This window comes from Leptolyngbya sp. KIOST-1, from assembly GCF_000763385.1.
GTDB lineage: Bacteria > Cyanobacteriota > Cyanobacteriia > Phormidesmidales > Phormidesmidaceae > Nodosilinea.
This window is the reverse complement of the sequence record NZ_JQFA01000005.1, coordinates 170,807-226,963: the sequence shown is the minus strand read 5'-3', so window position 1 is coordinate 226,963 and position 56,157 is coordinate 170,807. Positions and strand designations below refer to the sequence as shown.

The 56,157-nt window shown below is 59.6% G+C and carries 55 protein-coding genes, 1 tRNA gene and 1 riboswitch (2 of these 57 only partly in view); of the genes, 27 read left to right on the top strand and 29 right to left on the bottom strand.

Annotated elements, in window-relative coordinates:
- A protein-coding gene (locus tag NF78_RS27230) for an iron uptake porin (protein ID WP_052051063.1) crosses the window boundary here: on the bottom strand, window positions 1-40 show its beginning. The gene continues 1,013 nt to the left of window position 1, outside the view; 40 of the gene's 1,053 nt are visible here — the first part of the coding sequence; its start codon is at window positions 38-40; its stop codon lies beyond the left edge, outside the window.
- Window positions 41-218: 178 nt separating this feature from the next.
- Between NF78_RS27230 and NF78_RS27225 the strand changes: the two genes are divergently transcribed.
- Both NF78_RS27225 and NF78_RS27220 read left to right on the top strand, forming a co-directional pair.
- The gene (locus tag NF78_RS27225) at window positions 219-458 is read left to right on the top strand and encodes a type II toxin-antitoxin system HicB family antitoxin (RefSeq protein ID WP_035994637.1); all 240 of its coding nucleotides are present in this window, start codon (window positions 219-221) and stop codon (window positions 456-458) included.
- Between the two features lie 82 nt (window positions 459-540).
- Window positions 541-786, top strand: a complete 246-nt coding sequence (locus NF78_RS27220; protein ID WP_035994885.1) for a hypothetical protein — start codon at window positions 541-543, stop codon at window positions 784-786.
- A gap of 353 nt (window positions 787-1,139) precedes the next feature.
- Here the strand turns inward: NF78_RS27220 and NF78_RS31650 are convergent, their stop codons facing one another.
- From NF78_RS31650 to NF78_RS27200, 4 genes are all read right to left on the bottom strand, one after another.
- Entirely contained in the window at window positions 1,140-2,411 is a 1,272-nt protein-coding gene (locus NF78_RS31650; RefSeq protein ID WP_072016293.1) for an ATP-binding protein, read from the bottom strand.
- A 122-nt stretch (window positions 2,412-2,533) separates the two neighbouring features.
- Window positions 2,534-2,878 (bottom strand): DUF5615 family PIN-like protein, encoded by a 345-nt coding sequence (locus NF78_RS27210; protein ID WP_263970719.1) that lies wholly within the window; start codon window positions 2,876-2,878, stop codon window positions 2,534-2,536.
- A gap of 12 nt (window positions 2,879-2,890) precedes the next feature.
- Entirely contained in the window at window positions 2,891-3,139 is a 249-nt protein-coding gene (locus NF78_RS27205; RefSeq protein WP_035994630.1) for a DUF433 domain-containing protein, read from the bottom strand.
- 89 nt (window positions 3,140-3,228) lie between these two features.
- Entirely contained in the window at window positions 3,229-3,900 is a 672-nt protein-coding gene (locus tag NF78_RS27200; RefSeq protein ID WP_035994628.1) for a hypothetical protein, read from the bottom strand.
- Window positions 3,901-4,394: 494 nt separating this feature from the next.
- Here NF78_RS27200 and NF78_RS27195 point away from each other — a divergent pair, with 494 nt between their 5' ends.
- The 3 genes from NF78_RS27195 (at window position 4,395) to NF78_RS31640 (ending at window position 8,944) form a co-directional block, all read left to right on the top strand.
- The gene (locus NF78_RS27195; protein WP_035994625.1) at window positions 4,395-8,396 is read left to right on the top strand and encodes a magnesium chelatase subunit H; all 4,002 of its coding nucleotides are present in this window, start codon (window positions 4,395-4,397) and stop codon (window positions 8,394-8,396) included.
- 176 nt (window positions 8,397-8,572) lie between these two features.
- Window positions 8,573-8,713: a hypothetical protein gene (locus NF78_RS31645; protein ID WP_156119998.1), complete on the top strand. Its 141-nt coding sequence runs from the start codon at window positions 8,573-8,575 to the stop codon at window positions 8,711-8,713.
- A 90-nt stretch (window positions 8,714-8,803) separates the two neighbouring features.
- The gene (locus tag NF78_RS31640; protein ID WP_156119997.1) at window positions 8,804-8,944 is read left to right on the top strand and encodes a hypothetical protein; all 141 of its coding nucleotides are present in this window, start codon (window positions 8,804-8,806) and stop codon (window positions 8,942-8,944) included.
- Window positions 8,945-9,117: 173 nt separating this feature from the next.
- Here the strand turns inward: NF78_RS31640 and NF78_RS27190 are convergent, their stop codons facing one another.
- Window positions 9,118-9,546, bottom strand: a complete 429-nt coding sequence (locus NF78_RS27190) for a universal stress protein (RefSeq protein ID WP_035994623.1) — start codon at window positions 9,544-9,546, stop codon at window positions 9,118-9,120.
- Window positions 9,547-10,151: 605 nt separating this feature from the next.
- On the opposite strand from NF78_RS27190, the gene NF78_RS27185 reads away from it, so the two are divergent.
- Together NF78_RS27185 and NF78_RS27180 are read left to right on the top strand one after the other, a co-directional pair.
- Window positions 10,152-13,208, top strand: coding sequence for an ATP-binding protein (locus NF78_RS27185; RefSeq protein ID WP_225885440.1), 3,057 nt, complete (start codon window positions 10,152-10,154; stop codon window positions 13,206-13,208).
- Window positions 13,195-15,411 carry an EAL domain-containing protein gene (locus NF78_RS27180; protein WP_035994621.1) on the top strand — a complete coding sequence of 739 codons (2,217 nt, stop codon included), beginning with the start codon at window positions 13,195-13,197 and terminating at the stop codon, window positions 15,409-15,411. Before NF78_RS27185 ends, NF78_RS27180 begins: the two co-directional genes overlap by 14 nt.
- A 35-nt stretch (window positions 15,412-15,446) precedes the next feature.
- On the opposite strand, the gene NF78_RS27175 is transcribed toward NF78_RS27180, so the two are convergent.
- On the bottom strand, window positions 15,447-16,040 hold the full coding sequence (locus NF78_RS27175) for a YdeI/OmpD-associated family protein (RefSeq protein ID WP_035994617.1): 594 nt from the start codon (window positions 16,038-16,040) through the stop codon (window positions 15,447-15,449).
- A gap of 117 nt (window positions 16,041-16,157) precedes the next feature.
- Window positions 16,158-17,573 (bottom strand): chromosomal replication initiator protein DnaA, encoded by a 1,416-nt coding sequence (dnaA, locus tag NF78_RS27170; RefSeq protein WP_035994615.1) that lies wholly within the window; start codon window positions 17,571-17,573, stop codon window positions 16,158-16,160.
- A 431-nt stretch (window positions 17,574-18,004) separates the two neighbouring features.
- Between dnaA and def the strand changes: the two genes are divergently transcribed.
- The 3 genes from def (at window position 18,005) to chlP (ending at window position 20,488) form a co-directional block, all read left to right on the top strand.
- Window positions 18,005-18,598: a peptide deformylase gene (gene def / locus NF78_RS27165; RefSeq protein ID WP_052051062.1), complete on the top strand. Its 594-nt coding sequence runs from the start codon at window positions 18,005-18,007 to the stop codon at window positions 18,596-18,598.
- A 133-nt stretch (window positions 18,599-18,731) separates the two neighbouring features.
- Window positions 18,732-19,094 carry a hypothetical protein gene (locus NF78_RS27160; protein WP_225885439.1) on the top strand — a complete coding sequence of 121 codons (363 nt, stop codon included), beginning with the start codon at window positions 18,732-18,734 and terminating at the stop codon, window positions 19,092-19,094.
- Between the two features lie 158 nt (window positions 19,095-19,252).
- Window positions 19,253-20,488: a geranylgeranyl reductase gene (chlP, locus tag NF78_RS27155; RefSeq protein WP_035994609.1), complete on the top strand. Its 1,236-nt coding sequence runs from the start codon at window positions 19,253-19,255 to the stop codon at window positions 20,486-20,488.
- A 203-nt stretch (window positions 20,489-20,691) separates the two neighbouring features.
- On the opposite strand, the gene NF78_RS27150 is transcribed toward chlP, so the two are convergent.
- The 4 genes from NF78_RS27150 to NF78_RS27140 form a co-directional block, all read right to left on the bottom strand.
- Window positions 20,692-21,075: a HEPN domain-containing protein gene (locus tag NF78_RS27150; RefSeq protein WP_035994606.1), complete on the bottom strand. Its 384-nt coding sequence runs from the start codon at window positions 21,073-21,075 to the stop codon at window positions 20,692-20,694.
- Entirely contained in the window at window positions 21,047-21,376 is a 330-nt protein-coding gene (locus tag NF78_RS27145) for a nucleotidyltransferase domain-containing protein (RefSeq protein WP_035994603.1), read from the bottom strand. Before NF78_RS27145 ends, NF78_RS27150 begins: the two co-directional genes overlap by 29 nt.
- Window positions 21,377-21,397: 21 nt before the next feature.
- Window positions 21,398-21,556, bottom strand: coding sequence for a hypothetical protein (locus tag NF78_RS31635; protein WP_156119996.1), 159 nt, complete (start codon window positions 21,554-21,556; stop codon window positions 21,398-21,400).
- Window positions 21,557-21,622: 66 nt separating this feature from the next.
- Window positions 21,623-22,786, bottom strand: a complete 1,164-nt coding sequence (locus tag NF78_RS27140) for a GuaB3 family IMP dehydrogenase-related protein (protein ID WP_035994601.1) — start codon at window positions 22,784-22,786, stop codon at window positions 21,623-21,625.
- 172 nt (window positions 22,787-22,958) lie between these two features.
- On the opposite strand from NF78_RS27140, the gene NF78_RS27135 reads away from it, so the two are divergent.
- From NF78_RS27135 to NF78_RS27120, 4 genes are all read left to right on the top strand, one after another.
- Window positions 22,959-23,663: a potassium channel family protein gene (locus NF78_RS27135; protein WP_035994598.1), complete on the top strand. Its 705-nt coding sequence runs from the start codon at window positions 22,959-22,961 to the stop codon at window positions 23,661-23,663.
- A 2-nt stretch (window positions 23,664-23,665) separates the two neighbouring features.
- On the top strand, window positions 23,666-24,838 hold the full coding sequence (locus NF78_RS27130) for an anhydro-N-acetylmuramic acid kinase (protein WP_035994596.1): 1,173 nt from the start codon (window positions 23,666-23,668) through the stop codon (window positions 24,836-24,838).
- Window positions 24,839-24,981: 143 nt separating this feature from the next.
- Window positions 24,982-25,431 carry a hypothetical protein gene (locus NF78_RS27125; protein WP_318655523.1) on the top strand — a complete coding sequence of 150 codons (450 nt, stop codon included), beginning with the start codon at window positions 24,982-24,984 and terminating at the stop codon, window positions 25,429-25,431.
- 425 nt (window positions 25,432-25,856) lie between these two features.
- Window positions 25,857-27,398 (top strand): serine/threonine protein kinase, encoded by a 1,542-nt coding sequence (locus NF78_RS27120; protein ID WP_035994591.1) that lies wholly within the window; start codon window positions 25,857-25,859, stop codon window positions 27,396-27,398.
- Between the two features lie 48 nt (window positions 27,399-27,446).
- Here the strand turns inward: NF78_RS27120 and NF78_RS27115 are convergent, their stop codons facing one another.
- Together NF78_RS27115 and NF78_RS32690 are read right to left on the bottom strand one after the other, a co-directional pair.
- Window positions 27,447-28,319, bottom strand: coding sequence for a universal stress protein (locus tag NF78_RS27115; protein WP_035994588.1), 873 nt, complete (start codon window positions 28,317-28,319; stop codon window positions 27,447-27,449).
- A gap of 560 nt (window positions 28,320-28,879) precedes the next feature.
- Complete coding sequence (locus NF78_RS32690; protein ID WP_263970628.1) at window positions 28,880-29,290, bottom strand: ISAs1 family transposase; 411 nt, start codon at window positions 29,288-29,290, stop codon at window positions 28,880-28,882.
- 17 nt (window positions 29,291-29,307) lie between these two features.
- On the opposite strand from NF78_RS32690, the gene NF78_RS27105 reads away from it, so the two are divergent.
- Window positions 29,308-29,649 (top strand): DMT family transporter, encoded by a 342-nt coding sequence (locus tag NF78_RS27105; RefSeq protein ID WP_052049740.1) that lies wholly within the window; start codon window positions 29,308-29,310, stop codon window positions 29,647-29,649.
- Here NF78_RS27105 and NF78_RS33185 read toward each other — a convergent pair.
- Complete coding sequence (locus tag NF78_RS33185) at window positions 29,646-29,780, bottom strand: hypothetical protein (RefSeq protein ID WP_263970540.1); 135 nt, start codon at window positions 29,778-29,780, stop codon at window positions 29,646-29,648. The two genes, NF78_RS27105 and NF78_RS33185, sit on opposite strands and share 4 nt — an antisense overlap.
- A gap of 120 nt (window positions 29,781-29,900) precedes the next feature.
- Here NF78_RS33185 and NF78_RS27100 point away from each other — a divergent pair, with 120 nt between their 5' ends.
- Window positions 29,901-30,275 carry an arsenic resistance protein gene (locus NF78_RS27100; protein ID WP_035994584.1) on the top strand — a complete coding sequence of 125 codons (375 nt, stop codon included), beginning with the start codon at window positions 29,901-29,903 and terminating at the stop codon, window positions 30,273-30,275.
- 272 nt (window positions 30,276-30,547) lie between these two features.
- Here NF78_RS27100 and NF78_RS27095 read toward each other — a convergent pair whose 3' ends face one another.
- From NF78_RS27095 to NF78_RS27070, 6 genes are all read right to left on the bottom strand, one after another.
- Window positions 30,548-30,742: an NblA/ycf18 family protein gene (locus NF78_RS27095; RefSeq protein WP_035994581.1), complete on the bottom strand. Its 195-nt coding sequence runs from the start codon at window positions 30,740-30,742 to the stop codon at window positions 30,548-30,550.
- A gap of 523 nt (window positions 30,743-31,265) precedes the next feature.
- Window positions 31,266-32,036 (bottom strand): PP2C family protein-serine/threonine phosphatase, encoded by a 771-nt coding sequence (locus tag NF78_RS27090; RefSeq protein WP_035994876.1) that lies wholly within the window; start codon window positions 32,034-32,036, stop codon window positions 31,266-31,268.
- A 20-nt stretch (window positions 32,037-32,056) separates the two neighbouring features.
- Window positions 32,057-34,003, bottom strand: a complete 1,947-nt coding sequence (locus NF78_RS27085; RefSeq protein WP_318655522.1) for an AarF/ABC1/UbiB kinase family protein — start codon at window positions 34,001-34,003, stop codon at window positions 32,057-32,059.
- Between the two features lie 120 nt (window positions 34,004-34,123).
- Window positions 34,124-34,447 (bottom strand): DUF6825 family protein, encoded by a 324-nt coding sequence (locus NF78_RS27080; RefSeq protein ID WP_035994579.1) that lies wholly within the window; start codon window positions 34,445-34,447, stop codon window positions 34,124-34,126.
- A gap of 148 nt (window positions 34,448-34,595) precedes the next feature.
- Window positions 34,596-36,188 carry a hypothetical protein gene (locus NF78_RS27075; RefSeq protein ID WP_035994576.1) on the bottom strand — a complete coding sequence of 531 codons (1,593 nt, stop codon included), beginning with the start codon at window positions 36,186-36,188 and terminating at the stop codon, window positions 34,596-34,598.
- Between the two features lie 110 nt (window positions 36,189-36,298).
- Window positions 36,299-39,121: a CBS domain-containing protein gene (locus NF78_RS27070; RefSeq protein ID WP_035994573.1), complete on the bottom strand. Its 2,823-nt coding sequence runs from the start codon at window positions 39,119-39,121 to the stop codon at window positions 36,299-36,301.
- A 160-nt stretch (window positions 39,122-39,281) separates the two neighbouring features.
- Here NF78_RS27070 and psbZ point away from each other — a divergent pair, with 160 nt between their 5' ends.
- The 3 genes from psbZ (at window position 39,282) to NF78_RS27055 (ending at window position 40,231) form a co-directional block, all read left to right on the top strand.
- The gene (gene psbZ / locus NF78_RS27065) at window positions 39,282-39,470 is read left to right on the top strand and encodes a photosystem II reaction center protein PsbZ (RefSeq protein ID WP_035994570.1); all 189 of its coding nucleotides are present in this window, start codon (window positions 39,282-39,284) and stop codon (window positions 39,468-39,470) included.
- A 13-nt stretch (window positions 39,471-39,483) separates the two neighbouring features.
- Window positions 39,484-40,059 (top strand): 6,7-dimethyl-8-ribityllumazine synthase, encoded by a 576-nt coding sequence (gene ribH / locus NF78_RS27060; protein WP_052051061.1) that lies wholly within the window; start codon window positions 39,484-39,486, stop codon window positions 40,057-40,059.
- Between the two features lie 100 nt (window positions 40,060-40,159).
- Window positions 40,160-40,231 (top strand) — tRNA-Gly (locus NF78_RS27055).
- Window positions 40,232-40,365: 134 nt separating this feature from the next.
- Here the strand turns inward: NF78_RS27055 and NF78_RS27050 are convergent.
- Window positions 40,366-42,159 carry an adenylate/guanylate cyclase domain-containing protein gene (locus tag NF78_RS27050; RefSeq protein ID WP_072016292.1) on the bottom strand — a complete coding sequence of 598 codons (1,794 nt, stop codon included), beginning with the start codon at window positions 42,157-42,159 and terminating at the stop codon, window positions 40,366-40,368.
- 326 nt (window positions 42,160-42,485) lie between these two features.
- On the opposite strand from NF78_RS27050, the gene NF78_RS27045 reads away from it, so the two are divergent.
- Window positions 42,486-43,157 carry a MarC family protein gene (locus NF78_RS27045; protein WP_035994568.1) on the top strand — a complete coding sequence of 224 codons (672 nt, stop codon included), beginning with the start codon at window positions 42,486-42,488 and terminating at the stop codon, window positions 43,155-43,157.
- A 66-nt stretch (window positions 43,158-43,223) separates the two neighbouring features.
- Here NF78_RS27045 and NF78_RS27040 read toward each other — a convergent pair whose 3' ends face one another.
- The gene (locus NF78_RS27040; RefSeq protein ID WP_035994565.1) at window positions 43,224-44,372 is read right to left on the bottom strand and encodes a pyridoxal-phosphate-dependent aminotransferase family protein; all 1,149 of its coding nucleotides are present in this window, start codon (window positions 44,370-44,372) and stop codon (window positions 43,224-43,226) included.
- 397 nt (window positions 44,373-44,769) lie between these two features.
- Between NF78_RS27040 and NF78_RS27035 the strand changes: the two genes are divergently transcribed.
- Complete coding sequence (locus NF78_RS27035; protein WP_035994563.1) at window positions 44,770-45,276, top strand: ureidoglycolate lyase; 507 nt, start codon at window positions 44,770-44,772, stop codon at window positions 45,274-45,276.
- A gap of 138 nt (window positions 45,277-45,414) precedes the next feature.
- On the opposite strand, the gene NF78_RS27030 is transcribed toward NF78_RS27035, so the two are convergent.
- From NF78_RS27030 to NF78_RS27020, 3 genes are all read right to left on the bottom strand, one after another.
- Window positions 45,415-45,798: a DUF1636 domain-containing protein gene (locus tag NF78_RS27030; RefSeq protein ID WP_035994561.1), complete on the bottom strand. Its 384-nt coding sequence runs from the start codon at window positions 45,796-45,798 to the stop codon at window positions 45,415-45,417.
- A 75-nt stretch (window positions 45,799-45,873) separates the two neighbouring features.
- Window positions 45,874-46,311, bottom strand: coding sequence for a hypothetical protein (locus NF78_RS27025; protein WP_035994559.1), 438 nt, complete (start codon window positions 46,309-46,311; stop codon window positions 45,874-45,876).
- A 108-nt stretch (window positions 46,312-46,419) separates the two neighbouring features.
- Window positions 46,420-46,624, bottom strand: a riboswitch (cobalamin riboswitch).
- A 62-nt stretch (window positions 46,625-46,686) separates the two neighbouring features.
- A complete protein-coding gene (locus tag NF78_RS27020) occupies window positions 46,687-46,995 on the bottom strand; it encodes a hypothetical protein (protein ID WP_156119995.1) in 309 nt (102 codons plus the stop codon).
- Window positions 46,996-47,290: 295 nt separating this feature from the next.
- On the opposite strand from NF78_RS27020, the gene NF78_RS27015 reads away from it, so the two are divergent.
- From NF78_RS27015 to NF78_RS27000, 4 genes are all read left to right on the top strand, one after another.
- The gene (locus NF78_RS27015) at window positions 47,291-48,634 is read left to right on the top strand and encodes an aminopeptidase P N-terminal domain-containing protein (protein ID WP_052051059.1); all 1,344 of its coding nucleotides are present in this window, start codon (window positions 47,291-47,293) and stop codon (window positions 48,632-48,634) included.
- Window positions 48,635-48,771: 137 nt separating this feature from the next.
- Entirely contained in the window at window positions 48,772-49,533 is a 762-nt protein-coding gene (locus NF78_RS27010) for a response regulator transcription factor (RefSeq protein WP_035994554.1), read from the top strand.
- A gap of 308 nt (window positions 49,534-49,841) precedes the next feature.
- Window positions 49,842-50,579 carry a response regulator transcription factor gene (locus NF78_RS27005; protein WP_035994552.1) on the top strand — a complete coding sequence of 246 codons (738 nt, stop codon included), beginning with the start codon at window positions 49,842-49,844 and terminating at the stop codon, window positions 50,577-50,579.
- A 201-nt stretch (window positions 50,580-50,780) separates the two neighbouring features.
- Window positions 50,781-51,455, top strand: a complete 675-nt coding sequence (locus NF78_RS27000) for a hypothetical protein (RefSeq protein WP_052051058.1) — start codon at window positions 50,781-50,783, stop codon at window positions 51,453-51,455.
- A 94-nt stretch (window positions 51,456-51,549) separates the two neighbouring features.
- On the opposite strand, the gene NF78_RS26995 is transcribed toward NF78_RS27000, so the two are convergent.
- Together NF78_RS26995 and NF78_RS26990 are read right to left on the bottom strand one after the other, a co-directional pair.
- The gene (locus NF78_RS26995) at window positions 51,550-52,362 is read right to left on the bottom strand and encodes a peptidoglycan recognition family protein (RefSeq protein ID WP_072016291.1); all 813 of its coding nucleotides are present in this window, start codon (window positions 52,360-52,362) and stop codon (window positions 51,550-51,552) included.
- 137 nt (window positions 52,363-52,499) lie between these two features.
- Window positions 52,500-52,955 carry a YbjN domain-containing protein gene (locus NF78_RS26990; protein ID WP_263970718.1) on the bottom strand — a complete coding sequence of 152 codons (456 nt, stop codon included), beginning with the start codon at window positions 52,953-52,955 and terminating at the stop codon, window positions 52,500-52,502.
- Window positions 52,956-53,211: 256 nt separating this feature from the next.
- Here NF78_RS26990 and NF78_RS26985 point away from each other — a divergent pair, with 256 nt between their 5' ends.
- Together NF78_RS26985 and NF78_RS26980 are read left to right on the top strand one after the other, a co-directional pair.
- Complete coding sequence (locus NF78_RS26985; protein WP_035994547.1) at window positions 53,212-54,033, top strand: HAD-IIB family hydrolase; 822 nt, start codon at window positions 53,212-53,214, stop codon at window positions 54,031-54,033.
- Between the two features lie 366 nt (window positions 54,034-54,399).
- Window positions 54,400-55,602, top strand: a complete 1,203-nt coding sequence (locus tag NF78_RS26980) for a glycosyltransferase family 2 protein (protein WP_052051057.1) — start codon at window positions 54,400-54,402, stop codon at window positions 55,600-55,602.
- Window positions 55,603-55,724: 122 nt separating this feature from the next.
- Here the strand turns inward: NF78_RS26980 and NF78_RS26975 are convergent, their stop codons facing one another.
- A protein-coding gene (locus NF78_RS26975) for a DEAD/DEAH box helicase (RefSeq protein WP_035994542.1) crosses the window boundary here: on the bottom strand, window positions 55,725-56,157 show its 3' portion. 1,139 nt of this gene lie beyond the right edge of the window; the window shows 433 of its 1,572 coding nt (coding positions 1,140-1,572); the start codon falls outside the window, past its right edge; it ends in the stop codon at window positions 55,725-55,727.

The window sequence follows — 56,157 nt, the reverse complement described above, 5'->3', positions numbered from 1 at the left end:
CGGCTTCCAGAGCATCGACACGACCGCGCAGGGTGGCCAATTCGCTCAGGGGCCCAGTGGAATGAGGACAATGTTCCCCAGGTGCTGGCCCATCGTTGTGCTTATCTCAATGGAGCCATTGGGTTACAAAGGTGACATGCTCCCAAGACAGTTTACGTTAAGCGAGTGATCGAATTAATCGAGCAAGAAGATAACTAAACTCAGAAGGAGGCCATGATATGGATCATCTAAATTATCCTATTGTTATCTATCCCTGCGATGAAGGTGGCTTTGTGGCGGAAGTTCCGGCATTGAAGGGATGCTTAGCTCAGGGCGAAACCCTGGCTGAGACTTTAGAAGAACTGGCGATCGTTAAACAGCTTTGGCTTGAAACTGCACAAAAAAATGGAAAGACATTGCCCAATGTCAACCATGCGATCGAGAAAGTTAAAACCCTAAGCCTCAGCGGTTCTGCCTAACAAATAATTTGTGCGATCTCTCACAGCTGAGAGAAGGCAGTCAAGAGATTCAACAATCGAAAACGCGACTAGGGAGGGAATGATGCAATTGAGAGAAAGGTCGCTTGCCATTCAAGATGAGACGCTAGGGGTGCTCATTCGAGAGTTGGGAGATGAATGCGGTCGTGTGCTGGAGTTGATTCATCAACTGCAATTGCCCGATTTGCAAGATGGACAGAAGGCTGAAATCTTGGCTGAACTGACAGCGGCTACGATCCACCTGCACACCCACTGCGACGATGAGCTGCAAGCTTCCCTAGCTGATGAGCTAGAACGACTGTCGGATTAATAGTTCAAGAGGCTTGCCAGCAAGTCAGCTGAACTCATCCCAAAAACTGGCTTCGTTAGGTTCTAAACTGGCCGCCCATCAAAACAATGGGAGGTTTTATGGACACGTTGAAAATTCTACAAGCATCTGATCAGGCCAACTGGGATTATGACGATGAAGCGGATGTCTTGTATCTGTCGGTTGGCGAACCACGCTATAGAATTGTGGCCAGCCCCCACTCTAGGTCACTAGAAATGACCGTTTTCTTAGACTGAGATGCTCTAGGAGCCTATTTTCAAAGTCCTAAGAACCCAATCTATGAATCAGCCTGCCAAAGGCTAGGTTGACTTTATAAATTGTCTCTAAGCATATATTTAGTACATTGGTGGTCGAGCCAAAACATAGGCATGAAAGAGAGAATCTTTAAATCTGTAATAACGTTCTCTAAGCTTCTCTAATTCTTCGCCATACTCTTTGGAGGCTAAATGTCCAACGTATTGACTTGCATTATCAACACCCATATCTGATGCGATTTTGTACGCTGTAGTTGTCCATATTTCCCCATGTTCATCTTTTACTTGAGCCATAGCCCTTAATACCGATTCACGCTGAGGAGAGGAAGCTACTGCTTTTCTATATTTACCTTCTAGCACTGGATCTGCTCTTCTCTGAGCAATATCCCTAAGAGTAATCTCAATATCATCGTATGATATTGATGTTTTCGAAGCCTGAAATGCTGTTCTCAACGAAAATTTTCCAATAAGATGCACCATATAAGGATGCCCTTGCGCCAAGGAGACAATTTTCTCAATTGCAGGCTCCTCAAAAACAATGTAATCATCAATATATCTTTCTGCATTGGAAATAATTTCTCTTAGCTCAGATGCATTCATTGGCTCCATGTTAATTATGCTTCCTGCAAATAACCGGTCGCTTGATTCATGTTCCTTCATTAACATCTGTATGTCCTTGGCAACACCGACGATGCAGAACTTTACTTTTGGACAGTTCGTTGCCAGTGACTTTATAAAAGAAGCGAACCCAGTTGGATCAGATATTTGATCAAATTCATCAATCACTATGAGAAGTCCATTTTTTGAAAGTTTTTCTTTGGAGATTGCCTCAACAATATTTGTAAACACCACATCTACACTATGATTGGATATAATCGGCGAAGCTGTAGTTTCAGTTTCCTTAGTTCCACCAAGCTCTACCCCGACCCCAAAAACATTGGCACTAAGTTTAGGTGAATAATTAATCATTATTTTCTTGGCATTTGGAATGTCATATATCCAATCTGCCAAACAACTTGATGAAGTCAGCAATCTCTCTAACAACTCATTAGTTGAGCTAATCTGCCTGCCACATGCCATATAAATAGATAAAAAGTCTAGCTTTTCATCGAAGACAATGCCTGTCTTTTCTAGTATTTCTGCTTTACCAGTGCCAATATTAATAACCTGTCTAGCAAGTGATGTTTTTCCGACTCCTCGATTACCTACGATTGCAATATTAGACCCCTCAGAAATTAAAGCATAATATGTATCTCTTATCGCATTCTCTCTTCCAGCAAAACGCTCGGATTCAGTGATCTCTCTAGATGGCAGAAATGCATTTTCAATTTTTATGATTGTGGGTCTAATCATATTTATCTTCTCTCTTTTTGGCTAGCTTTTGCAAGGCTTAAAGTTTGGACATTTCCTGCCACTCAAACAACGTTTTCACCCACCACGCCTCGCCTGCATCTTTTTCCTTGTCATTTGGAAATTCACAACAGCATCTTTGCAAAACGAACTTGTCTCTCAGTCACCACGACAAAATTGTCAGAAGCCCGATCAGAATAATTTTCTAGAAATCTTTGTAAGACCGCAACCTTATTTGCAGATCTTTCATTCTCAAGCCTTAGAAAAATAATTCCTCGGTGGGGGTACCGTTCCCGGTAGACTTTCTCACCAAAGTCTTTATCACTGGTGATCAAAATCCAGTTTTCATCAAAGGCTTTCTTTATAATCTTATCGTCGTCAATGCCGCGTGCTTCTTCGTATACCGAGAAAACTTCATGGCCCAAGCTTCTCAACCATCGGGATACAAAAACCCCTGTATTTTCGTCCACTAAAAACCGCAATTATGCAATCTCCTTTTGCAGGGGCATAAAACTTGCACTTTCTAAAGACCGTGAAGCAAATAGTAAGCAGGCTCGGATATCGTCTTCGACTAAACCTTCGTACTCTTCTAAAATCTCTGTCGTTGTTGCCCCGTGGGCCAAAAGATTCAGAATATATTCGACAGTAAGACGAGTCCCTTTAACCACGGGTTTGCCAACCATGACTTTGGGGTTGGTCGTGATTCGGTCTAAAAGCTCATTATCAGGCATCGTTTCTAGACCTGTGATGGGTCAGTGACTACTGTTTTCGTAAGCATAGCTCGTAAACCTTCATTGCAAACCTGCGGGTTATTCCCACCCTATCTTTCTTTACCAGACCCATGCCGAATCACCGAAACATAGACCACCGCAAGGGTTAGCCGCTGCCAGTTGGGTTGGTTCAGCGTGAACGCCAGCCCGCCCAACAACGCCACCCACCCCACCGGGCCAAGGGCCAGCGCGATCATCTGGCTCATGCCCATGTAAACCGCAAACGGCAGCGTCAGCCCCAGGGCACTGGTCAACCCGCCCAGCACCGTGCTGGCCATCAAATACACCCCAAACCCACTCGCCTTTGCCGCCGCGATCGCTCCCCCCGCCAGCAGCAGCCCCGCCAAGCTAGGATCATCACTGTGGCGCTGCATCTCCAAAATCACCTGCTCCCGCTGGTCCGGGGGCAGGCGGTCAAACATCTCCTGAAACACCTTGACCACCACAGCATTTTCAATCTCGCAGGTGTCGAGCTGCTGCCAGCGTCGCCCATCGAGAAGCGCCGTCCAGTCAATACCGACATGGTCTGCAACATCGGTGACCACCTGCTTCCACGGCTCATCCCAAAAGAGCTGTCCAAGGCTGCCCGCCCGCAGGTAGCGAATGTGGTTGCAGAGCGTGTCCGGGTCGCTGCCAAAGCCCGAACCGGTCAGTTCTCCCAGGTTGTGGCGCTGCTCGGCGATGGCCGCTTTGACAATTTTTCTGAATTCGTGCAGAGCCATGGCAGAACGGACTTGTCAAGATGACTCTGTTCTGGCATTGGCCGACTGCGATGGATCCCAATGCTCAGAAACTTACTCAAACTTTCACGGTTTAGACCTGCTTAGCCCGGGGCTGTGCCCCAGCCAGGGGGAAACGCCTCACTCCCAAGGAAATTTGGATCCAAAAGGAGAGATTTCCGCTGCCGGGTGATCATTAAGCTTTTGTTACAAAGCTGAGAGGAGCGATCGCGCTTTGCGATAAGTTTTGTAAGCAAACGCCACCGTTGTTTATTTCAAATTGTGTCGCCTAATCGCCCAGATCCTTATCTAACAAGGTTTTCTGGTACAAACATGAAAGGTATACTCGATTTTGCTTTCATTACGAAATATTTCTATAGCCTGCGCTGGATCCTCTCTATAGATCGCTCCGGGGGTCGCCCCGGTCGCTAGCTCTGCCCTCTGGGCCCCGTTCGTTCCATTGCCCCAGCTTTAGCCCGCGAAAGGAGTCTGATTGCATGTTCACCCACGTCAAGCCCACTGTGCGCCACATTGCCCCCGAGGACCTGAACGGGCGGCGGCTGGTCAAGGTGGTCTATGTGGTTCTGGAGCCTCAGTACCAGAGCGCTCTGTCCTCGGCCATCCGGTCGATCAACGCCAACAATTCCCAGGTGGCCTTTGAGGTTAACGGCTACCTGATCGAAGAACTGCGCGACGCCAACAACTACGCGGCGTTCAAGCAGGATGTGGCCGAGGCCAACGTATTCATCGCCTCGCTGATCTTCATCGAAGACCTGGCCGATAAGGTAGTCGAAGCCGTCGCCCCCGTGCGTGACCAGCTCGATGTGGCCGTGTGCTTCCCCTCCATGCCCCAGGTGATGCGCCTCAACAAAATGGGCAGCTTCTCCATGGCCCAACTCGGCCAGTCGAAGAGCATGATCGCCTCCTTCATGAAGAAGCGGAAGGAGAAGTCCGGGTCGGGCTTCCAGGACGCCATGCTGAAGCTGCTGCGCACCCTGCCCACGGTGCTGAAGTACCTGCCGGTGGAAAAGGCCCAGGATGCCCGCAACTTTATGCTCAGCTTCCAGTACTGGCTGGGCGGTTCCCCCGAGAACCTGGAGAACTTCTTCCTGATGCTGGCCGATCGCTACGTGATCACCGACAGCCAGATCGAAGGCGCACCCCAGGCCGAGGGCAGCCTGGAGTACGAAGAGCCCGTCACCTACCCCGATATGGGCATCTGGCACCCCATGGCCCCCCAGATGTTCGAGGACATCAAGGAATACCTCAACTGGCATAGCTCCCGCCGCGACATCTCCGAGGATCTCAAGGATCCCCTTGCCCCCACCATCGGCCTGGTGCTGCAACGCACCCACCTGGTCACCGGCGACGAGGCCCACTATGTGGCCATGGTGCAGGAGTTTGAGTACCTGGGTGCCAAGGTGATCCCCGTGTTTGCGGGCGGGCTGGACTTCTCCAAGCCCGTGGATGCCTACTTCTTCGACCCGGTGGATAAGGACCGGGCGATCGTCGATGCGGTGGTGTCGCTGACCGGCTTTGCCCTGGTGGGCGGCCCCGCCCGGCAGGATCACCCCAAGGCGATCGAGACCCTGAAACGGCTCAACCGGCCCTACATGGTGGCCCTGCCATTGGTGTTCCAGACCACCGAGGAGTGGGAGGGCAGCGACCTGGGCCTGCACCCAATCCAGGTGGCGCTACAGATGGCGATTCCTGAGCTGGATGGGGCCATTGAACCCATCGTGCTGTCGGGCCGCGACGGGCTGACGGGCCGCGCCATTTCCCTGCAAGACCGAATCGAGTCCATCACCCAGCGGGCGATGAAGTGGGCCAACCTGCGCCGCAAGCCCAAGCTCGACAAAAAGCTGGCGATCACCATCTTCAGCTTCCCGCCGGACAAGGGCAACGTCGGTACCGCCGCCTACCTGGATGTATTCGGCTCCATCTATAAGGTGCTGGAGGCGATGCAGCGCAACGGCTACGACGTGCAGGATCTGCCCGAGTCGCCCGAAGCCCTGCTTCAGGAGGTGATCCACGACGCCCAGGCCCAGTACAGCAGCCCCGAGCTGAATGTGGCCTACCGCATGCCCGTGCGCGAGTACCAGGCCCTCACCCCCTACGCCGAACGACTGGAGGAAAACTGGGGCCCGCCGCCGGGCAACCTCAACACCGACGGTGAGAACATGCTGGTCTACGGCAAGGCCTTTGGCAACGTGTTCATCGGCGTGCAGCCCACCTTCGGCTACGAGGGCGACCCGATGCGGCTGCTGTTCTCCCGCTCCGCCAGCCCCCACCACGGCTTCGCCGCCTACTACACCTTCCTGAACAAAATCTGGGGTGCGGATGCGGTGCTGCACTTTGGCACCCACGGCTCCCTGGAGTTTATGCCCGGTAAGCAGATGGGCATGTCGGGCACCTGCTACCCCGACAACCTGATCGGCAGCATCCCCAACCTCTACTACTACGCGGCAAATAATCCTTCGGAGGCGACGATCGCCAAGCGCCGGGGCTATGCCGAAACCATCAGCTACCTGACGCCCCCCGCTGAAAATGCGGGTCTGTACAAGGGGCTGAAGGAGCTGAGTGAGCTGATCGGTTCCTACCAGGGCAACAAGGAGAGCGGTCGGGCGGTGCAGATCGTCAACGCCATCATTGAGACGGCGCGGGTCTGCAACCTGGACAAAGACGTAGAACTGCCCGAGGGGGATTCCGGCGACCTGTCCGCCGAGGAGCGGGACGGCCTGGTGGGCAAGATCTACATCAAGCTGATGGAGATTGAATCGCGGCTGCTGCCCTGCGGTCTGCACGTGGTAGGCAAGCCCCCCAGCGCCGAAGAGGCGATCGCCACCCTGGTCAATATCGCTGGCCTCGATCGCGAAGAGGACGGCATCCAGAGCCTCCAGCGGATCATCGCTACCAGCCTGGGGCGCGATATTGAGGAAATCTACCGGAACAGCGATCGCGGCGTCCTGGCCGATGTCCAACTGCTCTACGACATCAACCAGGGGGTACGGGCCGCCGTGTCCGCCCTCGTCCACGAGCAGATCGACGCCGAAGGGCGCGTCAGCATGGTCTCCCGGCTCAACTTCTTGAACATTGGTCGCAAAGAGCCCTGGATCAAGGCCCTCCACGAGGCGGGCTACAGGAACGTGGACGCCGACGCCATCAAACCGCTGATGGAGTACCTGGAGTTTTGCCTGGAGCAGGTCTGCGCCGACAACGAACTGGGCGGCCTGCTGCAAGCCCTCGAAGGCGAGTACATCCTCCCCGGCCCCGGCGGCGACCCCATCCGCAACCCCGAGGTGCTGCCCACCGGCAAAAACATCCACGCCCTTGATCCCCAGTCCATCCCCACCACGGCGGCGGTCCAGTCCGCCAAAATCGTGGTCGATCGCCTGCTGGAGCGCCAGCGCCAGGAGAACGGCGGCAACTACCCCGAAACCATTGCCACCGTCCTCTGGGGCACCGACAACATCAAGACCTACGGCGAATCCCTGGCCCAGATGATGTGGTTCGTCGGAGTCAAGCCCCTGCCCGACTCCCTGGGCCGGGTCAACAAGCTGGAGCTGATCCCCCTGGAGGAGTTGGGTCGGCCCCGGGTGGATATCGTGGTCAACTGCTCCGGCGTCTTCCGGGACCTGTTCATCAACCAGATGGCCCTGCTGGACCGGGCCGTGAAAATGGCGGCTGAGGCCGACGAGCCCCTGGAGATGAACTTCGTGCGCAAGCACGCCCTGCAACAGGCCGAGGAGATGGGGATTGGGGTGCGCGAAGCCGCCACCCGCATCTTCTCCAACGCCTCGGGATCCTACTCCTCCAACATCAACCTGGCGGTGGAGAACAGCACCTGGGAAAACGAGGCCGAACTCCAGGAGATGTACCTGAAGCGCAAGTCCTTTGCCTTCAACTCCGACAACCCCGGCGTGATGGATAGCAACCGGGGCCTGTTTGAGTCGGCCCTCAAGACCGCCGAGGCCACCTTCCAAAACCTGGATTCCTCGGAGATCTCCCTCACCGACGTGTCCCACTACTTCGACTCCGACCCCACCAAGCTGGTCGCGTCTCTGCGCGAGGACGGCAAAGCCCCGGCGGCCTACATCGCCGACACCACCACCGCCAACGCCCAGGTGCGCACCCTGTCGGAAACGGTGCGCCTGGACGCCCGCACCAAAATGCTCAACCCCAAGTGGTATGAGGGCATGCTCTCCCACGGCTACGAGGGCGTGCGGGAACTCTCCAAGCGCCTGGTCAATACCATGGGCTGGTCAGCCACCGCTGGTGCGGTCGATAACTGGGTCTACGAAGACGTGAACACCACCTTCATCCAAGACCCGGAAATGTGCAAGCGGCTGATGGACCTCAACCCCAACTCCTTCCGCCGCATGGTCTCGACCCTGCTGGAGGTGAACGGGCGCGGCTACTGGGAAACCAGCGACGAAAACCTGGAGAAGCTGCAAGAGCTCTACCAGGAAGTCGAAGACCGGATCGAAGGGGTGGAATAGTCCCTGAGCGATAGCTGATTGAGAAGGGGTGGGCATAGGCCTGCCCCTTTTCGCTATAGTTGAGCAACGATCATGAAACCGCTGTTGTGGAGTGCTGACAAGAAGACGAGAACAGCATCTTTCTAAAAACCATTATTCCAAGCCGAAAAATGAAGAAAAAATATTTGGGAGGATAAATGGAAGACGTTAAGTTGACGCAAGAGGAACAGGAAATTCTAGCATCCGTAGAAAACGATGAGTGGCTTTCGGTTCCTGATCTTGAGCCAGAAATCAAGCGCTACCAGAGCTACGCTAAGGCTCATACCAATCCAATTTGAAGATGAGCGGAAAGTCAAAGGCTATAACCCTGTAACGGAAGGGTTTTCAGACGTTAGATTATGCTCGTCCTCATAAAGTATTGGTATCAGATGGAAGAACTTCAGGAAATCAAGGTGGAGATTTCTTCTCAGGATCTTCAGTTTCTACAGGCTCTGGCAAACCAATCCGAAACTCCTTTGCCAATCATGATTGCCAACGTGCTGCACCAGTTTGTTGTTCATAATTGTTAGGTCTTTCTCCGATGGCAGCAACGAATGATTTATCTTCTACTCAAAAAAAGGCGTTGCTGAACACAGGTATGAATCGAAAAATCAACACCTGTTGTAGGGGCAAACGGCCGTTTGCACCTACCCAAATTCATGCCTCAATTCAGCAACGCCAACAGGTTAATCAATCGGTGGCACTAGTGGCGCAATACTAAAACCGGGCAGCGGGCAAAGCGCACCACGCGCTCGGCTACAGAGCCCAGGAAAAATCTGGAAAGCCCGGTGCGTCCGTGGGAGGAAATGACAATCAGATCGATGCCGTTGGCTTCAGCGTAGTCAATGATTTCAGAGCTGGGATTGCCAACAGAGACTACAAACCTGACGTTTTGGTAAGCTGGCTCGGCGAATTTTTCATGGAAAAGCGCCTTGATGTGGTCAACGCGGGTTTGGTCGTCAACGGTTTGCCATACCATGCCGGGCTGGGTTGGTTCTAGGGCGGGCAGAACATGGACCACGTGAATATTTGTGGCGTCACCGAAAAAATTGAGGGTTTCAACTAGCGCCTGACTTGCCTCTTCAGAGAAATCAATAGGTACTAGAACGTTGCGGCTAGTAAATAGAGTCATTGGGTGATCCTCTTTGGGCTACATAAGCGAAACTGTTGGCCTCAGTCCCGGATTCAAACCTCCTTGAGCTGACTTTGGCAACAGTTTTTGGGCCATGGGCTAATCGAGCATTTGCACAGATGCCTCCAGTCTAGATCGATCTTAGCCCCTGACTTGTGTCAACGGTTTCGGTTTGGCGACAAACTTTCGCCGTTAGGGGCTTCAGCTCTCAAGGGTATGTCAAATTTAGCAAAGAACCTATTACCCCAGGGCGTGTTATCAATGCCAAAGGCTAATTGGTGACAGCCCTTAGCCGTTGCCACAACCAACCGAAAACCCAGAATAGAGGCCGGTTGCCGGACAGAAACTTAAAAGATAGTTGGGTGAAGCGCCGTGGAAACCGACGCGGGGCTAGTGTTATTGAGGGGCTGCGATCGCGCCAGCCAGCCCAAGGTTAATTTCCTTTACTAAAGTGGGTTTTGCCGTCCTGTGGGCACTTTAAGGTTAGGTGAACCTACCTTTAGCTTGCTTAAAAGCAGCGATCGACTCAGCCTAAGTTTTGGGCTGAGTTTTACAAACCAGTACAGACTCGTATAAGTCTGTAATCCTGCCGGTGAGGATAACGTATGCAGTCGTTAGAGGCGATGGGCAATGAGCTAAGCGGATTGGTGCTGCCGCAAAAAATCTTAAACCGTTGGCAGAGTGGATTGAGATTGGGCCTTCTGCTGGTTTTAGGCGTTTTAGGCAACTACTTTCGCTGGTCCATTTTCTTTCATATCGACTTTTTGTTCGGTACTATCGCGGTCTGGCTGGTGCTCAGCCTCTATGGGGCTGGTTGGGGAGCGATCGCCGCGCTGGTCTCCGCCAGTCTGACCTTTTTTCTGTGGCACCATCCCTATGCCGTAGTCATTTTTTCGGCAGAGTTTTTGGTGGTGGCCGCTCTGTCCCGAGGCCATCAGCGCAACCTGGTGCTGTTGAATGCCCTCTTCTGGGTGGTCTTGGGTATGCCTCTGGTGTGGCTGTTCTACCAGCAGGTGTTGGGCCTGGACCCCAACCAGGTCCACATTGTCATGCTCAAGCAGGCGGTCAACGGCATTTTTAATGCCCTGGTGGCCAGTCTGCTGCTGGCCTATACGCCCGTGCATCGCTGGCTGGGTCAACCCCAGGCCACCCGTGCTCTATCGCTCCAGCAGACCCTGTTCAACCTGCTGGTGGCCGCCGCCTTTTTCCCGACGCTGATGCTGCTGGCCCTCAACAGCCACCGGGTTGTAGCTGACATCACGGCTGCGGAGCAGGCTAACCTCAACCTGCTGGCCCAACCCCTGACGGCCTATATCAACAGCTGGTACGACCGCCGAATCAGGGCGACGAACACCCTGGCCGAAATTGCGGCCACTATAGCCACCTCAAACCCCACTCTTTTGCAGGTGAAGACCGAAACCATTCAGGCGCTGATCCCAGACTTTAACCATCTGGTAGTGACCAATGGTGACAACAACGTCGTGGCTCACGCGGTGGCCGCTAGCGACAGCCACACCATTCGGCTCCCCTTTGCCAGCCACACCTCCTTGCAACCTGTCCTGTCCTCCAAGAGCTTGGGCGTCGATGCCCGTCAGGAAGATACGGTTCTGCTGAGTCAGCCGATTCTCGTTCAGGGGCAGGTGGTGGGACGGGTTTGGGGAGAAATTGACCTGGCCTGGCTGCAGTCCCTGCTGGCGGCAATGGCCAGCGAGCTAGAGGTCCAGGTGCACATTGTCGATCAGCACCACAGGGTGCTGATCAGCACCGATCCGCGACGCCCCTGGGGCACGCTGTTCGACCTGCATCAAACCGGGGAGGTCACTAACCTGGACGAGCACACCTACCAGTGGTTGCCCACCCTGGGCAGCACTATCTACGCCCTGCGCTGGCGCAATTCCGTTTTTGTGCGGGAGTCGCCCCTGCCCAAACTTGCCAACTGGACGCTGGTTGTGGAATCGCCGCTCCAGCCTCATATGTTTGAAGTACAGCGAGAGCACACCAATAGCCTGCTAATTCTCATGGGGGTGACTGGGCTGGCGCTGGCGACGGCCACCTGGCTCAGCCGTCGGTTTGTCTCTCCGATGTTTGATTTGGCCCAGACCACCACGAACTTGCCCAGCCAGATCCAGGAGCGACAGGTGATTCGGTGGCCAAGTAGCCCGGTGCTGGAGCTGCGATCGCTGGTGCAAAACTTTCAGCAGATGGCCACCACCCTGAGTCAAAAATTTCAGGAATTACAGCAGGCCAAGCAGAAGGCGGAAGTGGCCAACCAGGCCAAAAGTGAGTTTTTGGCCAGCATGAGCCATGAGTTGCGCACCCCGCTCAACGCCATTCTGGGGTTTACCGACCTGCTGCGCCGACAGCCTACCCTAGTCGAGCACTATGGGGAGCTGGATTTAATCAAATCCAGCGGCGAGCACTTGCTGGAGCTGATCAATGACGTGCTCGACCTGGCCAAAATTGAGGCCGGGTGCATTACGATCAATCGCACTGTGTTCGACCTATACGACCTGTTGAGCAATCTGGAAACACTCTTTTCTCTGCGGGCGGAAGCCAAGGCGATTCGATTTACCGTAGAGCGCGGGGCGGATGTACCGCAAGTTGTTCAAACCGACGAACGCAAGCTGCGTCAGGTGTTGATCAACCTGCTCAACAACGCGATCAAATTCACTGCAAGGGGCCACGTCACCCTGCAGGTTATGGCGGCCCCAGGTGCTGCCCAGGACCTCTGGCTGCGGTTTGAAGTCGTTGACTCTGGCCCTGGCATTGCCCCTGAGGAGCTAGAGCTGCTGTTTCAGGCCTTTTCACAGACCCAAACCGGACGGGGCAGCCAGGAAGGCACAGGACTGGGACTGCGAATTAGCGATCAGTTTGTCCAGCTGATGGGTGGTCGCATTGAGGTGCAAAGCCACCTGAACCAGGGATCGCAGTTTACGGTGCTGGTGCCGGTACAGTTGGCCACGGCGGACCAGCTGTCTCCAGCTCCCTCCAACCATACCGTCACCGGACTGGCTCCCCAGCAGCCCACCTACCGATTGCTGGTAGTGGACGATCAGTTAAGCAATCGGCGACTGCTGAGCCAGTTCTTAACTGACCTGGGGTTTGAGGTGCGTGAAGCCTGCAACGGGCAGGAGGCGATCGCCCAGTGGCAGGCCTGGCAGCCCCACCTGATCTGGATGGACATGCGCATGCCCGTAATGGATGGCTACGAAGCCACCCGCCAGATCAAAGCGCAGCTCAAGGGTCAGGCCACTGCCATTGTGGCCCTGACCGCCAGTGTCTTTGACGAAGAAAAGTCGCTGGTGCTCTCGGCGGGCTGCGACGACTTTATTCGCAAGCCCTTTCGGCAGGGCGTCATCATCGAGAAGCTGAGGCAGCACCTGGGGGTGGAGTTTGTCTACGCTCAGCCCGACTCCGCCCCAGCGGTGGCAGTACCTGAGGTGGTTGACCTTGGGGCGGGTAGCCTAGACGGTATGCCCTCGGCCTGGCGCGATCGCGCTTACCAGTCGGCCACCCAGGCCGATCAGCAGACCCTCCTGCAGCTGTTCGAGGCGCTCCCCCCAGAACATGACAGCGTCCGTCGAACCCTTCACCACTGGACTCTCAATTTTCAGTTCGACAAAATTATCACCCTTACCCGCGGGGACAATGACCACCACTAGCCGCCCTCACTTTACTGTTCTAGTTGTTGACGATATTCCGGATAACCTGCACCTGCTGACGCGGGAGCTAACCGCTGAGGGCTACGAAACGCGGGGCGTGTTGACGGGCACTATGGCGCTGACCGTGGCCCGATCTACCCCCATCGACCTGATTTTGCTCGACATCATGCTGCCCGATATGGACGGCTACAGCGTCTGCCAGCAGCTGAAGGCCGACCCTGCCACCGCATCGATTCCGGTGATCTTTCTCAGCGCCCTGGACGAGGCGCTCGACAAGGCCAGAGCCTTCGCCGTGGGTGGGGTGGACTACATCACCAAACCCTTTAAGGCGGTCGAGCTGCTGGCCAGGGTAAACACCCACCTGAGCCTGCAAAAGGCCCAGAAGCAGCTGCAGCGGTTTAACCAGGAGCTAGAGTACCAGGTGCAGCAGCGCACCCGGGAGCTGGGGGCCGCCAACCGATCGCTGCAGGCAGAGATTCAGGTGCGGCGACAGGTGGAGCAGGAGCTGCGCAACAGTGAATTTCGCTATCGACTGATTGCCGACCATATGGGCGATCTGGTCTGTCTGCACGATGTCAACGGGCAGTTCCTCTACGTCAGTCCGTCGGCTCAAACCCTGCTGGGCTACGCGCCAGACGTGCTGCTGGGCAAGCAGATCGCTGACTTTTGCCACCCCGACGATGGGCCCCACGTGCAGCTCCAGTTTCAAACCCCGCATCAGTCCTACGAAGCCATCACCCTCTGCTACCGGTTTCGCTGCCAGTCGGGCCGCTACCTGTGGCTGGAAACCCTGGCCAAGCCCGTACTGGGTGAAGACGGGCAGGTGACGAACATTGTCACCAACTCAAGGGATGTCACGCGCCGCGTCAAAATTGAGAAGCAGCTGCGCTACGATTCGCTCCACGACGCGCTGACCCATCTGCCCAACCGCGATTGGCTGGCCAAGCGGCTAGAGCTAGAAATTCTGCAGTGCCAGCGCTACAGCCACAACTGCTTTGGCCTGCTGATGATCGATCTCGATCGCTTTAAGGCGGTCAACGACAGCCTGGGCCACCTGACCGGCGATAAACTGCTGGTTGCCGTGGCCAACCTGCTCAAGGGCTGCGTGCGCGATATCGATATGGTGGCGCGCTGGGGCGGCGATGAGTTTGTGATTTTTCTCGATCGCATTGCCGATCTCAAAGAGGCCATTCAGGTGGCTGAGCGGATCAAAACCGCCCTGGAAAGTCCGATTGAAGTGGATGGCAAGATCATCTTCACCTCGGCCAGTATCGGCATTTTGATCGGCAACAGCGGCTATACCACCAGCAACGACATTTTTCGCGATGTCGATATTGCCCTCTACCGAGCTAAGGCGTCGGGCCGCAACCGCTACGAGATTTTTGGGCTCGAAATGTACCAGGAGGCGATCGCGCTGCTCAACCTGGAAAACGATCTGCGCCAGGCGATTCAGCGCCAGGACTTCGTCACCTACTTTCAGCCCGTTATGGCCCTGCCCAGCCGAGCCCTGATCGGGTTCGAGGCCCTGGTGCGGTGGCAGCACTGGGAGCGGGGGCTGATTATGCCCAGTGAGTTCATCGACCTGGCCGAAGATACCGGCCTGATTAAAGCGATCGGGAGCCAGGTGCTGTACCAAGTGTGCGAGGCGATCCACCAGTGGGAAGCGGCCTATGCTCTAAACAATACCTTTCGGGTCAGCGTCAACGTGTCGGGACAGCAGTTCCGCGACACCACCTTCATCGCTACCCTCGACCAAATTTTAGCGGCCACCGGCGTGCGGGGCGATCGCCTCAAGCTGGAGATCACCGAGCGGGTGCTGCTGGAGCAGTCGGACAGCATTGCCAAAACCCTGGCCGCAATTACCGCCCGCGGCATGCAGCTCAGCATCGACGACTTTGGCACCGGCTACTCGTCGCTGCGCTACCTGAGCCAGTTTGCCGTCCAGACCCTCAAGATCGATCGCTCCTTCGTCAGCCAGATCCAGCCCCAGCGCCAGGGTATCGTGCAGGCCATTGTCGATCTGGCCCACAACCTGGAGATGGACTGCATCGCCGAAGGAGTCGAAACCGAAGCCCAACTCGACCAACTCCAGCAGATCGGCTGCGAAGCCGCCCAGGGCTACCTGTTCTCTCAGCCCCTCTCCCTGGATGCGGCCAGTACCCTACTCCAGCACTCGTCCCCCCGCTGGGTCGATCGAAATTGATCGGCCAATCCGGTCCTGCACGCCAGACAGCGGCCCTAGTTAGGCCGGGGCCAGCTATTGGCGCGAAGGTTCTGCGCCGCCAGTTCCACCGTTTCGGCAACGCGGCGATCGCGCGTCTCAGCCCGCTTGGCGCTGGCGATCCACTCCAAAATGCCCCGCTTGGCCGATCGCGGAAAGGCCTCAAAGTTAGTCTGGGCTGCGGCATTGGCCGCCAGCGCCGCCGCCAGATCCGGGGGCACCTCTAGCCGCTCGATCGCGTCGAGCTTTTCCCACGATCCGTCCTGCTTCGCCGCCTCAATTTTGGCCAGCCCGGAGGGCATCATCAGCCCCGCCGCCGTCATTGCCTCAACGCGTTTTTTGTTGAGTGCCGACCAGCCGGAACCCGACTGGCGCCGCGCCAGCCACAGCATGGTGCGTTCGTCGTCGAGCTGGTTGGGCTTGCTGTCAATCCAGCCAAAGCAAAGGGCTTCTTCGACCACGTCGCTATAGGAAACGTAGGGTCGACCCGGTAATTTCTTGTAGGTGATCAGCCAGATGCCCTCGGTGCGGGCATGGTTGGCCATCAACCAGTCGCGCCACTCGGCCCGACTCTCCACCTGGACGGAATTTTCTGGCGTTTGAGCAGTCATAGGCGATCCATAAGGTTTTGGGCCGTAAGCCTTGCCCAAAGTTTTATGCCAGAGAGGTGATGAAATCAGCTCTAGCCCACCCACCCACTCACCTAACCCACCCCCTCCAAGAAGCCTCTACCCCCCTCGCTCAGCCATGGTAATGCGATCGCCCAGTTGCCGAATCGTCTGGGCCAGATCCAGATCGCGCTTGAGCAGCTTCTCAATTTTGGTGTAGCTGTAGAGCACGGTGGTGTGATCCTTGCCGCCAAAGGCGTCGCCAATTTTGGGCAGGCTGAGGTCGGTGTGCCGCCGCATCAGGTACATGCCCACCTGGCGGGCCTGGCTGATCTCGCGCCGCCGCGACGAGCCCTTGAGGTCCTCTACCGACACGCCAAAGTGCTCGGCGACAGCGGCCACCACGGCTCCAGGGGAAGCCTCGATCTTGTCGGCGGGCGGGTTGAGCACCGTCATCAGGTGCTCGACGGTCATGGGCAGGCCCGAAATCGAGGTGTAGGCGATCGCGCGAATCAGCGCCCCCTCCAGCTCTCGAATGTTGGAGGTATAGCTGGCGGCAATGTACTCGATCGCCTCCCGGGGCAGCTGCACCTGCTCGTACTCGGCCTTCTTTTGCAGAATCGCCATCCGGGTCTCGTAGTCGGGGGGCTGGATGTCGGCGATCAGCCCCATGGAGAAGCGCGAGATCAGCCGGTCCTGGAGGCGCAGGATCTGGTTGGGGGGGCGATCGGAGGCCAGCACAATCTGCTTGCCCGCCTCGTGGAGCGTATTGAAGGTGTGGAAGAACTCCTCCTGGGTGTACTCCTTGCCCTCGATAAACTGAATGTCATCCACCAGCAGAATGTCCACATCCCGGTAGTGGGAGCGAAAGTGCTGCATGCTGTCGCGCCGGATGGCGGTGATCAGGTCATTGGTGAACTGCTCGGTGGACACGTAGGCCACCCGCGCCTGGGGGGCAATCTCCTGGCGGTAGTGACCGATGGACTGCATCAGGTGGGTTTTGCCCAGCCCCACCCCGCCGCAGAGAAACAGCGGGTTAAACTCGCGCCCCGGTGCCTCGGCCACCGCCAGGGCCGCCGCGTGGGCCATCCGGTTGTTGGCCCCCACCACAAAGCGCGAAAACACCGCCTTGGGGTTGAGGTCGTTGTAGGGGTCCTGGGCGGGGGCGGGCAACTCCGCCGGGGCCGGGCGGGGGGGCACCACGGGGCGGGAGGGCAGGGCAGGGGTCTGGGTGGGCCAGCTGACTTCGGCCATAGGCAGCAGCGCCGCCGCCGCCGTTTCCCCCTCGGGCACCACGGTAACCTGAAGCTCAATGGCTTTGCCCAAAATGTTGTTGACCACCTGGGTGATGGTGCCCGCGTAGTGCTTCTGCACCCAGTTGCGGGCAAAGGGATTGGGGGTGGAAATGACCAGGGCGCGATCGCTCAGGGTTTGGGCCTGGGCGGGCTTGATCCAGGTCTCAAAGGTGGGGCGGCTCAGCTCCACCTGAAGCTGATTCAGCACCTCTTCCCACAACCGATTCAGGGCCTGATCCACGACTTACCTCTTAAACTACCGCTGCCCAAGGGCAGACACATCGCATAAGTTGACAAACGGAGCCAGCCCAACTCTTGGGCTGACCCTAGGCCGCTAAAACTGAGCCGCCATCCCTGGCGTCATACCTGGGCTGTCCAGGCAGAGCAGCCCGGCTCCCAAACCTGACCCAGGGGCCTAGCTCCTAGACCTGGGGTCGGCCTGCTACAGCAGTATTTAGGGATCTTTAGGGTACTAGATATATGGTTAAAAATTGTCCCTGATTCTAGATATAGCGCTTTGACAAAAATCGGATCCCGTCGTGCTCCAATCAGGTGAGCCGCCAGAGGCTGCCTGCTGGTCTATTGAAGCACAGGTCTTCAGCTCCTGGGGCGCATGTATACAATGACTACAGTATTTGTCGTTTTTCGTGCCTCCACTGCGGGCCAACTGCTATGTCTAAATCCTATAAGCCAGGCCAGCCAAAGGTTCCAGACCCACCCCCCGACGTTCAGGTGCTGACCCTGGGGCATCCGGTGCTGCGCCAGGTAGCTCAGCCCCTAGAGTTGGGGACCGACGAGGCCCTAACCGACGAGACCCTGCAGAGGCTGGTCGATCGCCTGCTCCAGACCATGCAGGCCTCGAACGGCGTCGGCATCGCTGCCCCCCAACTCGGTCACTCCCTGCGCCTGCTGGTGGTGGCCTCGCGCCCCAATCTGCGCTATCCCCACGCACCGCAAATGGAGCCGGTCGTGATGCTCAATCCCCGTCTAATTGCCGCCAGCGACGAGCTGGAGCTGGGTTGGGAAGGCTGCCTCAGCGTGCCGGGGGTGCGCGGTCGGGTCCCTCGCCACCGCGTGGTTGAGGTGGAGTACTGCGATCGCTACGGCCAGTCCCAGCGCCGGGTGTGGGAGGGCTTTGTGGCCCGCATCTTTCAGCACGAGGCCGACCATCTGGAGGGCAAAGTATTTCTCGACCGGGTGCAGTCAGAATCCGATCTGCTCTGCGAGGGGGACTACCAGGCGATGGAAATAGCGAACCTGCCCTGAGACGGGCTGGGAGCGTTTCTAAAAACTATCCAACAGAACCAGGGGCGATCGCAGCCGGTCAATTACCCTGGTAGCTCTGACAGCCGTACCCTGTGCAGATGTTCTTGGTCGATCTACGACCATAGGAGGCAGCTTGAGTTCCTATTCCGAGCCCCGCATCGTTCCCCTCGACATGCTGGATACCGACTACGCCAAAATGGCGGCGGGCGAACCGATCCCCGACGACAAAAAGCAGCGACTCTCCCAGGACAGCTACGACTTTGGGCGCATGGGCAAGCACATTGCTCGCTACCGCTACGGCAACCTCGACCAGCAGGGCCAGGACGACATTCTCTGCACCCTGGGCACCACCGCCGGCCTGTTTACCCTGGCCGACACCGAAGCCATGAACGATCGCCTCCGTCAGACGGGCCGCTTCTACCTCACTCCCGGCGAACGCCAGCAGGTGATCAACTGGCTGGCCGACGAACTGGGGGTCGATCTGCAGGGTTCATAGAATTCTCTCTGCTCAGAAAATAGATCTTCACCCGGTTCCCGTGACTCAATGTAAACGAGTGTTTCAATCGAGTTACAACCCGTAGGAGTGGCCCAAAATGCCCAAAATCCCGTGATACGATTCATCCGTAGCTTTTCGCAATAGTGGAGTAGGCACCCTTGGTACTTCGGGTAGCAGTAGTAGGATCGGGTCCGGCAGGCTCCTCGGCAGCCGAGACATTAGTTAAAGCCGGTATTGAAACGTACCTCTTCGAGCGCAAGCTCGACAACGCCAAGCCCTGCGGCGGGGCTATTCCCCTGTGTATGGTCGACGAGTTTGACCTGCCTCCTGAAATCATCGATCGCCGCGTGCGCAAGATGAAGATGATCTCCCCCTCCAACGTCGAGGTCAACATCGGCAGCACCCTCAAGGACGACGAGTACATCGGCATGTGCCGCCGCGAGGTGCTGGACGGGTTCCTGCGCGATCGCGCCGCCCAGCACGGGGCCAAACTGATCAACGGCACCGTCCACACCCTGGAGCTGCCCGCCACGGAGAATGGGGCCTACACCCTGCACTACACCGAGCACCGTGAAGACGGGCTGGTGGGTGACAACAAGTCCCTCCAGGTCGATCTGGTAATCGGGGCCGACGGGGCCAACTCCCGCGTCGCCAAGGCGATCAAGGCCGGGGACTACAACTATGCGATCGCCTTCCAGGAGCGCATTCGCCTGCCCGAAGACAAGATGGCCTACTACGAAGACCTGGCCGAAATGTACGTGGGCAACGATGTCTCCCCCGACTTCTACGCCTGGGTATTCCCCAAGTACGACCATGTGGCCGTGGGCACCGGCACCATGCGGGTCAACCAGGCCAAGATTAAGAGCCTCCAGGCGGGCATCCGCGCCCGCGCCGCCAAACGCCTGGAAGGTGGTGAAATCATCAAAGTCGAAGCCCACCCCATCCCCGAGCATCCCCGTCCCCGCCGCGTTGTCGGTCGGGTCGCTCTGGTGGGCGATGCCGCTGGTACCGTCACCAAGTCTTCCGGCGAGGGCATCTACTTCGCCGCCAAGTCGGCCCGCATGTGCGCCGAAACCATTGTCGAGTTCTCCAACAGCGGTGCTCGCATTCCCACCGAAGCCGACCTCAAGGTCTACCTGAAGCGCTGGGACAAGCAGTACGGCATGACCTACAAGGTTCTGGATCTGCTGCAAACGGTGTTCTACCGCTCCGACGCCACCCGCGAGGCATTCGTCGAAATGTGCTCTGACATGGACGTGCAGAAGCTCACCTTCGACAGCTACCTCTACAAGACCGTGGTGCCCGCCAACCCCCTGGTGCAGATGAAAATCACCGCCAAAACCGTGGGCAGCCTGATTCGCGGCCACGCCCTGGCTCCGACCCGCAGCTGGTAGGGTGCGATCGTTCAGTTCCTTTCTAACCCCCTAAGATAACTGGCTTTGGCAAAAGGTTGTCAAAGCCAGTTTTGTCTTGGTGCCGCTTAGGTTCTCGGTGCCCTGACGTTTGAACGTTCAAACGTTGCTCAAGTGTCTAAATGTCTGATTTCTAAATGTTCGAACCCGATTGACTACGGCTATACTCCGGCGGTTTGGCTGCTCTAGGGTAGACCCAGGCTTTGCCGCACGGCCTGCCGCACCTCGGCACACAGTTCATACATCTCGATCGCAACGTCCTGATCAGCGACAAATCCTGGATACCGCACTTCAACAGCGAAGTCAGTCAGCAGAGCCAAAGCCGGGCGAAAGCGCTCCCACTCAGGCTCTACAGGATTAAGTAAAGTTAGCAGAGCAGTCAGGTCATGGATTTTAGGGAAGGGAATGTCAGCGGCTAGCAGTCTTGCCTTGAGATATTTTTCGACACACTGCTGAGTGTGAAAACAAACGGCATCGTAATTTGGCAACTGCCGAACCTGCAATTCTCGGCCAGCTGTGCCAAAATCTGCCTCTGCTTTATCAATCCACTCCTGTAGAGTCGCTGTCATACAGCACTTTGCCGTTATTAACGATATCTTCTAAAAAAAAGTCCCGCATGGTCAAACGCTGAGTCAAGTATTCAGGAGTTCGCACCAATAAATCAAGGGCAAACCCCGGTCTAACCTGACAACGGATCTCTGCTGCTTTGCGAGCCGGATAACCCTCGAAGGGTAAAACCACCAGCAGATCGACATCGGAGTCGGCGGTGGGTTCGCCGTAGGCGTAGGAGCCAAACAGAATAATGCGATCGGGGTTAAACTGTTCGGCAATTTGCCGACTCAGCGCTTCAATCTGCTGCATGTCAACCATGATTTGACTCCAGCGGTTTGCCTAATTCTGCCACATTGCCCCAGGCCCAGGATGCTTGCGATCGCGCTTCCTCCCCAGGGCATTCCGCTCCAAAGCAATGCCAAACTGAGGAAACTGAAACGGCGACAGTTTGGCGGGCCGGTCGTTCTGCCAGGGAGGCGAACTGGAAGCTGCAGCCAAGGCGCTCGGTTTCCGTAGGGAGACCGAGCGCCTTGGCCCCAGCAAACCCGCCCTGGTGGGGCCTGTCTACTTGCCCATACCCAGCTGCTGGGCCTTCTGGTACACCTTGCCCTCGGTCAGCAGCGAGGGGGCGATCACCACCTCCACCTGCTGCATTTCCTTTAGGTCCTTAGCGCCCAGGGTGCCCATGCTGGTTTGCAGCGCCCCTAAAAAGTTGTGGGTGCCGTCGTCCAGGCCGGCGGGGCCGCGCAGAATTTGCTCCAGGCTGCCCGTGGTGCCCACCTTAATGCGGGTGCCCCGGGGCAGCACCGGGCTGGGAGTCGCCATCCCCCAGTGGAAGCCCCGACCCGGCGCTTCGGCGGCGCGGGCAAAAGGCGAGCCAATCATCACCCCATCGGCCCCGCAGGCGATGCACTTGCAGATGTCGCCCCCCGTGACCAGGCCGCCATCGGCCACAATCGCCACGTAGCGGCCGGTTTCGGCGAAGAAGTCGTCGCGGGCGGCGGCACAGTCGGCCACCGCCGTTGCCTGGGGAATGCCAATGCCCAGCACCCCGCGCGAGGTGCAGGCCGCCCCGGGACCAATGCCCACCATGACGGCGGCGGCTCCGGCCTTCATCAGGTTGAGGGCAACCTCGTAGGTGACGCAGTTGCCCAGAATCACCGGCATGGGCATCTTGGCGCAGAAGGCGGACAGATCGAGCGGGCTGATCTCGGCGGGGGACAGGTGGGCCGTCGACACCACGGTGGCCTGCACAAAGACCAGGTCGGCCCCCGCCTCGGCCACGGTTTTGCCGAAGCGAGCGGCCCCCGCCGGGGTCAGGCTCACCGCGGCCACTCCGCCACCCGATTTGATAGCCTGAATTCGTTTAGTGATCAGCTCTGGCTTGACGGGCTCGGCGTAGAGGGTTTGCATAAGCCCGACAAACTCGTCTTTGCCCACCGAGGCAATCTGATCGAGAATGGGTTCGGGGTCGTCGTAGCGAGTCTGGATGCCCTCCAGGTTCAGCACCCCCAGAGCCCCCAGCTCCGACAGCCGAATCGCCATCCCGACATCGACCACTCCGTCCATAGCGCTGGCGATAATCGGAATCTCGCGCTCAACCCCGCCAATGTGCCACCGGGTATCGGCCAGGCTTGGGTCTAGGGTTCTTGGCCCCGGTACCAGGGCAATCTCATCAATGCCGTATGCTCTGCGAACGACTTTGCCGCGACCAAGTTGTATATTCACGTCCTTACCTTTACCCTCTGGACCAAAACCATTAGGCTAGCCTAGCAAAAAAGAATTCTCGGCGTATAGCCGTTGTCCGAAACCTTCGGGCCAGTGTCGATAGCAATATCGGGTGATAATATTGGGCAGACCTGAGCCAGGACTGCGTAATTTTTGAGGGAAACAAAGGGTTGTGAACCTGTCATCGCTGACATTTTTGCGCAAGATGCGATCGCCCAATCGCCAGTTTGCCGTCATTGGGCTGGGGCGCTTCGGTCGGGCGGTGTGCGGCACCCTCAATAACCTGGGCTATGAGGTGCTGGCCGCCGATACCGACGAGCGTCGGGTCAGTCAGGCTCTCACCGACCAGATTGCCGCCCACGCCCTCCAGCTCGACACCACCCAGCCCTCGGCCCTGCGCGAGGCGGGCATCACCGACTTCGACACGGTAATTGTGGCGATCGGCAACTACGTCGAGGAGAGCATCATTACCACCCTCAACCTCAAAGAGGCCGGGGTGAAAAACGTGGTGGCCAAGGCCTCGTCAGAGATCCACGGCAAGCTGCTCGATCGCGTGGGGGCCGACCACGTGGTGTTTCCTGAGCACGAGATGGGCTGTGAACTGGCGCGATCGCTCACCTCCCCCGGCATTCTCGATCGCTTTGAGATCGACCCCAACCACTGCATCGCCGAAATCATCGTGCCCAAGGCCTTTGACCAGATGACCATCGTTGACCTTGACCTGCGCAACCGCTACGAACTCACCCTGCTGGCTATCAGCCAGGACAACGATCCCGACCAGTTTGAGATCAACCCCAGCCCTGTCACCCGGCTGAAGGCGGGCGGCCTGATGGTCGTGATCGGCAGCAACAAAGGCCTGGAGCGTCTACCGGTATAGCCATGCGCGTGATTGGTTTGATTAGCGGCACCTCCGTAGACGGCATCGATGCCGCCCTGGTGGACGTGGGCGGGCAGGGCTACGAGCTCAGCCTCTCCCTGCTGGACGGACTGACCTGGCCCTACCCCACCGAGCTTCAGCAGCAAATTTTAGCCCTCTGCGCCGGGGAAGCGGTGGATTTGGAGACCCTGGCCCGGCTAGACGATGCCGTGGCCCACACCTTTGTCGATGCGGCCCAGGCGCTCATGGCCCAGGCCGGCCCCGCTGAGCTGGTGGCCTCCCACGGGCAAACGGTCTTTCACCGTCCGGTGGGGCGTCCGGCCCTGAGCCACCAGGGGCCAGTACAGCTGGGCTATACCCTGCAACTGGGGCGCGGTGCCGTGCTGGCCCAGCGGTTGGGCCTGCCTGTGGTCAGCGACTTTCGCCAGGCCGACATTGAAGCGGGAGGGGAGGGTGCCCCCCTGGCTCCGGTGTTAGATCTCTGTCTGCTCAGCCACCCCACCGAGCACCGCTGCGTCCAAAATCTGGGCGGCATTGGCAATGTCGCCTACCTGCCTCCCTGGCACCGCCGGGGCAGTCCGCCCAAGGTGCTGGGGTGGGACACCGGACCGGCCAACTCCTTGATCGATATCGCCATCTATACCCTCTCCGAGGGCAGCCTCACCTACGACGAGGACGGCGCTTGGGCCGCCCAGGGTACCCCCTGTCTGGCGCTTGTCAACGATTGGCTTGAGCACCCCTACTTTGTGCAGCCACCGCCAAAATCCACCGGGCGCGAGCTGTTTGGCTGGGAGTTTTTCCAGCGGTGCCATCAGGAGGCGCAGCGGCAGGGCCTGAGTGTCGTGGATATCCTCGCCACGCTGACGGAGTTCACCGCTGCTTCGGTGGCCCGCGAATACCGCACTTTCTTGCCCACCCTGCCCGATCGCGTACTGGTCAGCGGCGGCGGTAGCCACAACCCGGTGCTGATGGCGCGCCTCCAGGCTCACCTGCCCGATCTTCCGGTACAGCCCACCGATGCGGTGGGGCTCTCGGCCAGCTACAAGGAGGCGATCGCTTTTGCCGTGCTGGGCTACTGGCAGCGCCAGGGATTTGCGGGCAACTTGCCCGCCGTCACCGGAGCCAGCGGCCCCGTGGTGCTCGGGCGCCTCAGTCCTCCTGCCGGAACGCTTTAGTCCAGGGAGTGGCCTGTCGGCCATAGCTCAGTCTGAGCAATAGGACGTATGCTTGAGAAGCATAGATACCTAGATAGTGATGGGGGCCAGACTGAACTAACGCAGGATGACGGGGATGTTGATGGCTGGGGGAGCAGGGTGTGGTGCATAGCTTTTTAATTGAGCCTGGCCGCTGGACGTTGCAGGGGAGCTGGATGGAGCGCGATCGCCTGCCCACCCCGGTCAAAGGCAAAATTTTAATCGCCTGGAGCCGCGACGATTGGTTCACCATGGTAATGAAGCTGGCCATGCCCGACGCCCAGCCGGGGGAAATGGCGCTTCAGTATCGCGGTCGGTTGACCAGCGGCGACTGCCAGTACACCTTTGTGCTGCAGCACAGCCTGCTGGGGCGGGTGGAGGGGGAGGGCTGGGTGGCCCCCGACTCGATCATTCAGCGCTACTGGGCCCTGGGCGATCGCCAGCGCCGCACCGGATTTGAAACCCTCTACCGCCTCGACCAGGACCGTTACCATCTCTCCAGCGGAATTATGACCGGCCACTACCTGACCAGCGCCATGGAGGCAACGCTGCACCTCCAGAGCCTCCCGCCCTAGGCCCTCAGCCTGGCGGCGGCATCCCAAGCCCCAGGCGGGAATGTACTAGAGTAAAAACAATGTCTCTGAGCTGTAGTTGGGCATATTAGGGATAAGGTCCGGGCCCTAAAGCCTGGGGCCTATGGAGCAGGGGCATTGGGCTAACCTGATTCTGAGCCGATGGCTGGGTGCATGATCGAGAGTCTCATCAGGTGACAGTGCGTTAAGTTGGCTCCAGAAGCGAGCCAGCCAGGGATTGCCCCTGTCCTACGGCTGCCGGGGCCTGAGGTGCTTGGCGGGCTGACGGTGATGGGTTTGCCCCTGGGGTAGACCCCTACCCTTTTGGCCTGGGGCCGATTGACTTAGCCGCCGCCCTGGTTTTTCCCTGTTGCTGACAGTACTGTTCCTTGTACCGCCCGCCCCCACGTTTGGCTACTTCTGTATCTATGGCTGACTCCAATCTGGGCTGTAAATTGGCCAATCGCTACGAACTCCTCGAACCCATTGGCCAGGGGTCCATGGGGCGTGTGTACATGGCGGAGGATTTACTGCTGGGCAGCGTCAAGGTAGCGATCAAGCTGCTGTCCCAGACCCTGCCCGGCGAAAAAATGCGCGATCGCTTTATGCAGGAGGCCATGACCTGCGCCCAGCTCGGCCAGAAGAGCATCCATGTGGTGCGCGTCACCGACTACGGCGTCAGCGACGAAGGGGTGCCTTTCTATGTTATGGAGTACCTCCAGGGGCAAAGCCTGAGCCACCTGATCAACCTCCAGCCCCTGCCCGTGCCTCGATTTTTGGGTCTGATCCGCCAAATTTGCCTGGGGCTCCAGTCCGCCCACGATGGCATCATTCTCAAAACCCAGCCCGATCCGGTGCCCATTATCCACCGCGATATCAAGCCCAGCAACATCATGATCGTGCAGGACCCCACCCTGGGGGAGCTGGCTAAGATCTTAGACTTTGGCATCGCCAAACTGGTCCAGATCGACAGCGACCAGACCAACTGCTTCATGGGTACCCTGGCCTACGCCTCTCCCGAACAGATGGAAGGCCGCGAGCTCGACAGCCGCTCCGATATCTACAGCCTCGGGGTGATGATGTTTCAGATGCTGACCGGCCATCTACCCCTGCGGGCCAGCAGCCACACCTTTGGGGGGTGGTACAAGGTACACCAGACCCAGGCCCCCAAGCGCATGGGTGAGGTTGCCAGCAATATCAAGGTCCCCAAGCTGCTCGAAGATCTGGTCATGAGCTGTATGGCCAAGCCCGCCGAGGACCGCCCCCAGAGCACCCACGAAATTTTACAAATCCTGGAGCCGCTGCAGTCCCGTTACGTCAACGGATTTCGGATTAGCCAGCGGATTGGCACCACCCTCAATCGAGTACCCGTCACCCGCCAGCCAGCTCCCAACGAAACCCTGCAAGAAGACCAGGTGTGCAAGCTGACGGTGTGGCCTGCCACCAAGCCTGTGGCGGAAATCGTCTTTCCCCACCCATTGCCGACCAGCCAGGGGGCCTTGGCCACCCTCTGGGCGATGATGCCCGATGCCGAAATCCACCGACGCCTGGTTAGCACCCGCTACAACACCTTTATCTGCACCATGGCCCCCCACCCGATGCTGCTGTGGCTGACGGTGCTCTACAGCAGCGCCCACGGAGCCCGCTGGCTGCCCTGCTACCTCGATCTCAAAACGGCCCTGGGCCAGGATATGGCCGGCCTGCTGGGCAACAATGGCACCTACAAGCTCCTGCTGTTCTCCCTCGAAAATCCGCGCCGCTGCGCCCACGTGCTCAGCTGTAGCGTGTCGGAGCCCCAGCGCAGCCTCCTGCAGGAGTGGGTGCTGACGGCCCGCAGTCGCCCCTCTACCGGGGCGATCGCCACCAGTCGCGATCTGCTGCGCAACGAACTCCAAACTAAACTCAAGGCCAAGGTCTTACAAAAGCTGGAGTCGATCTATGTCGATACGGGATCAAGTCTGTCCGACTGACCATCCTGTGCCCTGTTCCGGATTTTCATCTCCTGGGGCGCAAACGCGCTAGCTGGGGAAAAAGAGCACCGGATGCCAGCTGCGCCGCAGAATTTCGTGGGTGAGGCTGGGGGCAGACCACTTAAAAATACCTTCGGCCCCACCAGAGCAGGCGGCGATCGCACCAATGTCGTGGATCTCAGCCGTTTTCATAATTTCTTCCAGGGGGTTACCTTCTACAACCGTTGTGTTCACCACCAAATTTAGGGCGGCCAGCTCAGACTGAAGTTGGTCCAGCTCCTGCTGGGCCTGCTGCACAGGATGGTCACCCAGCAGTTCCCGGCGGACGTGGTCGTCAATCACCCACAGCAGCCGCACCCGCTCCAGCACTGAGTTGGGATTGTTTTTGACCTGTTGGCGAATATTTTGAACGATTTTTTTGCCGCCCTGGGTGCCGTCGTAGGGCACCAGCAGGTAGCGAAATAGGTGGGCGCAGCGCAGCTCCAGCTCAGCGGTCGTGTAGGTTGACATCAGCTGGGGCCGCAAAATAATCAGCGGCACGCCGGTTTTTTCGGCCAGGGCCGCCGTGGTGCTGCCAAACAGCTTTTCTTCCAGCAAAGTGCGGGTAGGCGAACCCAAAAAAATCACGTCCACCTGGTGCTGCTTGGCCAGCCGCAGAATATTGTCGCTGGTGCGCCCCCACTGGACTTCAATAGTGACTTCAACGGTGTCGGGTGCCTCTCGCAGCAGTTCCTGAAGCCGCTGTCGCGCAGGTTCTAAGCGTTCTGGACTGGCCCGGGGAATCTCTGGTCCACTCTCGACGGGCATGCTGTGAAAAAATACCAGCGACTTGAATCCTCCAGCGGCTAAGCTGGGGACAAACTGAGCCAGGCGGTAGATGCCATCGGTAAAGTCGGTACAGATAAGTGCGCGCTGAAACATAGTTCCCCCGTTCAGGTGCAACAAATTGGGCCAGGGTCTAAGGGGCAAGGACCGCTGCTGGAAGGTCATCACCTCGCTTACCGAGCCAGCCTGGCCCCTGGGCGGTGCTTTCCCAGCTGTGCGCCAGCGCTGGGGAAAAACCCCTCCCCTAACAACCATAGCGTTTGCGCGGACAGTTGCAACCCTGCTTGGGCTGACCTGGTTTATTCAAGGGTGAGTCAGAATGAATTAGAGATCCCCAGCACCAGAAGCTGGCTTTTAGATCGGCAAAGGTGGCAGGGAAAAATTGTGTAGCGTATCCATCCCGGCTGTTCCCATTGCCAGGAGCGAGTGGGGGGGACACGGCCCATCGGCCTAAAATATCTCTATTTCAACGGGCTCTAGGCTCTAGCCGTACTGCAAAGGAGAGCTGTCTCTGCTGTGGTGGCTGTACACGTAGCGTAACTCAGGGCCACAGCGGTTGAGGGGAAAAACTAACGGTGTTTTGGTAAGACAGGCAGCAGGTTGTTGGCTCTGTAGCCTGCAAATTAGTCTGCAAATTGGGTAGGGCAAACGCATACTCAGGAGGAGAGTAGCCGAATTAGGTAGTCATTATCCCATCCTGCTTGCAAGCGTTTAGCCTTGATACCCCCTTTGGCAAAAGCGTCCTGACGCAGCAGATTGAGGGCGATGTGACGGACGACGGCCAGATTAGCGGGGGCGTGGTCTTTACGAATTCGAGAGGCATCTTCGTGGAAGGCGACATCGAGCACCCAGTGGAGCTGGTTTTCAATACCCCAGTGGCTGCGCACCCCTTGGGCAAAGCGTTGGACATCGCCGTCAAAACTAACGAGATAGTAGCGCTGCTCAATGGTCGGGGGTTGACCGAGGATACGGCGTTCAGCCTCCACGAGGCCAACGCGTTTTAAGCCAACCCAGCGCTCAGCGTTGATGAGGTGCTCGACCCCATCGAGCAACCAGTGGCGGCGGATGAAAGCGGTATGGGGCAGTGGCGATCGCCTTTTACCAGGACCTGTTTGCCTTCCTCTGCCTGCTGCTGGTCACCCCCCTGGCCAGCCTGGCCCTGACACCCCAGGACCTGGGCCTGCTGCTGGTGCTGGGGGTGCTGTGTACCGCCGTCGCCCACACATTATTTATTGAGAGTTTGGCGGTGCTGCGAGCCCAGACCGCTAGCGTGATCAGCGGCCTGGAGCCGGTCTACGGCATTGCCCTGGCGGCCCTGCTGCTGGGGGAAGTGCCCGTCCCCCGCACCCTGGTCGGCGGCGCGATTATTTTGGGCACCACCCTCTGGGCCAGCCTGCCCGACAAGAGCCTGGAGGCCCCGCCCTAGGTCTGGGCCGCAAAGTCGTGGATAAAGGTCCGCTGGGCGACTACGCCAAGGGCCCCGGCGTGGACGCTCTGCACCGTGGCGATCGCCGCCTCAGCGCTGTAGCCCAGCCGCACCAGACAGGCCGCCACCACCGTCCCCGTACAGTCGACTGACTTCTGCTGCAGAGTAATAACCGTTAGGACAGGATACTGCTCAATATATCAATTTTTATTGATGTATACTGGCCCTAGAATCATTAGCTTCAAACCTCTATGTCCACCAGACAGCCTGCCGCTGCCCCAGTCGCCGGGGGACAGCTCAACATTTTCGAGCGCTACCTCACCCTGTGGGTGCTGCTGTGCATTGCGGCTGGCATTGCCCTGGGGCGGCTGCTGCCCGGGGTGGCGATCGCCCTGGATGCCATGAGCATCTACCAGGTGTCGGTACCGATCGCCATCTGTCTCTTTTTCATGATGTACCCGATCATGGTGAAGATCGACTTTGCCCAGGCCAAGCGGGCGGCCCAAACCCCCCGGCCCGTGCTACTCACCCTGGCGGTGAACTGGCTGATCAAACCCTTCACTATGGTGCTGTTTGCCCATGAAAATGCTCGATTAACGGCGATAGGGGCTGGGCAGAACACATAACTCACTTCCTAGAAATGAGTCTTAATATTCTCATCTCGAGTATGCGTTTGCCCTAGCAAATTGGGCCTGGTGCTTGACCTACGGAGAGGGTTAATTTGGCATTCTAGCTGCGCTGAGCATGCGGCTGCGCCTGGATCGAACATTTAGCATCGAACATTTTGGATCGAACATTTAGCATTGAAGCTGACGCCCCGACATCCCCGGCCTGGTTCAACGTAACCGTGCAAGAGAGGGAGGTCGCCGTCTTCATGCTGTAAGACGTTGCTCAAGGGTTAGAACTGAGGATTCGGCCCAATCCCCCATTCGTGCTTGAGAAAGTGCTTGTACATGGTTTCACGCATCATCATCTGCTCGTACAGCTTGACCAGAAACTGTTGAGCTTGCTCGCGGCTCATTTTGTCGACTTGAGTCTCAAATGACCGCAGACTGAACTGCTGCTCAAGCGAGAGTTGCATCGGTTCGTTCATGGATTTACTCCTGAGAGAGAGAACAACACCCCAGCGGACATGGATCACCCAGGCCTGAATTGCCTGGGGTCGTTGACCCGAACATTCAGCGAGTCCTCCAATCCGGAAAACTGACTGAGCGCAGCGGGTCTCTGTTCTGGAGTGGGTTTAACCACAAGGCCAACGGCAGTCAATGCGCGATGGTTTACAAATTATAACAACCATTTGACAAAGATCCAGTTGTTGGCGTTATGAGCGAATATAACAAGTCATCCCCGAACCGTCATCTGCCGGTCGAGAATTTACAATTTTTATCAATGTTTGCTAAGCAAAAATGCTCAGGGCAAACTTCTTAATCTATTCTTCCTTTAGGTAGGCATGGCTCCCAAGCTGGAGGCCAAAACGCCACAACTTCGTAGGCCCAGGTTTTCCATCGGCAGTCCGTTGTCAGTGACGGAGCAATTTTTGCCGCCGCGCCATGACCCGGCAGGTAGATTTACCCATCGCCAAAGACTAATCGCTGGAGGGAGCCGTTAAAGTCCCCTTAACTGACGTCAGCATCCAAATCGGAGCCAGTTAGGGGTGAAGTAATGTTTACCACCACGACGGTGATGTTGTCGCGGCCGCCACGTTGCTTGGCCGAGTTGACCAGGGCGGTTGCCGCCGCCTCACAGGCGCGGATGGATTTCAAGTGGGAGGCAATCAGGTGATCCGAGAGTTCTTCCGTGAGCCCATCGCTACACAGCAGCAGGCGATCGCCGTTTTGGACCTCCATGGGCTGAATGCCAATTTCGCTGAGGTCATCGCGGCCCAGGCACTGGGACAGCACGTGCCGCCAGGGGTGGCTGCGGGACTGAACCGGAGATACCTCACCGGCGCGAATCGCTTTGGCAATCCAGGTGTGGTCCTCGGTCAGCTGTTCCAGATGGTGACCCCGCAGGCGGTAAAGCCGCGAATCGCCCACGTGGGCACACCAGGGCTGGGGGTCGCTGTCCCGAAAGGTGACCATGACCACGGTGGTGCCCATATCGCCCCGTTCTGGATGACGGCGCTGATCGTCAAGAATGGCGTTGTTGGCCTGCTTTAGGGCCTGTTCCAGCAGCTGTGCCGTGGCGGTTTCGAGGTGCCAGTGCTGGTCGAGAAACGCTTTGATGGTAGCTGTCGCCAGCCGACTGGCCTCCTGTCCGCCCGCGTGGCCCCCCATGCCATCGGCGACGATGAAGAACCGCCCCTTGGGGTCAATGTAGTAATCGTCCTGGTTGCTAGTGCGCAGCAGCCCGGGGTCGGAGAGTCCTGAGAAAATGCAGTCTACCATGACAACCTTGGACCAAACCATTAGGGCAGGCGATCGGCCCGGTTGACTTTGAGCATCGATCGCAAAAATGCAATCCCGCTGCCCACCGCCAGTACCCCCGGCACCACGGCCAACCAGACAAACTCCGACAGCAGTAGTCCGGTGGCTGAGAGGGTAAATGCACCTAGCAGAATGGCGTAGTTGTTGGCCATGGTGACGCCGCTGATCCGCCGCAGGGCGCGATCGGTTTCGATCGATCGCACCCGGACCCGAATGTCGCCCCGCTCTAGTTTGTCGAGGGTATCTTCTATGCGCCGGGGTAAGCCCAGGGCGGAGGTGCTAACCTGGGCCGCCTGGCGGCTGAGTTCACCCAGCAGACTGTTAGCGCCATCGGTCGAATTACCATTAGACATAAGCTGTGCAGCAAACGGCTTGGCCGCTTCCATAAAGTTGAACTCCGGGTCAAGACCTTTCCCTACCCCCTCCAGGGTAGAAAAAGCCCGCATGACAAAGGTAAAGGTGGCGGGAAAGCGAAAGGGCTGGTCGTAGGCGACGGCATAGAGGTCATCGCTGATGGCGTTAATGGACTGCTCCTCAAAGGGCTTGTCCATGAAGTTATCCAAAATATACTGGATGGAGCGCCGAACTGGGCTCATATCCTCAATTTCGGCCAGCGCGCCCAGTTCTAGCAGCGAGTTCATCACCCGTTCGGCGTCGCGCTGAGCGATACCCATAAAGGTGTTCATCAACCGCTGCCGGGTCAGGGGTTGCACCTGGCCCATCATGCCAAAGTCATAAAAAATCAGCGATCCGTCCAGGCTGACCGCAATGTTGCCGGGGTGGGGGTCGGCGTGGAAAAAGCCGTTGTTGAGCAGCTGATGCAGGTAGGCTTGGGCGCCCAAACGGGCCAGGCGGCTGCGATCGAGCCCGGCGGCCTCCAGGGCGTCGTAGTGGCTGATCTTGATGCCGGGCATGTACTCCAGGGTGACAACCCGTGACGATGTCAGCCGCCAAAATACCCGGGGCACGTGGACCCAGTCTTCGCCGCGAAAGTTGCGGCGGAAGGTGTCAGCATTGCGGCCCTCGTTGAGATAGTCAATTTCTTCCCACAGAATGCGGCAGCATTCGGCGTAGATGCCAATCCAGTCGCGCCCCTTGCCCCAGCTGGGGTGGTTCTGGAAGTAGTGGGCAATGCCTTTAAGAATGGAGAGGTCGATGGTGAAGAGCGATCGCAGCCCCGGCCGCTGTACCTTGACCACCACCTCGTCGCCGCTGTGAAGCTGAGCACGGTGAACCTGGCCCAGACTGGCGGCTGCCAGCGGAATCGGATCAAAGGTGCGGTATAGGGTGTGGATGGGTTTGCCCAGGTCGGCCTCAATGATGTCGCGGGCCTGCTCATAGCTAAAGGCGGGCACCCGGTCCTGGAGCTTGGAGAGTTCTTCGACAAACTCGATGGGAAAAATGTCGGCCCTGGTCGAAAACAGCTGACCGACCTTAATGAACGTCGGCCCCAGATCGAGCAGCGTTTCGCGAATCCAGGCGGCCAGTTTGCGCCTGCGGGCCGCCTGGACCTCGGGGGTGATGGTGCCACCGTAACTCCAGGCTTTGCCGTAGAGCCAGCGAGCCCACAGCAGCTGGAGCACAAAGCTCCAAATATCGACAAAGCGCCGCTGACGAGAGTAGCGACCCTGGTTCCAGCGGTAGGCCTCCTGGCGGAAGGGCAATGCCTTCTCCTGCCCGTTGCCCCCAGGGGGCTCAGAACCGGGGGGGGCGATCAGGGGACGATGGGATGGGGCAGAGTGCTCGGGTAGGGTGCGATCGGGCAGAGCATTCTCGGGTAGGGCACCCTCGGGCCCCACGGCCTTCGACGACACCGGGGATACCGCAGCATCCAGAACACCGCCGTCGGAGGCATAGCTCCCGTGCCCCTCCCCACCCAGGGGAGGAGGAAGTTTGGACGATGCGGAAGAATCTGAAACAGCAGACACTCAGGCTCCTAGGAAAGGAAAACAGGGCGACAGCAGCGGCTATCTGAAAGTGAATCAGCCCAGGACGGTCGCAGGACGGTCGATTGGAGGCGGGGAACCCCCACCGAGCCGAGGAGGCGTCTAGATCTGGGAGGTAGTTCGGTACTGTTGCAGAGCAACCCGCACCTGGGCAATCTCGGCCCGTAAGGTGTCGATGGTGGCCTGGAGATCGGTCACGGTACCGGCGTTAGAGGCCGCAGCGGTGTAAGAGACCCCTGCTTCGGCCTCGGCCTGCTGAGCCCGCACCATTACCTCTTCGGTGAACTGGCGCAGGTTTTCCCGCTGTTCGGCGTCAAACTTGCCCACCAGGCTGAGGCCATCGGTCAGCAGACGCTCGGCGCGCTCGTTGACTGCATCGGCCAGGGCGCGGCCTACGTAAAACGCGTGCAGCACAGGGCTACTCATGGCAAACCTCAGGAAAACGGATTGTGTAACAGAAATTCGCTTAACTGTAGAGAATTATAACGTTCTTATTCATCTAACACGGGGGAGAGATCGAGGTAAATGCCGGTTTGTTGGCTTCTGGGTGAGCCAGATCCTCTGGCGGGCGGGGCTAGCTAGAGGTCGGGGCCGGGGCGGGGGGCCGGGGGGGATTGATCAGCGGGGGGGGCGCTGCTCCTTCGGGGGCGCTCAGGGAAGGCGCTTCCAGGGGCGCTGGAGGCGTCAGCGGTTCTGGGGCCGGGGCCGGGGCCGGAGCCACCGGGGGCGGCGAGGCCGGACTGTCCGCTGGTGTTGGCTCAGCCCCAGGCTGAGTCGAGGGCTCGGCGGGAGGGTTCCAGGATTCCTCTGGCGGGGCCGTGGGGGCCGGGGTTGGCACCGGGCGAGATACGGCCGGTGGGGGGGCGGCGGGCTCCTGCTCGGGGATAAAGACGGGTTCCACCGCTGAGCCTGGGGGAGGGGTATCGCTGTAGGCCGGGCGATCGCGTAGGGCGGGCGCATCGTTCCAGGGCCGCCAGAGGTCGTTGCCATTCCAGTCGGGCAGGGGAGGAAACGACTGATTGGGATTGAGCCGTTCTGAGGTGGTGGAGCCAGTGGGCTGCAGGCGGGCGTAGAGGCCGAACCCCAGGCCGCTGGCCGTGGCCGCAATGCCGGTCAGCACCAGGGCCAGGCCCAAACCCGATCGCCGCCGCGGACCCGCCCCGGCGGCGGTGGGGCGATCGCGGTCTTCGCTTGGGGGCTCTACTGGACTGGTCGAGGGGCGATGGTCTGTCGGATGACCCACCACAGCTACGGTGGTCGGCACCCCCCGTTCCGGCAGCATTGCCTCCGCTGGCTCAGGGGGCAGTTGGGCGGCGGTGGGCAGCAGGGCCACCCAATCCGCCAGCGAAACAGGCGGAGCGCCTGGGGGCGGACTGCCCGCCTCCAGGGCCTGATCCATACTGTGGGGGAGGGCGGGGTGACAGCGGCGCAGGTCCACCGCCAGGGGGGCTTTGGTGGCCTCGGCCCGCTGCCCCGTCAGCAGAAAGTACAGCAGGTGAGTAAGACTCCGCACCAGGGCGGTCTCTGCCGGGTCGATGGGGCGCTCGGCAGCGGTTTCTGGAGCGGTCTCTGGGGCGCTCTCTGGAGCGGTCTCTGGGGCGCTCTCTGAAGCAGCCGCTGCAGGGATTTCTGGAGCGGTTTCTGGAGCAGCGACCTCAGAGTAGCCTGGGCCGGCTGGCACCAGATCAAAGCCTGTAAAGATAACGGTTTTCGCCTCCGGCTGATACCAGACCTGGTCGGGACAAATTCGTAGCCCCGTCCACCCCAGGGGCCGCAGGCTCTCGATCGCCTTTACTAGCTGACGCAGCACCGCCAGGGCAACCTGAGGGGTGAGGGGGTAATGGTCTGCAACCAGGCGATCGAGGGTTGTTCCGGCGGGGTTGGCCAGGGTTTGGTAGCAGACGCCATCCTCTTCAAAGCCGCCCAGGCACTGGGGTAGGGCTCCGTGGTTCAACCCATTGACCCGATCGAGGTACCGATAAAACGCCTCGCGCTCCAGGGCGTCGGGCAGGTTCTCTGGGCTGCGGCTGCCCAGCACCCGCAGCCGAATCCACTGCCCTCTCGACACATCCATTGCCAGGTACACGGGGCCAATGGTGTCGTCCGCTACCCAGGCGTCGATCACGTAGGTACCATTCTTGAGGGCGGTGCCCACGGCTAGGGTCATAACATCTCGAAGCGGTCCAGTTCTTTGCCACTTTAACCCGTTCTCAACCGGTTCAGGGCTCAGTGTGCCACTATCTTGCCCCCTGCCGCCTATCGCCTGCCGGGAACCGTTTACCCCCGGGGATAGTGCAGGGCCAGAAAGGCTTCGGCCTCGGTTACCGTGGCAATGTCACCGTTGAGCTGGGCGGCAAACAGGGCCTCTAGCATGGGCCGAAACTCCGGCCCTGGCCGGTAACCCAGGGCTTTGAGGCGGTTGCCGTCGACTAAGGCCGGGGCGACAGACCACTGCCTCAGGTGCCGCCAGATCGCCGGACCCAGGCGGCGGGGATGGCGGGCGCTGGCCAGCAGCAGGGTGGCGGTATCGGCCTGATCGAACGCGGCATAGAGCTGGCTGGGGGTAGGGTTGGTGGCCACCAGGGCCTGCCAGCGGTGTTCTCGCTCGTCGAGGTGGGCAAGGCGCTCCAGGCTGCGATCGCTCAAATGCAGATCGGCGGCCAGGGGCGATCGCGCCTCGGCGGGCACCGCCGCCAGCAGTCCCTCCAGCCGCAGCAGCCAGGGAGGGCCGACCTCGGCCCAGTCGAACTGCTCCAGCCAGCGGCTGAGGCGGCGCAGCTGCTGCCACAGGACTGAGGTCATGGCCAGATCGTCGTGCAGGCAGCGCAGGGCCTGGAGCTGGTCGAGCAGGGTCAGGGCCGCCTGCCAGTAGGGGGCTTCGAGGATGTACTTCAGCTCGTTTTTTAGCCGCGCCTGGAGGGCGGGGGCGCGCCTGACCTGGCGCTGCATTTGGGTGTAGGCTCCGCTGGCCAGGGCGTGGTGAATGTAGCCCTCGGTCTGGGGGTCAAGGCTGAACCCCAGGCGCACCGCAAACCGAACGGCGCGGTAGATCCGGGTGGGGTCCTCAATAAAGCTGTTGGCGTGCAGAACCCGAATCACGCCCTGCTGCAGGTCCACCAGGCCGCCAAAGTAGTCGAGCAGTTGCCCCGACCCAGGCTGGGTCAGCCGCAGCGCCAGGGCGTTGATCGTGAAGTCGCGGCGGTACAGGTCCTGCTGAATGGAGCTGGCCTCCACCTCGGGGTTGGCCGCCGGGTAGGGGTAAAACTCGGTGCGGGCCGTGGCAATGTCGATCATCAGCCCGGCCAGGCTGTGGTCCAGATCTTTGCGCCACACCAGCGACGCCGTCTGAAACCGCCCGTGCACCTGCACATCGACCTCGGGGAAGTGCTGCTCGATCGCGGCGGCCAGCTCCACACCAGCGCCTGCCTGAACCGGGTTAAGGCCGCCGTCGACCACCAGATCGAGATCGGGCAGGACGGTTGCGGTGCGATCGCTACAGATCAGCAAATCGCGCACCGCACCGCCCACCAGGTAGAGGTGCCAGCCCCGCTCCTGGGCGGCGGCGGCAATCTGCCGCAGAACCTGGTGCAGCGCAGGGGACAGACTGGTCTCCAAAATATGCTGCAGGGTGGCCGCCGTGGGGCGGGTCGGCAGCGCCTGGGCAGTGGCAAACGCCGACTCCTGGTGCAGGTGGCGCAGCAGATCGGTGCGGGTGACAATGCCGACCAGTGCCCCCTGGCGCAGCACCGGCAGCCGACCGACGTCGTAGGTCACCATCAGGTGCTCGATCTCGTTGAGGGGAGTGTCAGGGGCGATGGTCTTCAGGTTGGTGGCCATGTAGCCCTTCACCGGGGCGTGGCTAAAGCCGTGGTGGAGGGCCAGGTCCAGATCGCGGCGGGAGATTACCCCCACCAGGCGATCGCCTTCGTCCACCACCGACAGCCCGGAATGGCCGTAGCGCAACAGAATGCGCTGGGCCTCGCGAATGGTCGTGTCGGGACGAATGGTCCGTACCGGCGACGACATCAGGTCGCGGGCGGTGGGTTGGGGGGGGAGCTGCGATCGCGCCCGCTCCAGCAAGCGCTGCATCACGGCCTCCGGCTCAGCCGTAGTCAGCGACGCCGAAGCCGCCGTGGGATGGCCGCCGCCGCCCAACGGGGTCAGCAGCGCCCCCCAGTCCAGGCGATCGCCCAGGCCACTCCCGGAGCGAGCAATCAGGGTCAGCTTTTGAGGGACGGGTTCTGCAAAGGCGCGATCGCCTGGCGCGCCTTCCCCCTGGTCCGCCGCCGCCAGTTTGGTGCTAGAAGTCGCGCTCGAATAGTAGGCCCCAAACAGCAGGGCGTCGGCTTCGGCCAGCGACATCAGCCGCTCGGCCAAACCCGAGAGCCCTGGCAGGTAGCGATCGACTGGGATCAGCACCCAGGCCAGGCGCTGGCCCTCCACTGTCTCCACCTGAAGCGCTGCCAGCACCGCAGTCAGCAGATCCTGCAGGGTCGGGCTCAGCCCCGGCTCCACAAAATCGGCCATCACCGCCAGGCTGGCCCCGTGACCCATCAGCCAGGCCAGCGCGGCGGCATCGCGGGCGGTGGCGGTCTCATACAGCAGCGAACCCGTATCCACATGAATGCCCAGGGCCATCACCGTCGCCTCGGCCACAGTGGGCTCAATGCCCCGCTGCTGTAGCGCTTCTACCACCAGCGTCGTTGCGGCCCCTACCGCCTCAATCGTTTTTTCCTCAGCTTGCACCAGGGCCGCTGTGCCATCAGGCTCCTTGTTAGCGGGATCCTCGGCGGTGGGATGGTGGTCGTATACGGTGATGGGTACCTGATTTTTGACGGCCTGGGCAATCCAGCCTGCCGCCGGGCCAAACCGCTCCGGCTGCTGGGCATCGACCAGGGTCAGGTGGTGAATGTGGCTGGGGTCTACGGCCCGCCGCTCAATCAGCGGGTACTCGTCGCGGTGGAGGGCCAAAAACCGCTGCACCGTGGGGTGACTGCCCCCGGTTAACACGATTCGCCGTCCCGGCTGCAGGCGGGCCAGCCCCACGGCGGCCCCCAGGGTGTCAAAGTCGGCGGTGGTGTGGCAGAGCACTAGGTCCATAGGTTGGGGTCGTATCTTTTGAAACCGTACTTTTCCCAGGGGCCTCTTTCTGATAGCGTACTGGTTAGGGTAGTGTGGCTGCTAACCTGGTTCTGGGCTATTTGCCGGGTTGCTTACCGCCGTCTCCGCTGCTGTGTTTGAGAGAGCTAAAGATAAACCAATGGTAATTCTGTTTCAACTCGCGCTGTTTGCCCTGGTGCTGATGTCATTTGTGCTGGTGGTGTATGTGCCGGTGGCCTACGCCTCTCCCCAGGACTGGGACCAGTCCAAGAAACTGATCCTGTTTGGCTCCATTATCTGGGGTGTGCTGGTGGTTGTCGTCGGCGGCCTCAACTACTTTGTGGTGTAGATACTAATTTTTTATGGCGGTATTTGAAGGCACGTTAGTTTCCACAGGGTCTCCCCGGTTTGCCATTGTGCTGGGCCGATTCAACGATTTAGTCACAGGCAAACTGCTGGAGGGCTGTCAGGACTGCCTCAAGCGCCACGGCATCGACGTTAGCCCCGAGGGTACTCAGGTGGACTACGCCTGGGTACCGGGCAGTTTTGAGATTCCGCTGGTAGCTCGCCAACTGGCGCTCAGCGGGCGCTACAACGCCATTATCTGCCTGGGGGCCGTCATTCGCGGCTCTACTCCCCACTTTGACTATGTGGCGGCAGAGGTGGCCAAGGGCGTCGCCGCCGCTGGATTTCAAACCGGGGTACCGATCATCTTTGGGGTACTCACCACCGACACCCTGCAGCAGGCCCTGGAGCGGGCGGGCATCAAGGCTAACCACGGCTGGGACTACGCCATGAGCGCCCTGGAAATGGCCAGCCTGATGGGGCAGATTCACTCGGTGATGGGCAGCGGTGCCGCCAATGGTGCGGCTCGCCTGGGGCCTGGGGTGGCGGTAACGGCACAGCCGGTGATTGGCCCAGAATCGGGCTCGGCCTAGACTCAAAAAAATCCAAAAGGATGTTGACATAGTCACCGTTTTTTGAGATTCTAGGTAAAGTCAAAACCAGCGAACGAACACCTCCGACTCTGGTTTTTATGCGGGTATAGCTCAGTGGTAGAGCGTCACCTTGCCAAGGTGAATGTCGCGCGTTCGAATCGCGTTACCCGCTTATTAAAGCTTAGTGCCATCATTTTTTAGATTCGGCTCAACGCTATCTTATCTTCCTGATACAGCCGGGACGGTTATTCCTGTAGGGGACGGCGTTAATTCAAACTCAGGCTAACCCAGGCTGAAGGGGCTAGCCTAAGTGACCGTGGGCAGTTCGGTGCTGCCAGAAGCAGCGTTTACGGTCTTTAGCGGGCAAAACAGGGAGTCGGGACGGTGTCCGCGCAGCCAGTAGGTTTCCATCTCGCCCCGGCCCTTGACGGCAATACAGCCGCGTTTTTCGAGCCGATAGTTGTCCTTGAGTCTTTCGTAGGTGGCGGCGGTCACCTGAATCTGGCCCGGCTCGCTCGACGACTCCATGCGGCTGGCCACGTTGACGGCATCGCCCCAGAGGTCGTAGATAAACTTTTTGGTGCCAATCACCCCGGCGACCACCACCCCGGTGTTGATGCCAATACGAATTTCGATTGGCTCTCCCGATTCCGCCTTAAATGAGGCCGTCACCTGCTGCATGGCCAGGGCCATTTCAGCGATCGCCTCGGCATGGTCGTCCTTGGGCGTGGGCAGTCCAGCGGCCACCATATAGGCATCGCCGATGGTCTTGATTTTCTCTAGCCCCAGCTGCTCGGCCAGGCTGTCGAAGGCGGAGAAAATTTGGTTGAGCAGGTCGACCAGCCGAATGGGGGACATCCGGTTGGAGAGGCTGGTAAAGCCGACGATATCGGCAAAGAGAATGGTCACCTCGTCGAAGTGCTGCGGAATAGAGGCCTTGGTTTGCATGAGTTCCCCCGCGATCGGCGCGGGCAGAATGTTCAGCAGCAGCTGCTCGGCCTTTTGCTGTTCGGCGGTCAGTTTTTCACGGCTGATCTGCAGCTCCCCCAGCATGTCGTTGATCTGGTTACCCAGGTGGCTCAGCTCGTCGGTGCCCGGCACCGTCACCCGCTGGCTGAGGTCGTTGGAGCGACCAATCTGCTGGACCTGCTGGCTCAGCCCCAGCAGCCGTCGCAAAATAACGCGATCGAGCAGCAGCAGCATTCCGCCCGTAAACACCAGGCACGACCCCAGCAGTGACCAGCCCAGGTAGTGGCGGCTAACCTGCCCCTGGTAGTAGATCTCGCGGGGCAGTCGGACCTCCAGCAGGGCCTGGGGCTGGCCGTAGAGGTCGGGCCACAGCATGTAGCCAGCCAGGGTATCGGCGGATTGGGGTTGCACCAGGGTCGGGGCCGGGTCGGGCGCTTTCTCCAGGCTGGCGAGAATGGACTGAAGCCTGTCTGGCAGTTCGTTGGCGGCGATCGCAGATTCAGGCAGTGGGTGTAGATGTAAATTAAGGCGGGTGCGCAGAGCCAGGGATTCAACCACCGCCGGGCTCACGTAACGGCCCATCAGCAGGGCACCGCGGGCGGGCCCGGTGGCATCGCTGCGCAAAATCGGCTCCACGACCACCAGCATCAGCCGACCGTCGATAACGATTAGCCCCTCGTGGTGGGCGGCCAGGTGCTCAAACTGCACTAGCGGGCTGCCGGGGGTCAGCTGCGGCGGTAGATCGGGCGGCAGCGGCGAAAAAGCTCTGCTCTCGAAGTCATAGCTGGTGCCGTAGACAATCTCCCCCGTCGGGTCTACAAAGGCGACCAGATTGAGCTGCAAACTCTCGAAGGCGTATTTGCTGAGGTTGGACTCCACATAGTCAGGGTCACCGCTTCGAATGAAGGAGTAGGTATCATTCCAGGCAGCCCAGTCCTCCGTGAGACTCTGGAGTTGAGCCAGATCGCCCGCCATCACCTGGTTGACCCGCTGCAAGTTGCGCTCGGCGTCCTGCCGTTCGAGGCGGCCATAGCTGCGCTGCAAGATCATCGAAAAACTGCCAAACAAAATGGCCATCAGCCCCAGCAGGGGGAGGGTCGTCAGGAGCAGAGTTTTGTGACGCAGATTCATAGAGGGGGCGGGGGGTGGCACCCCTCAAAATTACCTGTATGTTGCCCAGCGTAGACCAGCGGGGCGACGTCCCTTACCAAGGCTTTCAAATTAATCGGTGTTGTTGGCTGTATTTGTAAGGCTGGCTGAGCTGTAGCGTTACCAAACTTAATTTCAAGCCAACGGAGCTGAGTTGGGCTGGGCAAACACCGTCAGGCCTCTGGCTTAGCTTCGCCGCTGCCCCTGCGCCAACCTCCTGCCTTGCATTGGGGTGACGCGATTCCAATTTGATTTGATGACCCATTCCAAAACGACGTTAAATTTTAGGAAATCTCCCAGTCGACCCCATGCCCTTCGTTTTGCCGCTGTTTGCCAAAGCCTTTTTTACGCTATTCGTGGTGATCGACCCGGTGGGGCTGACGCCCTTGTACCTGGCTCTGGTGAGCGATCGCACCGCAGCCGAGCAAACCCAGATCGCCACCCGAGCCGTGGTGGTGTCGGCCATCATTCTGCTGGGCTTTGGGCTCACGGGGGCCTACCTGCTGCACAACCTGGGCATTAGCCTGCAGGCCTTTCAAATAGCGGCAGGGTTTTTGCTGTTTAAAATTGCCCTCGACATGATCTTTGTGCACCAGGAGCGCGAAACCGAGGCCGAGGCCCAGGAGGCCGAGGTGCGGCAGGACGTGAGCGTCTTTCCCCTGGCGATTCCGCTGATTGCCGGGCCGGGCAGCCTGGCCAGTATTCTGGTGCTGTCGCGGGAGTCCACCAACTACTACCTGGGCCTCAGCGTGGTGCTGGCGGCAGCGGGGGTGGTCATTTTGTTGTGCTATGTCTTTTTGCTGCTGTCCCAGCCCCTGGGCAAGCTGCTGGGCCAGATTGGCATCAATGTGGTGACCCGGGTGCTGGGGGTGCTGCTGGCGGCGCTGGCGGTACAGTACATGCTCGATGGGTTGCTTAGCGTGCTGCAGTTGCCGCCCGCCCAGGCCTTTGGCCTCGACACCGAGTTGCCGAAATTGTAAAAGACAAGACCTCGGAGTTTTAGTCAAAACTCCGAGGTCTACACCGGCTTCTCAGCCAAGGGGGCTCTAGGCCAGCAGCACCTGCCCAGCGGCGTTGACCCCAGCGCCGGGGGTGAACTGGTCGTAGCCCAGGTGGGTGAGGGCAGCTTCCAGGCCGGCCACTGCGGTCAGAATGTCGCGATCGCACACAAAGCCCAGGTGCCCAATTCGAAAGATTTTGCCCTTGAGGTGGTCCTGGCCCCCGGCCAGGGCAATGTCAAACTGCTTTTTCATAATCGAGCGAATCTGCTCCGCTTCTACCCCCTGGGGCATGACAGCGGTGATCGCCGGGCTGGCACAGTCGTCGGCCCCAAACAGCGGCAGATTGAGGGCAGCCATGGCGGCGCGGGTGGCCCGCTTCTGGCGATCGTGACGGGCAAAGATAGCTTCCAGCCCCTCCTTCTGCATCATCTGTAGCGCTGCCTGGAGGGCAAAGAACAGGTTCACCGGCGGCGTGAAGGGCGTCGTGTTTTTGGCGGCCCCTTTGCTGTAGGGCTTCAGGTCCAGGTAAAACTTGGGCAGGGTCGCAGTTTCGTAGGCCTCCCACGCCTTGGCACTGACGCTGACAAAGGCCAGACCGGGCGGAATCATGTAGCCCTTCTGCGATCCGGAAGCGACCACGTCCAGCCCCCACGCATCTACCGGGACGGAGCAGGCCCCCAGACTGGTCACCGCATCGACCATGATCAGCGCACCGTGGGCTTTGACGTGGCGGTTGATGGTTTCCAGGTCGTTTAGCACCCCGGTGGAGGTTTCGCTGTGGGTGATGATCACCGCTTTGATGGCCTTGGCGGTGTCGGCCTCCAGCGCCGCTTTAAAGTCCTCCGGGTTCAGCGGCTTGCCCCACTCCGCGACGATCTCCTGGGTATCGAGGCCGTAGGCGCGGGCCACCTGGCCCCAGCGTTCGCCAAACTTACCGTTGTTGCCCACCAGCACTTTGTCGCCGGGGCTGAGAAAGTTGATGATGCCGGCTTCCATAGCCCCGGTGCCGCTGGCGGCCAGCACCAGCACATCGTTCTGGGTTTGGTGCAGCCACTTGAGGTTTTCGGTCACTTCGGCCATCAGGGCGCTAAACTCGCCGCTGCGGTGGCCCATGGGGTGCTTGGCCATGGCCATCAGCACCTGCTCGGGGACAGGGGTCGGCCCCGGAATCATCAGCATCAACTTGTTATCCATGGCTGCTACTACCCAACTCTGCGATCGAAGGAACAAACCTTCAGCTTATCAAGAAGGGTAAAGCCTGGGGCATTTCTTTGGCGTGTCGTAAGAACTGCCTATTGATGTAGCTCCTATTAGTTATCGTTTCATCGGTTATGCAGCGTTTTAACTTGCCAAAACCAACGGTCTATCACGGTTAATGCACTGCTGGTTAACTCGCTATATTGCTGCATAAGAGCGGCATGCTCTTGCGATCGCAGCCCTGTCTGCATCGCCATTAACCCCCCGCCGTTTGCCAGGAAAGCAGTGGGCTGATTCGCAAGGGGCGAAGATCGGGACGGCAAGCGGTTGGTTAGACTAGCAGGCAAGACAGGAGCCGGTTAGAGAAAGTAGGTTTGTTACACATCAACTGACAATGTCTCTCCCCCTTACGCTTCAACACCTGACGGTGCAGCCCATTACGCCAGAGGGCTTTGCCCCCTTTGGCCAGGTGATTTTCCCCAGCGCCGACGGTGCCCCTTTCGGCCCTGCCGACGCCCAACTCCAGCTCGATCGCGGCGTTCCCCGCTTTTACCTGATGATCCTGGAGGGCAGGGGCACCCGATTTCGCACCATTACCCGCCACCAGCGCTGCACCCAGTGCCTGGGGGCGCTGGAGGGCAGAGACTGGCTGATGGCGGTAGCCCCACCGGGAGCAGCGCAGCACCCCAATCCCCAGGACATTCGCGCTTTTCACATTCCCGGTCACTGCTTTATCAAGCTGGAGGTGGGCACCTGGCACGCGGGGCCATACTTTCGCCACCCCGCCGTCAGCTTCTACAACCTGGAGCTGAGCGATACGAACATCACGGATCACGATACGTGCAACCTGGGGCAGGTGTTTGGGCTGGAGTTTGAGATTGGTGGGCGGGTAAGTGAGTAGGTGGGTAGGCGGGGGGATGGGTAGATGAGTGGGTGGGCGGGTAGGTCAGCCTTTCCTACACATCTACACATCTACACATCTACACATCTACACATCTACACATCTACACATCCACTCACCCACTCACCCACTCACCCACTACCGCGCGATCGCTGCCTCCATCGCCAGGGGTGGCAGCACGTAGGCGGTGGCCTGCTTGATCGCAGGCGATCGCAGCCCGTAGGGCACCTTGCCTGTATCGGCCTGGGCGTACTGGTGGCAAAACTCGGCCAGGTCAGGGGCAGCCTGGCGGGGGGACAGGTCATTGAAGATAAACGTGAGCTTGCCGGGGGCGCTCAGGGCGGCATTGCAGGCGCGATCGCAGGCGGCCATGCAGCGCACAGGCTGCAGGTTGACTGTGCCGTCCTCCAGCTGAGGGGCTAGCTGGTCGATCAGGTGCTGGCCGCCGGTGGTGTTTTCAGCGCCAGCTTCGGCGGCGGGAAATTTACACAGGGCACAGACAAACAGAGTGGGTTGGGTCATAGTTGACAGGTTATGAAGAGAGAGACCATTGGGCAGCGCCAGCCATCGCGGTGGCGCGGGAGAGATAGGGACTGGTTAAGGCATTGGCACCGGGCTAAACTCGGCGGCGCGATGATTCAGCTGGTGAAAGCACTCCGGTGGGGGCACCGCCCACCCCTGCAAGCAGGTGATGTAGGGGGGCGAGTCGGCCAGCAGCAGCAACAGGGCGTCCTGAGCCGGGTCGTAGGTGACCAGGGCCTGGTCCAGTGGCTGTCGCTGATCGGGGTCTAGGCCCAACTCGCCCCAGCAGCGCTCTAGATGCGTCTCGCTGACAAAGCGAAGCGTATGGGATACGGCTACCCGTTCCCAGTCCACCGCTGCGGTAGCCTCTGCCACCTCGCACACCACCAGCCCCCGGCCCTGGGTCAAAAACCCCTGCCAGGCCGCGTGGCCAATGGCCAACCAGTACTCGCGAATAAACAGCGGCTGCCAGTCTCCCCAGCAGCCCTGCCACACACTTTTATGATTTCCCATGGCCTAACCTCTGAGCGGCTGGGCTGGGGAGATCGTCAACGGAAGCCCTGGACGCCAGTGCGCCAGGACAACTAAAACGCTATAGGCAGTCATCTGTACCTCGCAGATGGGAAAGGAACATCCATCGGCGGGCATTCTGACTTGCTCAACTTTGGACTTGCGATTTTAGACGCTGGCGTCACGTTCTACCAGAATCTAAAATTTGAGGCCTAAAATCAGCTCACAGCTGCGGGACAGTGGCAGATTCTCACTGCGCTTTCCCCGTTTCCTTCAGCGGCTGTTCCCCGCTGAAACCGACAGACCTGCATCCTAACACCTCAAGGTCAGGGCGATGGGCCGCTGGCGGAGATTCTTGACCTGGGACCGATCGCGGGGCTAGGGCGCCTGGCGGCGACGATAGGCCGCCATATAAACCACGTTGTCGCCAGCGCGGTGGTCACCGTGGGAGGCCACCAGCCCAGCGGCCTTGACCCGCTTGGCCAGGCCCACGGGCAGGGTAGACCCAGGCTCGGGGGGCACCCAGAGCTGTTTGAAGCTGACAATCAGCTCAGCGTCTGGGGCCCAGTCCTGCTGGCGCACCCAACAGCGATCGCGATCGCACCGGACAACTACAAAATCTGGCACGTGGTCATCCTGTCCCTTGAGACGAACCCGTGACCCTGGCCGAATTGTTAAGGAAGCCATAGCGCTGCACCTGAAATAGGCTAGCCGTTATAGACCTAACAATAGTTCATTTGAACTGATTTTTGAACAGGGTTTATAGAGAAGGTTAATTATGAATTCATTCTAAAAGATCTCGGGGAGGTTTGGGGTTAACGGGTAGTGCTCAGGGGTTAACGCTAGATTTAGGCAAGTCGCCGTCCCTACCCTCCAGCCGTGGTGCTCTGGCACCAGATTGCCCCACCCCAGATGGCTCCACTTCAGGCTGCCAGCCAGAAGCCATGGCAGACTAAAAAGATGTTGTTGGCTCCAGGTGTCTATGTCTGCACAGACTGCTCCACTACAGGCTACCCCACCGCTGGCCAGAGTGCTCCAGCGCCGCCGCGATCGCCTGGCCGAGCTACATCCAGGACCGGTGCTGCTGTGGTCGGGGCAGGCCGTAGCGCGCAACTTCCCCGCCAATGTCTACCCCTTTCGGGCCAGCAGTCACTTCCTCTACTTTGCCGGTCTGCCCCTGGCCAATGCGGCTATCCACCTGGAAGCGGGCCGACTGACTCTGTTTATGGATGACACGTCCCCCGAGGCGGCCCTGTGGCACGGGCCAACCCCCAGCCGGGACACCATTGCCGCCGAAATTGGGGCGGCGGCGGCATACCCCTACGACCAGGTGGACCGCTTCCGGGCAGAGGTGGCCCTGCTGCCCGCCCAGGCCAGCGCTGAGCCAGACCGCAGCCGGGCCCTGGTGGATGCCCTGGTGGCCCTGCGTCTGCACCACGACGATGGGGCGCTGGCCGAAATAAAACGCGCCGCCGCCGTGTCGGTAGCGGCCCACCGGGCGGGAATGGCCGCCACCCCCAGGGCCACTACCGGGGCCGAGGTGCGGGCCGCCATGGAGCAGGTAATAGTGGCCCGAGGCATGGCCTGCGCCTACAACAGCATTGTCACCGTCCACGGCGAAGTGCTGCACAACGAGCAGTACCACCATGCCCTGGCCGCCGGAGAGCTGCTGCTGGCCGACGTGGGGGCTGAAGCAGCCAGCGGCTGGGCCTCAGATATTACCCGCACCTGGCCGGTTTCAGGAAAATTTACCGCCCCCCAGCGGGATATTTACGACGTGGTGCTGGCCGCCCACGACGCCTGTATTGCGGCGGCCCGGCCCGGCGTCGAGTACCGCGACCTGCACCTGCTGGCCTGCCGCACCCTGGCCGCCGGGCTGGTGGATCTGGGCCTGCTGTGGGGCGACCCCGACAACCTGGTGGAGCAGGATGTCCACGCGCTGTTCTTTCCCCACGGGGTGGGGCACCTGCTGGGGCTCGACGTCCACGACATGGAAGACCTGGGCGACGCGGCGGGGTACGCCGCCGGGCGGGTCCGCAGCGATCGCTTTGGGCTTAAGTTTCTGCGCCTCGATCGCCCCCTGGCCGCCAATATGGTAGTCACTATAGAGCCTGGGTTTTACCAGGTCCCCGGCATTCTAGAGCCGGCCCGGCGATCGCAGCAGTACCGCGATACGGTGAATTGGCAACGGCTGGAGGCGTTTCAGGGGGTGCGCGGCATTCGCATCGAAGACGATGTGCAGATTACCCCGACCGGCTGCACGGTCCTGACCGAGGCCCTGCCTACCCAGGCCAGCGCGATCGAAGCCCTGGTTGGCCCGGCTTAGCCGACCAGGTGGTACAGCGCTGGGTTGCGGTTTTGGCATAGGTATTGTGCTGGTTTTATAAAGTCTTAGCCTTCCTGGGGCTGTCCCATCCCTCCGGTGGCTGATATGATCGCAGTGAGCCGTTTTTAACCATTCCCATGGATTCTGTAGATCTTTTGGCCCAGACCCAGCCCAGCCTGCGGGTGGGATTAGGGCGGGTGCTGGTTGTCGAAGATGAAGAGCTGATTCGAGAAACGGTGGCCCTGGGGCTGGCCGAGGAAGGGTTTGACATTTTGCTCGCCGAGGATGGTTTGACTGCCCTCGACATGCTGGGCGGCACCTCAGTTTCCAGCCGCACCAATCGTCCCGAGATTAACCTGGTGGTGCTTGACCTGATGTTGCCCGGCATGAATGGCTTGGACCTGTGCCGCCTGCTGCGTCACCAGGGTATTGACGTTCCCATTCTGGTGCTCAGCGCCAAAGGTACCGAAACAGACCGGGTGGTAGGCTTAGAGATTGGGGCCGATGATTACTTGACCAAGCCGTTTGGCATGCGCGAACTGGTGGCCCGCTGTCGGGCACTGCTGCGACGGCAGCGGGGTAAGGCTACCGTCGAACCGGACAACGTGCTCAGGTTTGAAGACATTACGCTGCACCCTCAGGAGTGTCGGGTTTTTCTCCACGGCGAAGAAATTAACCTCTCCCCCAAAGAATTTCGGATTCTAGAGCTGTTTATGAGCCAGCCGCGGCGAGTTTGGTCTCGCGATCAGATCATCGATCAGGTCTGGGGCCACGACTTCATGGGCGACAACAAAACTGTGGATGTGCATATCCGCTGGATCCGCGAAAAGCTAGAGGCTGACCCCAGCCATCCCCAATACCTCAAAACGGTGCGCGGCTTTGGCTATCGTCTGGGCTAGCGTCGTTGGGTAGAGATGTCGCGAGCATTTTTTCAGAATTGCAGGTCTCAGGGCAAGGTATTGGGTCCTGGAAATGCTTGCTTTGACTGGGGTACAGGGGAATTGATCGAGGGAGTAGACGCTTTATTAAGCAAGGCGGAGTGTTTACTCCGGGACGGTTTAACTTCGGCAACAAATAAACCTGTGGCTGAATTTCTCGTTTAGGCTATGTAAGCAGGGGTGCATAACCGAGCTGCGTGCCAGGGTCGAGGTCGTGGCCTGTGGTCGCTAAGGTTTACCTGCGGTTGCTTTAGACCTGGTATAACGTCATGCCGCTCACCGTTTTAATTGCGGAAGACGACGAGGGTACTCGCCTTTCGCTGTGTGACTATCTGGAACTTGAGGGTTACTCCGTGCTGATGGCCAGCCATGGAGAAATGGCTCTGCAGCAAGTGTTTAGCCATCAACCCCAGCTAATCATTACCGACATTGGTATGCCTGGGCTGGATGGCTATGCGCTGGTGCAAAAGGTGCGTCAGTTCCCAGCCTTTCGGCTGCTGCCGGTGATCTTTCTAACCGCTCACAACCAAACAAAAGACCGCATTAAGGGCTATCAGCTGGGCTGTGATCTCTACTTGCCCAAACCCTTTGAGCTTCAGGAAGTGGGTGCCATTGTGCGTAACTTGCTGGAGCGATCGCAGCTGATTCAGTCGGCGTGGATTCAGCAGGTGGCCCTGAGCACAGCCCAGCAACGCGCTATGCAGACCACCGATATGGTTGCCGAGGTACTTTCCCCAGGGGCTTCAGCCACGGCTATCGGGGCAGATTCAGAGGCGGCCGCGCCCTGGGGCGGTCCCTCCGCGGACCTGGCGGCAGATTTTACCGCGCGGGAACAGGACGTGCTGGCGTTACTTTCCGATGGGCTGTCCAATGCTCAAATCGGCGATCGCCTGTTTTTGAGCCCCAGAACCGTTGAAAAGTACGTCAGCAGCTTACTGCGCAAAACCGACACCAGCAACCGCTCAGAGCTGCTGCGGTTTGCCATCAGCCATCACCTGGTGCCCTAGAGCTGTCCTCAATTAGCCTCTGATACCCGAGAGTCAGGGGCTACAGCCCTAACCTGATTTTGTTGGGCGTAGCGCCGCTGATGGATAGCTATGGCCAGAACGGTTAGGGCGTTTCATATCCTCCTGAAGCGGTGGTGATAGGTCACTGCGCTAGGTCAGGTCTGGCCAGTCATTCTTAACAAAAATCCTCAAGAATTTACCGTGGTCCGCTTAAACCGAGTTCTGCTGCTGTTGCTGCTGCCGCTGGCCAGCTGCCACTGGTTTGTAGTTTCCGAATCGCTCCCCCCTGAGCCCTCGCCCCCTGAGCAGAGCGCTCCTGTCCCGCCCCATGTGGATACCCTGGTGATTCCGGGGCAGCGGGTTGGGCCTGTGGTGGCTACCACCAGTCGAGCTGAGCTGGCGGAGATCTATGGGGAAGCCGCCCTGGCAGACGGCTCGATTGCCATGGGAGAGGGCACGACAGAGGCCGGAACGGTCGTCACCCCTGGCCCTGACCAGCAGTTTTCGGTGATCTGGCAGGATGCCAGCCAAACCCGCCCCCAGTTGATCAAAGACTTTGGTCCCGCCTGGCAAACCCCTGAGGGGTTGGGGGTGGGCGTTCCCTACTCGGAGGTGGAATCCGCTCTGGGCGAGTTTCAGCTCTACGGCTTTGCCTGGGACTACGGCGGTACGGTGATGCTGGCGGGAAGTCATCTGGAGCGGTACGAAGGGTACCTCCTGCTGCGGCTAAAACCGGCGGACACAGCCCTCGATCGGCACCCCGAGGCCTACCAGTCGATGATGGGCGATCAGCTGTTTGCCAGCGACAATCCCCTCCTGGACCAGCTAGAGGTTGCGGTTGGCGAGATGGTGGTGTACTTGGAACCGCTGCCCTAGTATTGGCGGGCAGAAATATGGCAACCCTTGCTTGGGGTGTTGGGTGCTAGGTTTAAGGTTTTAGGAGTAGTTGGCTGACTTATGCCGCAGGGTACTAGCTGGACAGCCCACTGCGGGAGGGGTAGCGGCGCAGCAGCGCAAAGAAGCTCTGCCCGTTAAAGCTGCGGGGGTCCATCCGGCTGCCGGAGCGATCGACCGCCTGGTGGGTGGTGATGCGGCTGTCGGGGATGGTGGTTTGGGCCAGCAGCCAGGCCAGAGAGGCATACTGAGCCTGGGTATAGCCGCTGTGGCTGCGGCGGTTGTTCATGCCGTCGCTGGGGGTTTCCAGGGAAATGTGGTAGGCAAAGTTGTTGACCGAGGGGGGAAAGGCCGGATTGGTGCGGACGGTTTCGGGTCCGTTGGGCCCGTTGAATATCGAGTTGCCTGCGCCAAAGGCCCGCTTTTCGGGCGGCACAATGTAGTACACCGTGCCGTCGCGGCCAATCAGGGTGTGGTAGCTGACCTGATCCTGGTCGCGGGGGTGGTGGGTGCGAAACAGGTTGATCGCGCTCTGGGCCGAGCCTACGGTTTCATGCAGCACGGCGATGAAGTCGTTGGTCAGGACCTGACCATTGATGTCGGTGGCGAAGCGATCGCCGTAGTTGGAGGGATCGGCCAGGGCGGTGACCTGGCGCGGAGCGGTGGCCTGGGCTAGCTGCAGATGATCGGGAACGGCAAAATCGGTTGGGCCGGGCTGCAGAGCCTTGAGCGGTTGTAGGACCGTGTCGTTGGCCGTGGGCATAGGGGGAAGCCCCTGCACTGTTAACTGCGGCTGCAGCGGTCCCGCCGCTCGGACAGGGGACAACCCCAGGGTGAGCAATGCCACCAGGAGCCCCCCCAAACCAATCCAAATCCACCGACGAACCACAGCAACCTCCCCTAGCGCAACGGGCCAGCCTAGTTTTAACGTGAAATGGGCTCAACGGAAGCTCATTTGACAACAAAACGGTCAAAATTCTGGCCCTTTTTCTGAGCCAATCTGGGGCTAATCTGGGGCCATTTCAATCAGGATGCCCAGCGATCGAGGGCGCGCTTGCCCCCCCAACGGGCCACAATCTCGTCGTCGTAGTTGTCGGCGATCCGGATGACGGTAGTGACCGAGTGATTCAACCCCCGGCGATCGCAGGTTTCCCCCACCAGGCTGTGCTCAAACACAATGTCGTCTTCGGCATCGTAGGCAAAGCGCCCAAAGTAAATGCCGTTGTTTTCGCGCAAAAGGTAATAGCTCAGTTCAGCGGTGAGCTGAATGTCGGTGACCACGTAGGACCGGGTGGTAATCAGGGTTTCATCCTGATGCCAGGGCACAACACGGGTGGAGGCTACGGCGGATCCTAGGTTGACGATGAACAGGGGCTCGTCCTCAAAGACCACCAGCGACTCGCCAAATAGCTCGTGCATCCAGGGCAAAATTCGATGGTAAACCTCCTCCTGTCCGGGGGTTCTAAACTCCATAACATTCATAGCGAGGGGCAAACAGCAAAACCTCAGCCGTAGCTAAAGTCTTACCAGATTATCCTTAGAGCGGACCCAAAGAAAAGCTGTCCAGGTATTGTCTCATCCTCGCTTTAGAAACGGAAAGTAGGAAAATTTAGCCTAAGGATAGAGCACCACCGCCGCTCAGGCCAAGAGGTATGAATTCCTGCGGTAGGCTTGGGATAGTTCTGTCCTGAGCCTGTCTGCCTGACCATTCCCCTGCCACACCTACCACCCCCGTGCCATGGCCTGTATTGTGTTCACCGATCTCGACGGTACCCTCCTCAACGGCGAAACCTACGCCTACGAGGCAGCCCTGCCGACCCTGGCCAAACTCACCGCCCTGGGCATTCCGGTGGTGCCCGTGACCAGCAAAACCCGGCAGGAGGTGGCCCAGCTGCGTCAGGACGTGGGCCTGTACGACCCGTTTGTGGTCGAGAACGGCAGTGCCGTCTACATTCCCACCGACCAGACTCGCTTTGCCCTGCCTCCGGGCGACGACATTGACGGTTACCGGGTGCTACAGCTGGGCTGTAACTACGTCACCGCCCGGGCCGGGCTGAAGGCGATCGCCCAGGATCTGGGCCGTCCCCTGAAGGGCTTTGGCGACTGGAGCGTCGATCAGGTGGTTCAGCTCACCGGGCTATCGCCACAGGAGGCGAAACAGGCCAAGGCCAGAGAGTTCACTGAGCCCTTCATGACCCCCAAAAACGTGCCCTCCGATCAGCTGCGGGAGGCCGTGGAGGCGATGGGTTTCCAGGTCGTGATTGGCGATCGCTTTTCCCACCTGATTGGGGCCGAAGCGGGCAAGGGCAAAGCCGTACACCGGCTGGTGCAGCTCTTTCAGGCCCAAAATCCTGACGCTCAGACCATTGCCACCATCGGCCTGGGCAACAGCCCCAACGACCTCGATATGCTCGACAACGTTGACTACCCAATCGTGCTGCCCAGCGCCCACGGCCCCCACCCCCAGTTGGCCGACCGGGGCTGGCCCGTTGCCCCCGCCCCCGCCCCGGAGGGGTGGGCGATGGCGGTGGAGCATGCCCTGACCCAGATTGCGGCCTAGGGCGGGTCATCTTTGGGGTTGACAGCCCCTAGGTGGCTGCCAGGCCAAAGGGTGACAGGCCAAAGGGGGACAGGCCAAAGGGGGACAAGGTTAGTGGGGTGTCAGGTACAGGTTATCGGGTTTCAGGCCTGCCCTGAACCTGCCACCTGATACTTGCTCCCTGCTACCCTGCCCCCTGCTACCCTGCCCCCTCTGTTCCCTGGCTATATTTGAAGCTCCTGTAAATCTAGGGGCCAGGCTGGGGCGGCGATCGCCCCATTTCGGTAGGGTAGCTAAGCATGGCAGAAGCTATCGGCGATTTGCGTCATCTTGGGCAATCGCCTGGGCAACCTGAAAGCAACCATTCACCGGGGAAGATTGGCCGCTATGAATGTAAGTTGGAGTGCGTTGTTTACCGCAGCCCTGGCTATGGTGCCGCTGCTGTTGCTGGTGACCTCGGCCTTTTTCGCCCTGGAATGCCTGTCGGCCCTGCTCAGGCGGATTCCCGAATCGACCCCGGCTTCCCTGGCGGCCGATCGCTCCCTGGCGGTGTTGGTACCCGCCCACAACGAGGCGGGCGGCATTGGGGCAACGCTGGCTACCATTACCCCCCAGCTGCGGCCGAGCGATCGCCTGGTGGTGATCGCCGACAACTGCACCGACAGTACCGCCGCCGAGGCCCGTCAGGCTGGAGCCACCGTGATCGAGCGTCAGGACTTTACCCGGCGCGGCAAGGGCTATGCCCTCGACTTTGGCCTTCGCCACCTGGCTGACAACGCCCCCGACCTGGTGGTTTTTGTCGATGCCGACTGCACCCTGCATCCCGGTGCTCTGGCTGCCTTAGCCAGTCAGGCCCAGCGCACCAACCGCCCTGTCCAGGCGGTTTACCTGATGGAAAAGCCCGCTAATCCGGGGCTGAAGGATGGCATTTCGGCCTTTGCCTTTAAGGTTAAAAACTGGGTGCGCCCCCTGGGGCTGTACGGACTGGGGCGGCCCTGCCTGCTGACGGGCACCGGCATCGCTATGCCCTGGGCAGCGGCAACTTCCGTGAGCGTTGCCAGCGGCCACATCGTCGAAGACATGAAGCTGGGGCTGGATCTGGCCCTGGTGGGCTATGCGCCTCAGTTCTGTCAGGGGGCATGGGTGACCAGCCGCTTGCCCAGCGGCGACGGGGCCGCCACCACCCAGCGCACCCGCTGGGAGCACGGCCATCTGCAAATCTTTACCGAGTACGTGCCCAGGCTGCTGGGTCAGGCGGTCCGGCAAGGGCGTTTAGACCTGCTGGCCCTGGCTCTGGAGCTGTCGGTGCTGCCGATTACGCTACAGGTGATGGCGGTGGTCGCGATCGCCCTTCTGAGCCTTGGGCTGGCCCTGGCTGGCCTCAGCGGGCTGCCCGCCGCCCTGGCCCTGGCGGCCCTGGTCTGCCTGGTGACCGGCATCGGCCTGGCCTGGGTGGGCTACGGCCGCAGCGACCTGTCCCTGCGAGACATCCTGGCGGTGCCCGCCTACGTGCTGGGCAAGTTCTCGATCTTCTCCAGGTTTTTGACCAAGCCGGAACAAACCTGGATCCGCACCGAGCGCGACGGCTGAGTTCCCTGCCGTAGAGTGCATTCGCGCAAAGCGCAATTCACCGCAGGGAAAAACCTCCAGCAGCGGTACATTGCTGCGCGTCGGCAAAGCCTCGCCCATGGCGTTATGCACCCTACAGTTGGTTAAAGAACCTGACGGAGATTGGCCAGACGATTAAAGCTGCCGGGGCCGCACTCTTTCTCAAACTCTTGCACAATCCAGTCCTGGCGCTTGCCGATGCGCTTGGCGCTCTTTTGCAGGTACTCAAAGTACTCCAGCATCTGTTGGGGGGTGGGCCGGGAGCCAAAGATCGAGCCGAAGCACCAGGCATCCTTGGGCCACCGACCGCAGTGCTCCCAGAACGATCGCTCGGCCCAAGTGGGCGCGTTGCGGCGCATATAGGCGCGACGGCGGTGGCTGTGGAACAGCTCCACCAGGGTGGGGATGTCGTTGATCTGGTGGGCCTGGTCGGCGGAGTAGATCTCCACCATATCCTCCAGGTTGAGCGGGCGCTCGGTGATCCACTGGTGGCCGCAGTCGGGGCACTTAGCGATAAACGACAGCACAATTCGCCCG

Bases quoted from the DNA above. Each gene is read 5' to 3' on its own strand.
- NF78_RS27225 (WP_035994637.1), top strand. From the start codon at position 219: ATGGATCATCTAAATTATCCTATTGTTATCTATCCCTGCGATGAAGGT.
- NF78_RS27220 (WP_035994885.1), top strand. From the start codon at position 541: ATGCAATTGAGAGAAAGGTCGCTTGCCATTCAAGATGAGACGCTAGGG.
- NF78_RS31650 (WP_072016293.1), bottom strand. From the start codon at position 2,411: ATGATTAGACCCACAATCATAAAAATTGAAAATGCATTTCTGCCATCT.
- NF78_RS27205 (WP_035994630.1), bottom strand. From the start codon at position 3,139: ATGCCTGATAATGAGCTTTTAGACCGAATCACGACCAACCCCAAAGTC.
- NF78_RS27200 (WP_035994628.1), bottom strand. From the start codon at position 3,900: ATGGCTCTGCACGAATTCAGAAAAATTGTCAAAGCGGCCATCGCCGAG.
- NF78_RS27195 (WP_035994625.1), top strand. From the start codon at position 4,395: ATGTTCACCCACGTCAAGCCCACTGTGCGCCACATTGCCCCCGAGGAC.
- NF78_RS31645 (WP_156119998.1), top strand. From the start codon at position 8,573: ATGGAAGACGTTAAGTTGACGCAAGAGGAACAGGAAATTCTAGCATCC.
- NF78_RS31640 (WP_156119997.1), top strand. From the start codon at position 8,804: ATGGAAGAACTTCAGGAAATCAAGGTGGAGATTTCTTCTCAGGATCTT.
- NF78_RS27190 (WP_035994623.1), bottom strand. From the start codon at position 9,546: ATGACTCTATTTACTAGCCGCAACGTTCTAGTACCTATTGATTTCTCT.
- NF78_RS27185 (WP_225885440.1), top strand. From the start codon at position 10,152: ATGCAGTCGTTAGAGGCGATGGGCAATGAGCTAAGCGGATTGGTGCTG.
- NF78_RS27180 (WP_035994621.1), top strand. From the start codon at position 13,195: ATGACCACCACTAGCCGCCCTCACTTTACTGTTCTAGTTGTTGACGAT.
- NF78_RS27175 (WP_035994617.1), bottom strand. From the start codon at position 16,040: ATGACTGCTCAAACGCCAGAAAATTCCGTCCAGGTGGAGAGTCGGGCC.
- def (WP_052051062.1), top strand. From the start codon at position 18,005: ATGTCTAAATCCTATAAGCCAGGCCAGCCAAAGGTTCCAGACCCACCC.
- NF78_RS27150 (WP_035994606.1), bottom strand. From the start codon at position 21,075: ATGACAGCGACTCTACAGGAGTGGATTGATAAAGCAGAGGCAGATTTT.
- NF78_RS27145 (WP_035994603.1), bottom strand. From the start codon at position 21,376: ATGGTTGACATGCAGCAGATTGAAGCGCTGAGTCGGCAAATTGCCGAA.
- NF78_RS27130 (WP_035994596.1), top strand. From the start codon at position 23,666: ATGCGCGTGATTGGTTTGATTAGCGGCACCTCCGTAGACGGCATCGAT.
- NF78_RS27120 (WP_035994591.1), top strand. From the start codon at position 25,857: ATGGCTGACTCCAATCTGGGCTGTAAATTGGCCAATCGCTACGAACTC.
- NF78_RS27115 (WP_035994588.1), bottom strand. From the start codon at position 28,319: ATGTTTCAGCGCGCACTTATCTGTACCGACTTTACCGATGGCATCTAC.
- NF78_RS27100 (WP_035994584.1), top strand. From the start codon at position 29,901: ATGTCCACCAGACAGCCTGCCGCTGCCCCAGTCGCCGGGGGACAGCTC.
- NF78_RS27095 (WP_035994581.1), bottom strand. From the start codon at position 30,742: ATGAACGAACCGATGCAACTCTCGCTTGAGCAGCAGTTCAGTCTGCGG.
- NF78_RS27090 (WP_035994876.1), bottom strand. From the start codon at position 32,036: ATGGTAGACTGCATTTTCTCAGGACTCTCCGACCCCGGGCTGCTGCGC.
- NF78_RS27080 (WP_035994579.1), bottom strand. From the start codon at position 34,447: ATGAGTAGCCCTGTGCTGCACGCGTTTTACGTAGGCCGCGCCCTGGCC.
- NF78_RS27075 (WP_035994576.1), bottom strand. From the start codon at position 36,188: ATGACCCTAGCCGTGGGCACCGCCCTCAAGAATGGTACCTACGTGATC.
- NF78_RS27070 (WP_035994573.1), bottom strand. From the start codon at position 39,121: ATGGACCTAGTGCTCTGCCACACCACCGCCGACTTTGACACCCTGGGG.
- psbZ (WP_035994570.1), top strand. From the start codon at position 39,282: ATGGTAATTCTGTTTCAACTCGCGCTGTTTGCCCTGGTGCTGATGTCA.
- ribH (WP_052051061.1), top strand. From the start codon at position 39,484: ATGGCGGTATTTGAAGGCACGTTAGTTTCCACAGGGTCTCCCCGGTTT.
- NF78_RS27050 (WP_072016292.1), bottom strand. From the start codon at position 42,159: ATGAATCTGCGTCACAAAACTCTGCTCCTGACGACCCTCCCCCTGCTG.
- NF78_RS27045 (WP_035994568.1), top strand. From the start codon at position 42,486: ATGCCCTTCGTTTTGCCGCTGTTTGCCAAAGCCTTTTTTACGCTATTC.
- NF78_RS27040 (WP_035994565.1), bottom strand. From the start codon at position 44,372: ATGGATAACAAGTTGATGCTGATGATTCCGGGGCCGACCCCTGTCCCC.
- NF78_RS27035 (WP_035994563.1), top strand. From the start codon at position 44,770: ATGTCTCTCCCCCTTACGCTTCAACACCTGACGGTGCAGCCCATTACG.
- NF78_RS27030 (WP_035994561.1), bottom strand. From the start codon at position 45,798: ATGACCCAACCCACTCTGTTTGTCTGTGCCCTGTGTAAATTTCCCGCC.
- NF78_RS27025 (WP_035994559.1), bottom strand. From the start codon at position 46,311: ATGGGAAATCATAAAAGTGTGTGGCAGGGCTGCTGGGGAGACTGGCAG.
- NF78_RS27020 (WP_156119995.1), bottom strand. From the start codon at position 46,995: ATGGCTTCCTTAACAATTCGGCCAGGGTCACGGGTTCGTCTCAAGGGA.
- NF78_RS27015 (WP_052051059.1), top strand. From the start codon at position 47,291: ATGTCTGCACAGACTGCTCCACTACAGGCTACCCCACCGCTGGCCAGA.
- NF78_RS27010 (WP_035994554.1), top strand. From the start codon at position 48,772: ATGGATTCTGTAGATCTTTTGGCCCAGACCCAGCCCAGCCTGCGGGTG.
- NF78_RS27005 (WP_035994552.1), top strand. From the start codon at position 49,842: ATGCCGCTCACCGTTTTAATTGCGGAAGACGACGAGGGTACTCGCCTT.
- NF78_RS26990 (WP_263970718.1), bottom strand. From the start codon at position 52,955: ATGAATGTTATGGAGTTTAGAACCCCCGGACAGGAGGAGGTTTACCAT.
- NF78_RS26985 (WP_035994547.1), top strand. From the start codon at position 53,212: ATGGCCTGTATTGTGTTCACCGATCTCGACGGTACCCTCCTCAACGGC.
- NF78_RS26980 (WP_052051057.1), top strand. From the start codon at position 54,400: ATGAATGTAAGTTGGAGTGCGTTGTTTACCGCAGCCCTGGCTATGGTG.